Raw genomic sequence first — 44524 nt, forward strand, 5'->3', positions numbered from 1 at the left:
GCCCCGCGCCACCATCTCGCGGAGGATCTGCGGCGGGGCGAAACGTTCGCCAAGGGTTTCATGCAGGTACTCGGCGATTCCGAGGCGCACGTCCAGCCCGACGATGTCCGTGGTGCGCAGTGGTCCGGATGCGTGCCGGTAGCCGAGTTCCATGGCGGCGTCGATGTCCTGCGCACTTGCCACGCCCTCCTCCAGCATTCGCATGGCCTCCAGCGCTAGGGCGACGCCCAGCCGCGAACTCGCGAAGCCGGGGGCGTCTTGGACCACGATGGGGGTCTTCCCGAGCCCGCGCACCCAGCCCGTCGCGGCGCCGGCGAGTTCGTCGGCCGGCTGGGGGCCAATGACGACTTCCACCAGTGTTGACGCCGGGACCGGGTTGAAGAAGTGCAGCCCGCAAAGCCGCTCCGGCCTGCTAAGAGTTGCGGCCAGCTGCGTGACGGACAGCGAGGAGGTGTTGGTGGCAATCCAGGCATCCGCGCCAAGGTGGCGCTCAACGTTGAGCAGCGCGCCCTGTTTGAGCTTGAAGTCCTCGGGCACGGCTTCCACAACCAAGCCGGCACCGCCAAAGTCGACGGCGTCCGTCGAGACCGAGAACCGGCTGAGGAGCGAGTCCAGGTCCTCTGCAACAGCAGCTTTCTCGATGGCTTTGGACAGGGTCCCGGTGACGCGGACGCGGGCTGCTGCGGCGGCCGCCGCGTCCCGTTCGACGACCGTCACGTGCGATCCGGAGACGAGGAAGGCGTGGGCAATGCCCGCACCCATCCGGCCGCCGCCGAGAACGCCGACCTTCGTGGGGACGCACTGAGTTTCTGTTGGGGACGTGGGCATGCTCATGTAGAGGCTCCTTTATGTTCTTTTCGGTCCAGAAATGCCTGCATCCGCTCGAACTTCGCCTCTGATTCAAAGAGGATGCCCTGGGCGAGTTCGTCGATGGCCGGGTGCGCGGACCTGGGTGCGTGGAGGACAGTCTTGGTGAGGCGGACCGCGAGTGGGTCCTGTGATGCGATCCGATCCGCGAGGGCGAAGGCAGCGGGGATCAGCTGGTCGGGTTCATGCAGTTCAGTGACGAGTCGGAGCGCCAGGGCTTCTGCTCCGTCGAGGACCTTTCCGGTGAGCAGTATTTCCTTCGCCACGGGCTCGCCCACAAGTTCCACGAGGCGCCAGCCGGCGCCGGCGGCAGCGAGGATCCCTAACCCTGTTTCCGGGTTTCCGATCCGGGCCCTTGGTGTGGCGATCCGGAAATCTGCCGCGTAGGCAAGTTCGGCACCGCCGCCGAGCGCAAAGCCGTCGATAGCTGCGATGACGGGCATCGGCAACGTGGCGATTCGCTGGAAGAGTCCGGAATTGATGCCGGCCAGGGCGTCGTCTCGACGGCGTTCGCGCAGTTGGACAATGTCCGCGCCGGAGGCGAATATCCCGCCGGAGGGAATCTGCGCCCCGGAGAGGATGAGGATTCTGGGCTTCCGCTCCAAGTCCGCGCACACGGTGTGCAACTCGTCCACCATGAGCTGGTCTATGGCATTGCGGACGTCCGGCCTGTTGAGCTGGATGTGGACCGTGGCGCCCTCGTCGTGGATCTTGATCGTCTTCACCAGCCCACCTTTGCACTGCAAAATACCGGGCGTCCAATACCTAATGGCGGCCTGATTATTGCGTCACAGTCATGGATGGAGGGGACGCCAGCTTCCGACGTCGGCCGCCATTGGCTCGCGGCCCTGGTCACGGCGCTGCTACTCTTTAGGGCTCCGCTGGCGGACCCTGCGCGTACGCTGGCGATCCGTGCCGGGCTGGTCATAGCGCTCATCGGGATGGCGCTGGCGTTCCTCATGACGGGGCCAACTGCGGAACAGCTCAACAGCTTTCGGGGCATCGTAGGGGCACACACGGTGGGGCTTCCTGACGGCGGCCCAGGCCTGCCGCTGCTGGGCTGGAGCACCACAGCTGGCGACCTGCGCGTCCCCCATTTCGTTGGCATGCACGCCCTCCAGCTCATCCCGCTCTCGGCCCTGCTGCTCGAACTCGGCGCCCGCCGCGCCCGGCTGTTGCGGCCCGCTTCGACCCGCCTGGGCCTGATCTGGATCCTCGTCGTCTCCTATCTGGGCGCCGTGGCGCTGCTCACGGTGCAGGCCCTCGCCGGGCAGTCAGTCGCGCGGCCCGACGCCGCCGTGACGGCCTGGGGAGTGGCACTCCCCGCAGCCGCCGGGCTGGCCGCCGTCGTAGTGCTGAGCAGGGGGCGCGCATTCGCAGCACAGCGCCCGGTAGGGGTGGCCAAAGGGGCCTGATGGTGCCATGGTGAGGTAGGTCACATCAAGGTCGGGTCCGGGCGGCTCATCAGGGAGCCGCGCGGCTGCTTGGAGGTCCACCATGAGCACCACTGAAGACAAAGTGTTCGATGCAACTCCCGAAGGGGACGAACCCGAGCTCAAGCGGGTCCTCGGACCCAAGCTGCTGCTCCTGTTCATCGTCGGTGACATCCTCGGAGCTGGCGTCTACGCCGTCACCGGAACCATGGCCGGCACAGTCGGTGGGCTCGTCTGGCTGCCGTTCCTGCTCGCGTTCATCGTCGCGACGCTGACCGCCTTCTCCTACCTGGAGCTGGTGACACAGTACCCGCAGGCGGCCGGCGCAGCGCTCTACGCCCACAAGGCGTTCGGGATTCACTTCGTGACGTTCCTCGTCGCCTTCGCCGTCGTCTGCTCCGGCATCACGAGCGCCTCGACATCCGCGAACGTACTCGCCCAGAACCTCTTCGGGGGCCTCGTGGTCAACGGCTGGATGGGCATGCCCGGCCAGGGGGCGATCACCGCCGTCGCGATGGGCTTCATGCTACTGCTGGCGGCGATCAATCTACGCGGCGTGGGCGAGAGCGTGAAGTTCAACGTTGTGCTCACCCTCATCGAGATGACCGCCCTGTGCATCGTGATCGGCGTTGGCTTCTATGTGATGTCCCAAGGTACCGGGAACTTCGGAGAGATCACCGTCTTCACCGACTCTCAAGACAAGGGCCTGTTCCTGGCCGTCACCGCCGCCACCTCCATCGCCTTCTTTGCAATGGTCGGCTTCGAGGACTCGGTGAACATGGTCGAGGAGACCCGGAATCCCGAGCGGATCTTCCCCCGGACCATGCTGACCGGTCTCGGCATCGCGGTCATCCTCTACATGCTGGTGGCCGTGTCCGTGGTCACCGTGCTGTCGCCCACTGAACTCGAGGGGATCAGGGAGGCCGAAGGCGCCGCGCTCCTCGAAGTGGTGCACAAAGGCTCACCGGACTTCCCGATCGACAAGGTCTTTCCATTCCTTGCGGTCTTTGCCGTCGCCAACACCGCGTTGATCAACATGTTGATGGCCAGCCGCCTGATCTACGGCATGGCCCGCCAGAATGTCCTGCCGCGGCAGCTCGGAAGGGTTCTCCCGGGGCGCCGGACGCCGTGGGCCGGAATCGCCTTTTCCACTGTCCTCGCGCTGGGGCTCATCTGGTACGTCACGTCCGACCCGGAGAGCAACGTCGTCGCGAACCTCTCCGGTACGACGGCGTTCCTGCTGCTGTGCGTCTTCACCGTGGTGAATGTGGCCTGCCTCGTGCTCCGCGGCAAACGGGACCCCAGCCGGAAGGTGTTCTTCACCTCGCCCGGGCAGCTTCCGGTCGTGGCGGCCCTGCTGTGTACCTTCCTCGCCGGTCCGTGGGTCGGCCGGCCCCTCATCCAGTACCAGATCGCAGGGGGCCTGATGGCCATCGGCGTCGTGCTGTGGTTCATCACCTGGTTGATCACCAGGAAGTCCGACACCCGGCCGGGCGCACCGGTCGGCATTCAGAACGTCGGCAAAGATGACCACGTCCCGCCGCTCCCACCCGGCCGCTGACCGGGTGGAGGCCTAAATGGCGTCGGTTGCTTCCAGCCGGCCCGAACGAACTGCGTCGGCGAAGGCCTCGTAATCCTTTTCGTTCTGGTCGGCGTAACGTTCGGAAAAATCGGTGATGGATCGGTCGAACTTGTCGCTCTTGCCGAGGTAGGAAGCGATCGCGACCGGGTCGCCCGACCGGGCGTGGGCACGCGCCAGCGTCCACCCGCATGCGTTGGCATAGAAGTCCATGCCGAGGGGCTTCATCCCTTCCACGACGGCTGAGCCCTTCATGTCACGCAGTTGGCGCCAATACAGGTACCGGTTGTCCTGCACGCCTTTGGTCCACCCCAGGAAGATGTCGCTCGCGGCCTGCATCATCCGCTGCCCTTGAACCACGCGTTCGCCTGGCTGCTTATAGCGGCTCTTCGGCAGGTGGTCCTCGAGCACCGATTTCGTGGCTTCCTTGACCTGGAGGAACAAGGGATCCTCCTGATCGCGTCCCTGGAGCAAGGCGATGAACGCCCGCGTGCCGACGCTGCCCACGCCCACAACCTTGCGGGCGACGTCGATGACTTCGAATCGTTCGAGCAGGTGGCGCCGGTCGTCCGGCAGCGTGGCCCGGTAGGAACGAAGTTGTTGACGAACCGCTTTCTCAACCTCATCGCCAGACATACCGTACGTATCTGCCAGTTCCCGGACGGGAACGACGATGGGCGGTTGACTGACTATGCGGTACTTCCCGTCGACGCGCTCGGCGAGCTTGGACAGTGCCTGCAGGCTGTCCCTGGTGTGCGCCTTTGCGACGTTCTGTCGTGCCTCTTTCACCATGCCTTGGGCAGCCTTCTTGAGGGCCTTTCCCTTCTGGCTTGCCACGGCCAGGTCGATGGCTTCCATCAGCTGCTCCTCGGACAGTCGCGCGTACCAAATGTCCAAGGTGTTCATTTGCGCGAACTGGGCCATCGCTTCCCGGTACGCCCGAACCCCGGTGAGGGTCACGTCGTGCGTTTCTTCCTTGGTGAACGCGTTGTTCCGCGCCGCGATGGTGAAGCTCGCCGCCATCCGTTTCACGTCATACTCGAACGGGCCCGGGAGTGTCTCGTCGAAGTCGTTCAGGTCGAACAACAAATTCCGCTCCGGCGAAGCGAAGACCCCAAAGTTGGAAAGGTGGGCATCCCCGCACAGCTGGGACACGAGTCCGGCCCTCGGGGTGTCTTTCAGGTCGGCGGCCATGATCTTGGCCGCACCACGGTAAAACGTGAACGGTGAGACCAGCATCCGGCCGTGACGCACCGGTACCAGGTCCTGTTCCCGGGTGAGGTTCTGTTCCTCAAGCAACGCGACCGGATCTGCGCGGTCGGGGGCGGGAGTCCAGCCTGCGTGGCTGGAGACGGGCGTCTTATCCCGGTACCCTTTACCCTTTTCACGGCGTTTTTCGACGCTCGTGTGCTTGACTTTGGTTTCGGCCATGATCGGCGACCTCCCACTTACCTCAGGAACCGCCGCCGGCACTAAGTGCCCGACGCCGGTCCAGGCTGAGCGCGCAAAGGCGCCTTGGCTCCGTGCTCATCAAAATGGCTGCGTAGTCACGTATCTTGACCGCCGTCACAATGCGATTGTGGCCCTGCGGCGCTAAATCGTCAACGCACTGTTGGCGCACCGCTCTTTGCCGACGCGCCGCCCGCCCGGCTGCCAACATTGCAGCCCCTAACCTGGTTCCTTGTGTGGCTTGAGTTCCGTGTGGCCACTGCCTGTTTCCTCCGGGCCGAGGGCCAGCCGGTGATGGAGCCTCTCGATCTGCGCCGTGAGCCGGGCGAGCTCCTCGCTCCTTGCGGATTCGCCCGCTTTCGTCCGCGCATTGGTTGCGGCGGTGACACTTTCAACCAGCCAGGAAGACACAGTCGCCGTGACCATACTCAAGACGACGAAGCCGCCGATCATCAGCGCGGCGGCAGCCCAACGGCCAAGTACCGTGACGGGATAAAAGTCGCCGTAACCGATGGTTGTGATGGTAACTACCGCCCACCACAGGGAGTCACCCATTGTGGTGATATTCGCGTTCGCGGCGCTCTTTTCGAAGCTGAGGACGCTCAGGGCCACGGTGTAGACAAGAATGACGGCGGAGGCAATGACGTAGGCCAAGACGCGCGATCTGATGGCAGTGCCCGGTGCCCGGTCCATAACTTGACGCAACGTGAAGGGCCGCAGGAGCCGTAATGGACGCATCACCGGAAGCACCACCATCAGCAACTCCAAAGGGTGGCGGATGAACCATCGACCAGGCCGGGGCGCCAGGAGCAATTTCACGACGTAGTCGACGCCGAAGGCAGCCCATGTTGACCAGATGACAATGACCAGAGCGTCCGCATAGGGGGCGGGCGGTTCCGCAATGATCAGAATTGAATACGCCGCCAGGAAAAGAAACGCCGCACCGACGAGGGGCCACTCGGAATACTTCTTCCACGTCTCTTGCTTCATGGCTGAATCGTAGGACTTTGTTTCCCGGATGTCCTCAGGAAATGGCCGGCCAGATCCTTTCGGGGGACGGCAGCGCTACCTTCCCCGAACAGAAACGGGAACTGCGATGACAGCAGACCGCTGGCAGCGGTACATTGGGCTTCTCGGGGTGCCGGCCCGCGGAGGGCACGGCAGGTCACGAAGCCAGCACCGGCGGAGGCGAAGGCCATGGCGGAAAAGCAGGGCAAGGACGGAAACGGACGCAAGAGTGCGCGTGAAGCCCACGTGCATGAGCGAAACCTCGCCAGCGAGCTGGGGACTGTCGAGCAGAATCTCCTGCTACGAATTCAGGATTTCGGTGATCCACGCCAGGAATGGCGGCGCCTGTTCTCGGAGCTGTATGGCACATTTCTGCTCGTCATCGTGGCTGCCGGGGGTGGAATGATGAGCCAGGCCTTCCCCGGCGTCATCAGCCGCACGGCGGCCGTGGTAGCTCCTGGCTTAATGGTGATGGGGATCATCCTGTTCATGGGCAAGGTCTCGGGTGCCCATTTGAACCCTGCGGTCAGCCTTGCGTTCGCGCTCCGCGGTGACTTCCCGTGGCGCCGGGTGCCGGGCTACATTGTGGTTCAGCTCCTCGGCGCGACGCTCGCCTGTCTGCTGCTGCAGGCCGTCATCGGCGTCTCCGCCACCTTCGGTTCGAACTACCCGGCCGCGGACTACCCGGCGGTCGCCGCGTTCTGGATGGAGGCGCTGCTGACGCTGGCGCTGGTAAGTGTCATCCTCGGAACCGCGTCCGGGGCCCAGAACATCGGACTGCTCGGGGCGTTCGCGGTAGGCGGCTACATCGCCCTGGCAGGGCTGTGGGGCAGTCCCATCTCCGGCACATCGATGAACCCGGCACGGACTTTCGGGCCCGATCTTGTAGGCGGAAATTTCAGCCACTACTGGGTGTATGTCGCCGGGCCACTGGCCGGCGCAGCGGCCGCCGTCGGAATCGCCTTCATTCTGCGCGGCGCAGGGGGCGGGGAGTCGGGTTCCGAGGCTGCACAGGGAGCCCTGTTCACCGAGGCCGCCCAGGAAAAGGACGCGTAGCGGCCGGCTGGACGGGCGCGTTCGTCACCCCTTGACCGCCGATGACAACACGGAACGGACGGTCCAGCGCGAACAGGCACAGCCGTGTCAGGATCAGTCATGGCCCCACGTCTGATGCTGCTTGACACCGCGTCGCTGTACTTCCGTGCCTTCTACGGCGTTCCCGACACGATCCGCCGCGCCGACGGCACGCCCGTGAACGCCGTCCGCGGGCTGCTCGACATGATCGCCCGGCTCACCACCGACTACGAGGCGACGCATCTCGTGGCGTGCTGGGACGATGACTGGCGTCCGCAGTGGCGGGTGGACCTCATTCCGAGCTACAAGTCGCACCGGGTCGCAGAAGTAGTCGCGGGTGCTCCGGATGTGGAGGTGGTGCCGGACGCGCTTGAAGCGCAGATTCCGCTGATCCGGCAGGTGCTCGACCTCGCCGGCATCGCCGTCGTGGGGGCTGCCGAGCATGAGGCCGACGACGTCGTCGGCACCTACGCCAGCCACGCCGGGCTTCCCGTCGACGTCGTGACGGGGGACCGCGACCTCTTCCAGATCGTCGACGATGCCAGGCAGGTGCGGGTGATCTACACCGCGCGCGGCATGAGAAACCTCGAGGTCCTCACCGACGTCGTGGTCGTCGGTAAGTACCGGGTGCTGCCCCGGCAATATGCCGACTTCGCGACCCTCCGCGGCGACACGTCTGATGGACTGCCGGGCGTCGCCGGCGTCGGTGAAAAGACCGCCGCGTCGCTGCTTGGCGAATACGGCACCCTCGACGGGCTACTCGCCGCTGCGGCCGATCCCGGAAGCGGGCTGTCCGCGTCCGTGCGGTCGAAGCTCGCCGCGGCCGCGGACTACCTTGCGGTCGCGCCTGCCGTCGTGAATGTCGTGCGCGACCTGGAGCTCCCCACGCTCGAGGAGGCAGGCGCGCAGCTGCGGCCTGTCGCCGGCGATGCGCGTGCCGAACTGGAGCGTCTCGCCACCGAGTGGAACCTTGGCGGCTCGGTCGGACGGCTCCTCGAGGCTCTCGACCGGCGGCAGTGACCCCCGCCGGCACGGCACGTTGCCAGTGCCGACGGCGGCTACGGCCAGGTCGCGGTTGCCAGGAGAGTGAAGAGCGGTTCGAAGTCGTACATGCGCGTGCTGTTGCTCATGACGACGACGCCGAGACCTCGCTCCGGGTAGGGGCGCATGACGTTCCAGAAGCCGGCGCCGGCGCCGAAATGCTCCACCCACTGCCCGGGATTCTTGGTGGGCCGTCGAAACCAGCCGGTTCCGTGGTCGAACGGCTTGCCCGCCTGGTCAATGATGCGCATGCGGCGCGCCGACTCGGGGGAGAGGACCCGGGTTCCGCCGATCTCGCCGTCTCGTAGGTGCATGCGAAGGAAACTGGCGGCATCCAGGACATCGCCCACCAGGCCGCCGTAGGCCGGTCCGTCCACGTAGAACGGGTTCAGCGACAGGTAGGGCCCGTGCCGGTCTCCGGCGATCCCACGCGGCAGCAGGCCGCGCAGCACGGGGTCCGCGAGCCGGGGCGCCTTGACGTATCCGGTCGCTTTGTCCGCGCCGTCCCGATAGCGGAACCCGGTGTGCTCCATGCCCGCCGCCCGCAGGACGGAGTCCCGGACATAGTCCTCGAAGGGCACCCCGGCAGCGGCCGCGATGACCTGCCCGGCGGCAAGGTAGCCGAGGTTGGAGTACCTGGCGGGCTGCCCGGCCGGGTAGCGGTAGGCGCGGCGCCTGCCCATCAGGCGGCGGAGCAGGGCCCCGGGGTCCGGCGGATCCGCTTCGGCCGCGTGCACCCAGCGAAGGGGCAGCGGGTTGCCGAAACCGGCGGTGTGGTTGAGCAATTGGCCCACGCTCGGCGTCGTAGTCCCGGGCGCCCGGAGGTAATCGACGTAGCTGCCGGCCGGGGCACCCAGATCGAGGCGGCCCTCGTCTACGAGCCGGAGCGCCGCTGTCGCGGTCACGATCTTGGACATCGAAAACCACAGGTACGACGTCGACGCGGTCGCCGTCGTATTCGCTGCCAGATCGGCGAGACCGTATCCGGCGGCGAGAAGCACGCCACCGCGGTCGACTACGGCCAGCGAGAGGCCCGGGACCCCGCCCCGGCTCATCATCGTGGTGACGGCCGACGTCAGGCCGCGGGGTGGTCTGCCCGCCGTGATACTTTCGCCCGGCATGCCCGGGGTGGTGCCGTCACCCACCGTGGCCCATCCTCGCTACTTCTCTCCGGCCCGGCCGGGCCTCCACGGGGTCACTCATGTCTTCTCTCCATTCGTCGAGGTACTTCCCGCCAGATCAGCAGAGCCGGTCAAGGGTTTCCTGGAGTGCGGAGGCCATTTGGCCGTCCCACAACTCGAGTTTGTCCACGGACTCAGGGTCCTCAAGGGGTGTGGGAATCGGAGGAGGGACCAGGGTCATGGAGGCTTGCTGCTGCCCGTCGGTGCTGCTGATCGCGGTTGTGCGGTAGGACGGGAAGCCGCCCTTGCCGCCGTAACGGAAGTCGTCCGTGCAGCCTCGGGGCCATTTCCAGAGCCCTAGACCGTAGTACGGGAAGCTGCCGGTCGTGGTCATTTCCTTGAGCGAGGAGTCCGACACCAGATCGCCCCGGAAGAGTGCTTCGAAGAAGTCGTTGACGTCGTGCATGGTGGATATAGCGCCGAACGCCGGTGACCCGAGGTCGGCTGGCGGCTGCGTGACGTCCAGGCGTTCACCGCGCAAAGTGATGTACCCATGGATCACGTCGGTTTCCCCGCGCACAGTCTGGTCGATGGACGTGGCCCCTAACCCGAGCCGGTTGATCACGTCGTCGCGGAGCACCTGCGTATAGGGCTTGCCGCGGAGTTTCTCCAGCAGCTGTCCCAGCGCAAGGTAGTTCGAATCGGAGTAGCGGTACGAACCCACGTTGTTGGCTTCCCAGGGCAGAGTCGCTGTGAGCTCCAACCCTCGTTGCGTGCTCATGTCTTCGTTCACAACCCGGGCGACGTCCTCGGCGCTCTTCTCATTTGCCTCCTGAAAAGTTGGCATGCCAGAGGTGTGGGAGAGCAGTTGCCGGACGGTGATGGGCGCCGGAGGCCGGAGAACTGTCGTGAAACTGTCCAGGATTCCGTTGACTGGGTCGTCGAGCCGGATGAGGCCGTCGTCGACGAGTTTCAGCACAGAGACGGCGGTCATGGATTTGGTGACGCTGGCCACCGACACCCTGTCGTCCGTCGTCGCGGGCTGCCCGGCTTCCAGATCCCGGACGCCGTAGGCCCTGGACCACGTGCCGCCCGGCCACCTCACCTCGGCAACGACGGCTACCGCGCCCTGATTAATGAATGAGCGCATCGTGAAGTCGAGCGAATCGGTGGGAGCAGGCGCTGCGCGAAATGAAGGAGAAGGGGCCGGATTCATTTCTGTGCACGCGCTGAGAATCAGCGCGAGGGCCGCAGCTGCGCCCGCCAGGATGCTGGTCGTGGATCGCATGACACCGCCGTGCCTCGTCGCGGATTCGGAGCGGGCCGCAGCCGCGCCGTCCCCGGCCAAAGTCCGTCCGGCGCCGTAGTCCCAGCCCCTTCATTCTAGGAGTGGCGGCCGCGCGGGTCGAGTGTTTGAACCGGCCGGCCATATCCCGCGCAGGGGCCGTTCGCCGTCGTGAAGCGTGTCCTCTGACGCTGATCCCCGAGGCGGCCTGACCGCCGTGCTGATGCACACGTGGCAAGATGAACTCTCACAACGGGTATGACCGAGCCCCGCCGGGCCGGTCGAGAGGAATCTGATGGCACACGCCGAAAATGAAATCACCATCGACCGACCTGCGACGGAGGTCTACGCTTTCCTCGCGGACGGGCTGAACAACCCGTCGTGGCGCGGCAGCGTCCAGAGCATCGCGCTACAGAGTGGTGCCCCGGGCGAAACGGGCGCCGTGTACAGCCAGACGCTGACCGGGCCCCGCGGCAGGTCCATCCAGGGCGACTACCGGATCACGGTCGCAGATCCGGGCCGCACCCTGGCCTTCGAAGTCATTGCCGGCCCGGCGCGGCCCGAAGGCCGGTACCTGTTGACGGAGGCGCAGGGCCGGACCACGGTCCGCTTCATTCTGGATCTCAAGCCCTCAGGCCTTATGAAGGTCCTTGACGGGCTCATCACCAAGACGATGCAGGCCGAAGTCAGCCAGCTTCAGGAACTGAAGACAGTCATCGAGGAACACGGTCGCCGCGGACTTTGAGACACCGGGCCGGAGGGAGGCATGATGGGCGGCACCAGCAATCGTAATCCCGACGTGGATGCATGGTTGGAGAGGTACGAGAACCCGCAGCGGGAGCTTGTGGTCAAGATCAGGGAGTCATCCTGGGCATTGACCCGGCTGTGACGGAAGCCATTAAGTGGCAAGCGCCCACTTTTATGTACCAGGGGAATATCGCCTCGTTCTTTCCCAAAGCCAAGAAGAACGTCACGCTGATGTTCCATCAAGGCGCCTCCCTGACCGATGAAGGTGGGCTGCTGGAGGGCGAAGGTGAGGTGTCACGAGTGGCCAGGTTTATTGACGAGGCCGACTTCGAGGCGAAAAAGCCGGCACTTCAGGCCGTCGTTGAGGACTGGATCCGGGACCGGTCCTAGTTCGCTGCCCTTGTCATCCTCTGGGCTGTGGGCCCCATCGTCAGGAAAAAGCATGATCTTGACGTGGAGATCCGAAGCGGAGGAGTCTCGTAACAGGCCCTCCGGCAGCCCCGGCCCGGCAGAACCCTGGCGCCCCAAGTCCGCACCCTTGAACACCGACTCGAGGAGAGCACCATGAGCCCGCAATTCAACGACCTGCTGACCCGCCAGGTCGGCAATGAATTCGCTGCGTCGCAGCAGTACATCGCCATCGCCGCCTGGTTCGACGGGCAGGACCTTCCCCAGCTCGCCAAGCACTTCTACCGCCAATCGTTGGAGGAACGGAACCACGCCATGATGATGGTCCGGTACATCCTGGACCGCGGCATCAAGGTCACCATCCCCGGCATCGATCCGGTCCGGAACGACTTCAGTTCGGCGGAGGAACCCCTTGTCCTCGCCCTCGCCCAGGAGGTTGAGGTCACGGACCGCATCAAGGAACTGTTCGCCGCGGCCCGCGCGGAAAACGACCCCTTGGGTGAACAGTTCATGCTCTGGTTCCTCAAGGAGCAGGTCGAGGAAGTGGCATCGATGTCAACGTTGCTCAACGTTGCCCGCCGGGCGGACAACCTCTTCGACGTCGAGACTTTCCTGGCCCGCGAGCGGGTGGGCGACGCCGGCCGGCCCGGGGGAGCAGGACACGGGGGACACCACGGTCACGGAGGCGCCCATGGCGAACCGCCCGAGGTCGCCGGCACGCCGGAGGTCGCCGGCGGATCGCTCTAGTGGCGGCATGCCGGCGGGGACCGGTCCTGGCCAGCGGGCCGACGGCCACGAGTTCCAACAGTCGTCCCGCCGTGTACCGGCCATGCCGCTGAGCTATACGTTCACGGCCCGGCTGTGGCTCTATCCGGGAGAAGCCGGGTGGCACTTCGTCACCGTTCCGGACGGAGTTTCGGCCGAGATACGGGACGACTCGGGTGCGCTCCGTCAGGGCTCCGGCTCCATCAAGATCACGGCCGTCATCGCCGGGCACCGCTGGTCCACGTCGCTCTTCCCGGACAGCCACAGCGGTTCCTATCTGCTTCCGGTCAAGAAGGCCATCAGGACCGCCGCCGGCATCGCGGCCGGAGACCAGGTCAGGGTTCAACTCGAGGTGCCCGACGCCGGCTGAGCCACGCCGCTGTTCCCGCATGAGGACTTCCTGCTCTGGCGCGGGCAGGCGATGGAGACGAGAATGGGCTGGTGCTCCCTCCTCGCCCCGGCGGGGACGGCGAAGTGATGAACGCCGCCGCCCGAAAGATCCAGCGCATCTTCCTCACGCTGACGCTGGGCAATACCCTTGCGGCCTCGTTTATCTGGGGGATCAACACCCTGTTCCTGCTCGACGCAGGGCTCAGCAATCTTGAGGCTTTTGCCGCGAACGCCTTCTTCACGGCCGGTATGGTCCTGTTCGAGGTGCCCACCGGAGTGGTTGCCGACGGGTGGGGCCGCCGCGTTTCATTCCTGCTCGGCACCGCGACACTGGCCGCATCGACCTACCTCTACTACCTGCTGTGGCAGCTCTCCGCGCCCTTCTGGGCGTGGGCGGCGGTGTCGGTTCTGCTGGGTCTGGGATTCACCTTCTTCTCGGGGGCCGTGGAGGCGTGGCTCGTCGACGCATTGCGCTTTTCCGGGTACGAAGGCGGGCTGGAGACGGTACTCGGCCGGGGTCTGATGGTCTCCGGTGTTGCGATGCTCGCCGGCTCGGTGGCCGGCGGTGTGATCGCGCAGGCCACCAACCTCGGTGTGCCATTCCTGCTGCGCGTGGGGGTGCTGCTGGTCATGTTCGCCGTCGCCTTCTGGCTGATGCGCGACGTCGGATTCACCCCCGAGCGCTCAACTCATCCCCTTCAGGCAACCCGTGCCGTACTCTCTGCCTCGATCGAGAACGGATTGAAGCACCCGCCAGTGCGGTATGTGATGCTGGCCGCACCCTTTAGTTCCGGCGTCGGGATCTATGTCTTCTACGCCCTCCAGCCCTACCTGCTTGAGCTCTTTGGCGACCCCAGCGCCTACTCCGTGGCGGGCCTGGCGGCGGCCCTGGTGGCCGGCGCGCAGGTGCTTGGCGGCTGGCTGGCGCCCCGCCTGCGGAGCCTCGTCCGCAAGCGCACCACCGTGTTGATCCTGAGCAGCGCGGTGAGCGCATTGCTGCTCGTGGTGCTCGGGTTCACGCGGGACTTCTGGGTGGCATTGGCGCTGCTGGCGCTCTGGGCACTGGTCGCCTCGGCGGGCACGCCAGTGCGGCAGGCTTACCTGAACGACATGATCCCCTCGAAGCAGCGGGCAACAGTGCTCAGCTTCGACTCGCTCATGGGATCAAGCGGCGGAGTGGTGGTGCAGCCGGTGCTCGGCCGGGCGGCTGACGTGTACGGGTACTCCGCCTCAGTGGCGATTGGCGGCGTCATCGAGATGATCGCGGTGCCCTTCCTGCTGGCGAGCCGGCGGCAGCACCCCCGGGCGGACCTGTCCAACGCCTCGACGGCGGCGGATTCCGCGCAGTCTTGACTCTCCCGGCCCCGAGCCTACGATTTGCAGTGTGGATGGCAGCTGGGGTGGCATCCAGGAACCTGATAAATGCTGATCCATAGGGAGAAACAGTCATGTTGAAGGATCTCGAAATCACCGCAGTCCTCCCCGCCAAGGACATCGCCCGGGCGAAGGCTTTCTACCGTGACGTGCTGGGCCTGGAGCCCGCCGACTCCGTGGATGAGGAGAATCTCATCTACCGCTGCGGGAACGGAACTTCCTTCCTGCTCTACGCGACCGACAATGCGGGCACCGCGAAAAACACCCAGATGGGCTGGGGAACCGACGACATTGACGCTGAGGTGGCGGACCTGCGCGGCCGCGGCGTTGTGTTCGAGGAGTACGACTTCCCGGGCCTGAAGACTGAGAACGGCATCGCGACCACGCCGGTGGGCAAAGCCGCCTGGTTCCTTGACACCGAGGGCAACATCCTCAATCTCTTCCAGCGGTAGCAGCCCTGGAACCCACCCGGACCCGGGGTCAGCTGACTCCGGGTTGTGTTCCGGCCCGCGTCAGCGGTTCCTGCGAAGCCATGGTCCCAACAGCCTGGTGGTAACCGGAAGGAAGATGTACGTCATCAGCGGTGTGAGGATGCAGGTGGCCAGCAGCACCTGCAGTGGCAGGGGCCATTCCCCGGTCAGCGGGTGCAGCAGGAAATTGGCCAGCAGGCTGAGGGGGAAAAACGGGAGGAAAATACTGACCATTTGCTTCCAGCGGGGAGGCACAACGGTCTCGGGGACGGTGAGGAGGGCGTCGCCGGGCTGCGAGAACCAGCCTTCGATGCCAGTGCGCCGCTCAATCTGCGTCACTTCCACGAGGTCCGCCGCGCTGTCAATCCACCAGCGCCGTTCATCCGACTGCTCCCAGTCGTTCAGCAGCCCGGCATTGGCGAAGCGGTACAGCATGTGCCATTCGTTTGAATCTGCGGCGGAGCGGACCCAGCCTGATCCAAGATAGCCGGGCCATTCGCGGGCCAGTTCCTGACCGGCATGGGCCCAGGCACTGGCCTGGCGTGTGCGGCCGGGCTGGACTGTACGAACAACGGACACAGTGACGGGCTGGGGACGCAAATCTGGGAGGGGCACAGCAACGATCTTACAGACGGCACTGGTCCGGCAGGCGGCGCGGACCGCCGCCTGCCGGTGTCCGTCGCCGTCAGGACGGGTCAGCCCTTGGACTCGGACTCGGCCTCAAGTTCGGCTTCGAGTTCTGCCTCGATCACTGCTACGGCGAAGCCCAGTGCCTGTGTGAGGTTGCCGGCTGCTGCCACGACCCTGGGCGTGCCGACGACGGGAGCCACTGCGATGAGGATGCCCTGGACGTCCTCCAGTGTGATGCCGACGTCGCTCGCAGTGCCGGCGTTGAGCAGGTAGGAGGCGGGCGGGGCGTCGACTGCCACGAGCGCCGCGATCCGGGCCAGCATGATCTCGCGGTCATCGAGATTGCAGCGGTCGAGTGATACGGCGGTGATCTCGGCAAGCGCGTCGAGGACGGGGGTTTCTTCTTCGGCCATGGCTATGTCTCCATCTGATCGCGGCGGGTGTGGGCAAAGTGGCGCGAGGAAAGATGATCGCCGCCACCGGTTGCAACGTAGCGCGCCCAGGCGGCAGGGGGCATCACCCGGAGCGGATGAGCCGATCATCCATTGAGTGGCCCATCACGGCGGAGTAGTGTTGCCCCACCGCCAACAACCCGCACCACCCTGACTCGGGAGCGACCATGCCATCCATGAAACGCCGACTGGCTGCCCTTACGGCAGTTCTTGCCATGAGCATGACGGGCGGTGCCGTCGCCAGCCCCGCCGTCGCAGATTCGCAGAAGACTGACAAGACCCCGACCGCCACCGGCTACGGCGGCGCGGTGAGCACTGTGGACCCGGAGGCATCGGCAGCGGCGATCAGGATCCTCCGGGACGGCGGAAACGCGGCGGATGCCGCCGTCGCCGCCGCCGCGACGCTGGGGGTGACAGAGCCGTACAGCGCCGGGATCGGCGGCGGTGGCTACTTTGTCTTTTACAACGCGAGCAACGGCAAGGTCGGCACCATCGACGGCCGGGAAACCGCACCCGAGGACATGCCGAAGGACGCTTTCATTGACCCGAAAACCGGCAAGCCCTACCCCTTCACGCCCGAACTCGTCACGAGCGGGGTCTCGGTGGGCGTCCCCGGCACGCCGGCCACGTGGGCGCGCGCCCTCGACCGGTGGGGGACCCTGGACCTCGCGGACGCCCTCGAACCCGCCATTGACGTCGCGACCCGCGGCTTCGTGGTGGACGAAACCTTCCGACAGCAGACCCTCGACAACAAACTTCGCTTCGAGGCCTTCACGTCGACCAGCAGCCTGTTCCTCCCAGGCGGCGACGCGCCCGCCGTCGGCAGTGTCTTCCGGAACACCAATCTTGCCGAAACCTACCGGCTGCTCGCAGAGAAGGGCACACGGGGCTTCTACCGCGGCCCGCTCGCGGAGGAGATCGTGGCCGCAGTCCAGGCTCCGCCTAAGTCAGCCACCACGACGCTGCCCGTTCCGCCCGGCCATATGACGAAGAAGGACCTCGCCGCCTACAGCGCCCTGGACCAGGCACCCACGCATGTGGAGTACCGCGGTCTGGACGTGTACGGGATGGCACCGTCGAGCAGCGGCGGCACCACCGTCGGCGAGTCGCTGAACATACTGGACACGGTCAACCTGTCCGAGATGTCCACGCCTGGCGCCCTGCACCACTATCTGGAGGCGAGCGCCCTCGCCTTCGCGGACCGCGCCAAGTATGTGGGCGACCCGGCGTTCGTCGATGTCCCCACCGGGGAACTCACGGATCCGCTGTTCGGGAAGGAACGCGCGTGTGCGATCGATCCCGGGAAGGCTGCTACGAAGCCCGTCGCTCCGGGAGATGTGTCCACGTACGACGGCGCGTGCCCGGCAAAGCCGGCCGCGCTCGCCGATGAGAAGGACACCGAGAATATTTCGACCACCAACCTGACGGTGGCGGACCGGTGGGGGAACGTGGTGGAATACACGCTCACGATCGAGCAGACCGGCGGATCCGGCATCGTGGTGCCCGGCCGTGGGTTCCTGCTCAACAACGAACTGACCGACTTCTCCACCGTGTACGACCCGGCCGACCCGAACCGGATCGAGCCGGGGAAGCGCCCCCGGTCTTCGATGTCGCCCACCATCATCCTGAAGGACGGTGATCCGTACCTTGCGCTCGGCTCACCCGGCGGCTCGACGATCATCACCACGGTCCTGCAGACGATCGTGAACAGGGTGGACCTGGGGATGAGCACGCCTGACGCCATCGCCGCACCTCGTGCGTCCCAACGGAACACCCCGAAGGTAACGGCCGAGCCGGAGTTCATTGCGGCCTATGGGAAGAAGCTTGCACGGTACGGTCATGAGCTCACTCCGTCGGGTGACGCGTTCACCTCGGCGGCAGAGATCGGCGCGGCGACGGCAATCGAGTTCCTGCCCGGCGGGCGCATGATCGCCGCGGCTGAACCTGTGCGGCGCGGAGGCGGCTCGGCAATGGTAGTTCAACCGTCGCGGTGAGCCCGGTGCGGCGCCTGCAAATCACTCCGGCCCGTCTCCTTACCTAGAGGGCCCTTTCAGGCCTACAGTTGGGCTTCCAGCACTGTCGACAGGAGTGGCCACATGATTACCCTGCAGATCGAACACCAGGTCCGGGATTTCGGCATGTGGAGGAGGGCCTTCGACAGCGACCCGCTGAACCGCGCCGCCTCGGGGGTGCGGTCGTACCGGATCTCGCGGCCGCTGGATCAGGAGGATTACGTCATGCTGGAGATGGATTTCGACACGCAGGCGGCCGCCGTGGACTTCCTGGGCCGGCTGCAGAACGACACCTGGAAAACCGGGGTGACGGCGCCGGCGCTGGTCGGTGAGCCGTCAACCCGGATCATCGAGACGGTCGCCGTCGAGCAGGTGCCCGCACCCTGACGCCGGCCAAGATGCCGGACACGCCGCCGTCGGGCTATCGCGGAACGTTCGACGGCGGCAGGGTCAGCCGCGTGCGGACGGCCAGTCCGGCGCAGAGGATGACGGCCAGGCCGCCGGCGATCGTGGTCCAGGCAAGGGTTTCGCCCAGCAGGAGGCCTGCCCAGCAGATGCTCAAAACGGGCTGGATGAGTTGGACCTGGCCGACCTGGGCCATCGGGCCGATGGCCAGCCCGTGGTACCAGGCGAAGAAGCCGAGGAACATGCTGACGACGCCGAGGTAGGCAAAGGCGGCCCATTGCACGGGTGTGCCCGAGGGCGACTGCTGGGATGTTGAGAGGACCAGCAGGAACACCATCAGGGGAGAGGCGAGGACGAGCGCCCAGGAAACGGTCTGCCACGCGCCGAGGTCTCGTGCCAGCAGGCCTCCTTCGGCGTATCCGACGGCCGCGGCCAGGACGGCACCGAAGAGCAGGAGGTCTGCCCAGTGCAGTTGCCCGAAGCCGTCGGACTGCGCGGAGGCGAAGGCGACTGCTGCCACTGCGCCGACCGCGGAGATGACCCAGAAGGCGGGCCGCGGACGTTCGCGGCCGCGGAGGACCGCCATCGTTGCAGTCGCTGCCGGTAGCAAGGCGATGACGACGGCACCGTGACCGGCGGGGACTGCGGTGAGCGCGAACGAGGTCAGCAGCGGGAAGCCGACGACGATCCCGCCGGCAACGATGGCCAGGCTTCTCCACTGGACGCCGTGCGGCAGGCGCTGCCGGGTGAGGGCGAGCGCGCCCGCGGCGAGGACCGCGGCCACCACGGCGCGGCCGGAGCCGATGAACAAGGGATCCAGTCCGCCGACTGCCAGCCGGGTGAACGGAACGGTAAAGGAGAAGGCTGCTACTCCGAGCAGGCCCCACCCCAAGCCGTTCGGCGGTCTGGAGGATATCGGTGGCCGCAAAGCAACAGTAGCGCTACTATTGACTCTCATGTCCAACGATAGCAGTTCCCGCATCGCCGAACGACTCCGTGAGTGGATCGCGGCGGCCCCGCCGGGGGCCAGGCTGCCCTCCACACGCTCGCTGGTCGCCGACTATCGGGCCAGCCCCGTGACAGTGCAGAAGGTACTGCGCACCCTCGCGGCCCAGGGACTGATTGAGAGCCGGCCCGGCGTCGGGACGTTTGTGCGGGCCGTCCGGACAGCGCGGCCCGCCGACTATGGCTGGCAGACGGCAGCGCTGCGTTCACCCCAGGCGCCGCTGCGACCGGTCTCGACTGCCATGCGCACGGCATCGAACGATGTCATTGCCTTCCACTCGGGCTACCCGGACCGGGAACTCCTGCCCGAGCGGCTGGTGCGTGCCGCTCTGTCGCGGGCAGCCCGCGGCGACGCGGCCCTGTCGCGTCCGCCGGCGGCGGGACTGCCGGAACTGCAGGCTTGGTTCGCCCAGGAACTCCGGGCCGCCACGCCGGCCGGCGTCACCCCGCCGACGCCGAGTGATGTCATCGTGCTGCCCGGAAGCCAGAGCGGACTCAGCTCGGTATTCCGCGCCCTGGCCGGCAGCGGGCAGTCCCTGCTGATGGAGTCACCGAGCTATTGGGGGGCCATCTTGGCTGCGGCGCAGGCCGGCGTCCATGTTGTCCCGGTGCCGAGCGGGCCGGAGGGCCCCGACGCGGCAGAGTTGGCCCGGGCCCTCGAGGAAACCGGCGCACGGCTGTTCTACGCCCAGCCGAACTATGCGAATCCCACCGGCGCGCAGTGGCCGGCGCGGGTGGCCGAACAAGTGCTGGACGTCGTCCGGACCCACGGCGCGTTCCTCGTCGAAGACGACTGGGCGCACGATTTCGGCATCACCACGTCCGCCGATCCTGTGGCGGCCCGCGACGACGGCGGGCATGTCGTCTACCTTCGCTCGCTGACCAAGAGCGTGTCCCCGGGCATCCGCGTAGCCGCCGTGATTGCCCGCGGCCCGGCCCGCGACCGCATTTTGGCGGACCGGGGTGCCGAGTCGATGTATGTCAGCGGCGTGCTGCAGTCGGCGGCCCTCGACGTCGTGACACAGCCCGCGTGGCAGACCCACCTCCGCGGTCTCCGCCACCAGCTCCACGCCCGCCGCGACCTGCTGGCCAGCAGCCTGCGGGAACATGCCCCGCAGGCCCATATCGAACACCTTCCGAAGGGAGGGCTGAACCTGTGGGTGCGCCTGCCCGACGGGACCGACGTCGAACAACTCACCCGCGACTGTGAAGCTGCCGGGGTCATCATCGCCCCGGGCACCGAGTGGTTCCCGGCCGAGCCGGCGGGACAGTTCATCCGGCTCAACTACGCCGGACCCAACCCCGCCGCTTTTCCCGAAGGAGCCCGCATCCTCGGCGGGCTGATGAAACGCCAGTAACGCCTGGTTCAACGTGCCGGGGGATAATCTGGTTGTATGACTGCCGCGGCCCCCTCCACCGTCCCCTGGAACGGACGATTTGCCCGGGACCTCGCCGAAATGGCCATTCCCTGGCAGGCGGAGCAGGTTCCGGACCCCCGTCTCCTGGTGCTCAATGAGCCGCTCGCCGCCGAGCTGGGCCTAGACCCCGCCTACCTGCAGGGGGCGGACGGCTTGCTTCTGCTGACGGGGAACCTTGTCCCCGGCGGTGCCACCCCCGTGGCCCAGGCCTATGCCGGGCACCAGTTCGGCTGGTTGGCCCCCCGCCTCGGTGACGGGCGCGCGCTTCTGCTCGGTGAGATCACCGACGAGGAAGGCCGTCTCCGCGATATCCACCTCAAAGGCTCGGGGCGCACGCCCTTCGCCCGCGGCGGTGACGGCCTCGCCGCCGTCGGCCCGATGCTGCGCGAGTTCATCGTGAGTGAAGCGATGCACGCCATGGGCATCCCCACCACCCGGTCCCTTGCCGTCGTGGCGACGGGGCGTCCCGTGCTCCGCGAGACCATGCTGCCCGGAGCGGTGCTCACACGCGTCGCCAGCAGCCATCTGCGCGTCGGCAGCTTCCAGTACGCCCGCGCCACGGGCGACATCAGCCTCCTGCGCCGCCTTGCCGATCATGCGATCGCCCGTCACTTCCCCGGGGCGGCGGAGGCCGGGAACCCCTACGTCGCGCTGCTCCAGGCGGTGATAGCAGCCCAGGCCTCGCTGGTGGCCCGGTGGATGCTGGTGGGTTTCGTCCATGGGGTCATGAACACCGACAACATGACGATTTCCGGCGAAACCATCGACTACGGCCCCTGCGCCTTCCTGGACGCCTTCGACCCGGCCGCGGTCTACAGCTCGATCGACGAGACCGGGCGCTACGCGTACCGCAATCAGCCACTGGCGGCGGAATGGAACCTCACCCGCCTCGCCGAGTCCCTCCTGCCCCTCTTCCACGACGAACAGGAGCAGGCGGTCGCCCTGGCGCAAGACTCGCTCGCGGGGTTCCGCCGGCAGTACAGTGCGGCCTGGTCGGCCGGGCTGCAGGCCAAACTCGGTCTGCCCGGCGACCTCGACGACGGCGTCGCCTCGCCCCTCGTGGATGACTTGATCAGCCTTCTGCAGGCGGGCCAAGCTGACCACACAGCGTTCTTCCGCGGTCTGGCCGAGGCGGCCCGCGGCCGCTCTGCCCGCGTGCGTCGCCTGTTTACCGACCCGGCCGCCTTCGATGCGTGGGCCGTGCGCTGGAGCGCCCTGGGTCCCGACGCCGACGCCATGGACCGGGTCAACCCCGCCTACATCCCGCGGAACCACCTGGTCGAGGAGGCCCTCGACGCCGCTACGGCCGGCGACCTGGATCCGTTCATGCGTCTCCTCGAGGCTGTGACCAACCCCTACGACGAGCGTCCGGAGCTGGAGCCCTACGCCGCCCCCGCGCCGAAGGATTTCGGCCCTTACCGGACGTTCTGCGGAACCTAAAAGCAGGCATAGGTCAGATGGCCGCACCGCAGGGCTGGCCGCCTATTGGCGGCTCGCTCATCTTGGGGGTGGATGCCGCTGCCCGGGTATAGGGTCGGGCGGTATGGCGCTGCGACTTGTTCAGGTGAATTTCAAGGCTCGGGATGACTCCGCGCTCGGCCGGTTTTGGGCGGAGGCGCTCGGCTGGGGTGTCTCCAGCGAGGGACCCGGGGTGACCAATGTCGAACCCGTGGGCTTCGTGTGGCCGGACCCCGTCGCCGTCTGCGTCGATGTCGTCACCGTCCCGGACCCAGAGACTGTGAGGTACCGCGCGCACCTCGACCTCGCCACCACCTCTGCGGCCCATCAGGCGGAGCTGGTCGCGCACCTGTTGGAGCTCGGTGCGACACCCGCAGACGCGGGCCAGGGGGACACGCCATGGACGGTCCTGGCCGACCCGGAGGGGAACCTGTTCCGTGTGCTGGAGCCCCGCTCAATCTACCGGGACACCGGACCGATCGCCGCGGTAGTGGTCCACTGTGCGGATCCGCGGGCCATGGCTGGGTTCTGGGGCGAGGCGATGGACTGGACCTTGCACGAAGTGACCGACGACCATGCAAGGCTGCGGTCGGCCAAGGGCGTGGGGCCGTATCTGGAGTTCATTCGCACGCCGGCTGCGAAGTCTGTGTGGGGCAGGGTCCACCTCGACCTGATGCCCTACCCGGGCGATGAGCAAGCAGCAGAGGTGGCCCGGCTGCGCGCACTGGGTGCCACTGATGCCGACGTCGGCCAGGGCGATGTGCCATGGGTCTGCCTCGCTGACTCAGAAGGCAACGAGTTCTGCGTCCTCGCTCCTCGCTGACCCGGAGCCGCGGCCCGTAGGCGACCGCCAGGGCGGTAAGGACACCGGGCGTCGGCATCCGTAGGGGTGATGTCGGGGGCGAGTTCTGGTGAATCAAGGTCCATGGGTGTCTCCAAAGCCTGGGACGGACGGGTTGAGGAATATACCCCCGTGGGTATTTTGACTACCCCCAGGGGTATCTGTAATACTCGGTGGGGTATTCACTTTTGCTTGTTTCGAAAGGACCCCATGACGCCCCCGTCCACTCCCTCCGCCCACTCCTCATCCGCGCCGGCCGTCACCGCTCTGGCTCCGGAAGCGCTGCGCAGCTGGTTCCAGGAACACCAGGACCTCATCGTGATCGATGTCCGCTCGGCCGCGGAGTTTGAAAACATGCACATCCGCGGCTCCTACAACGTCCCGCTGCCGCTGCTCTCCGAGCACACGGACGAACTGGCGGCCCGCCTGGGCAGCCGCGTCGTCCTCGTGTGCCAGTCGGGAGCGCGGGCAGAACAGGCGCGGCAGCGCCTGGGCGGTGCGGGGATCGGCACTGCGTACGTCCTGACCGGCGGAGCCCCGGCGTTCGCTGAGATCGGCGGAGACGTAGTCCGCGGGAAGGCCCGCTGGGACCTTGAACGCCAGGTCCGGCTTGCTGCCGGTTCCCTCGTAGTTCTGGGCCTTGTCGGCGGCAAGTTCGTTTCTCCGAAGGTCCGGCTCCTCGCCGGCGCCATCGGCACTGGCCTGGCGTTCTCCGCCGCCACCAACACGTGCGCCATGGGCCAAGCCATCTCGGCCATGCCATGGAACAAGACAGCCAAGGAGCCGACCCGCGAGTCCGCCATCCTGCAGTTCCCTGCCGCGAACGCCGTGACCCCGGAGTCCAAAGCCTCATGACCGCGACGCTGATCCTCGTCCTCGCCCTGTCGGTGCTCATTGGGTTGTCGCTCGGTGTGCTCGGCGGCGGCGGCTCCATCCTGACGGTGCCGATCCTGGTCTACGTGGCCGGATTCGAAGCCAAGGAAGCCATTGCGGCGTCCCTCTTCGTGGTCGGCGTGACCTCGGCCGTCAGCGTCTTCAGCCATGCCCGCGCCGGACGCGTCATGTGGCGCACGGGGTTGCTGTTCGGCGTCGCCGGCATGGTCGGCGCCTTTGCGGGTGGACTCCTGGGCGGGCACATCCCCGGCCAGATCCTCCTCATCGCGTTTGCCCTGATGATGGTGGCCACCTCGATTGCCATGATCCGCGGACGCAAGAAGAAGGCCGACGCGGGCACGGAAGCGCCGAAGCACGCCGAACTGCCGCTGTTCCGCGTTCTGCTCGACGGCCTCGTCGTCGGCCTGGTCACGGGCCTCGTCGGCGCCGGCGGTGGATTCCTGGTGGTTCCGGCCCTGGCGCTGCTCGGCGGCCTGCCGATGGCAATCGCCGTCGGAACCTCGCTCGTCGTGATCGCCATGAAGTCCTTCGCCGGACTGGCCGGCTACCTCACGACCGTGGAGCTGGATTGGGGAATCACCCTGGCAGTTACCGCGGCCGCCATCGTAGGCACCCTGATTGGCTCCAAGCTCGCAGGTCGCATTCCGGAAGCGGCCCTGCGCAAGGGCTTCGGCTGGTTCGTCCTTGTGATGGGCGCCTTCGTCCTCATCCAGCAGGTCCCCGGGGACTTGCGCGGACCGATCGTCCTGGGCGTCGCCGGCGCCGCGCTCGCCGCAGCCGCAGTCTGCTGGTTCTTTGTCAGTGCCTGCCCCCTGCGAAAGACCAACCGCACCGCCGGCCAACACGCTCTGCCCACACCGGCCTGATTGGGCCCGCCCCAACCAGCACACATCATGAAACGAAAGGCACCACCATGGCAGAAATCAGCATCACCGAAGCGGACCAGCGCCGGAACCAGGCGCAGGTCCTGGACGTCCGCGAGGACTTCGAAGTTGCCGAAGGCATGATCCCCGGCGCGCTCCACATCCCCATGGGCGAACTGCAGGCGCGGCTGGCCGAACTGGACCCGAAGGTTCCGGTCATCGCCATCTGCCGCAGCGGCAACCGCAGTGCCCGCGTGGCCGATGCCCTCAACGGTGCCGGCTTCACCGCAGACACCATGGACGGCGGCATGATCGCGTGGACCCGCGCGGGCCTGCCCACCACTTGAGCTGTACCCGGCGGGCATGCTCCCAGCCTGACGCCCGGAGAGCACGTGAGCGCGGCAGGCGCTAGCGCCACGCATTTCTGCACGATACCCACAGGGATATTGAAATTATTCATAGTCGACGGGGACATCCCCACCCTCTACGAAGGAGAACACATGCTTCTGGAACGCATTTACGACGAAGACCTCGCCCAGGCCAGCTACCTGATCGGCTGCCAGGCCAAGGGCGAAGCGGTTGTGGTGGACGGCCGCCGCGACATCGCCGTCTACCAGGCTCTCGCCGCGAAGAACGGCATGAAGATCGTCGCCGTCACCGAGACCCACATCCACGCCGACTACCTCTCCGGCACCCGCGAGCTCGCCGCGGCCACCGGCGCGAAGATCTACGTCTCCGGCGAAGGCGGACCGGACTGGCAGTACGGATTCGAGGGGGAGCGGCTGTTCGACGGCGACACGATCACCCTGGGCAACATCAGCATCACGGCCCGGCACACCCCCGGCCACACCCCGGAGCACCTGTCGTTCCTGGTGACCGACGGCGCGTTCAGCGACCACGCCGGCTACCTGCTATCCGGTGACTTTGTGTTCTCCGGCGACCTGGGACGCCCAGACCTGCTGGATGAGGCTGCCGGCGGCGTGGACACCCGCTTCGTGGGGGCCAAGCAGCTCTTCGCCAGCCTGCGGGACAAATTCATCACCCTGCCCGACTACGTCCAGGTCCACCCGGCCCACGGTGCCGGCAGCGCCTGCGGCAAGGCCCTGGGTGCCATCCCGTCCTCCACGGTCGGCTACGAGCGGCTCTACGCCTGGTGGGGCCCCTACCTGGCGGCCAACGACGAGCAGGGCTTCATCGATGAACTGCTCGACGGCCAGCCCGACGCCCACGCCTACTTCGGCCGGATGAAGCGGGAAAACCGCGAGGGTCCGGCGATTATGGGCGAGCGCGCACCCCTGCAGGAACTGGACCTCGCCTCCGTTGCCGAAGACCTGGCAGAGGACACGATGACCTTCATCGACACACGCCCCAACGACCAGGTCCACCAGGGCACCGTCACCGGTTCCCTCAACGTCCCGGCCGGCAAGTCCGTGGCCAGCTTCGGCGCCTGGGTCGTGAACCCGGAAACTGACAGGAACCCCCTGGTGCTGCTGGCTCCGGACCGGGACGCCGCGCAGGACATGTGGGATCACCTGGTCCGCGTCGGCATCGACAAGGTCGCCGGGTACGTCACGGGCTTCGAGGGCCTGCCCACGAGCACGCCGAAGCTCATCCAGCCCGAAGAGCTCGAAGGCTTCGACGGCGCGATGGTCCTGGACGTGCGCAACCGCACTGAGCACTCCGCCGGGAACATCCCCGGCTCGCACCAGCTCAGCGGCGGCCGCGTGATGTGGCACCTGGACGAGTTGCCCGCCGAGGGCACCATCGTGAGCTACTGCCAGAGCGGCGTCCGGAACTCCGTGGCGGCCAGCGCGCTCCGCCGCGCCGGCTACGACGTCATCGAACTCGACGGCAGCTACGCCGCCTGGACCGCACGGCAGCAGGCAGCGGAATCCGTTTCCGCCAGCTAGTCCGCAGCAGCGGCAATTGACTGACACCGTCGGCGGCACACTGGGCCAGGAGCGCACCGTGCTCCCGTTGCTTGCCGGGCAGGTCTTCCATCTGGACCTCTACACGTCCGCGCTGACCTACATCCTCGCCTTCGGACTCGCCAAGGCCGCCACGAACTACTTCGCTGGCACCCTGTCGGACCGCTATGGCCGCAAACCCGTCCTGATGGCAGGCTGGGTCATCGCCTTGCCGGTCCCGCTGATGCTGATCTTCGGGCCGAGCTGGGGCTGGATCATCGCCGCCAATGTGATCCTGGGCATCAGCCAGGGGCTCACCTGGTCCACCACCGTCGTCATGAAAATGGACCTGGTGGGCCCTTCCCGGCGAGGCCTGGCCATGGGCCTGAACGAAGCAGCCGGCTACCTGGGCGTCGCCGGAACCGCGCTGGCCACCGGCTACATCGCAGCCACCTACGGATTGCGGCCCGGGCCGTTCCTGCTCGGCGCCGCCTACATAGCACTGGGACTCGGACTATCGCTGTTCGCCGTGAAGGAAACCCGGGGCCATGCCCGGCTTGAGGCGGCCAACCACACGAACGCCCACGCCGGCGCCCACGGGCAACTGAGCAACCGGGAAATCTTCACCCTCACCAGTTTCCGGGACAAGTCACTCTCTTCGGTCAGTCAGGCCGGGATGGTCAACAACCTCAACGACGGCCTCGCCTGGGGGCTCTTCCCCGTCCTTTTCGCTGCCGCCGGACTGACGATCGAAAAGATCGGCATCCTCGCCGCCGTCTATCCCGCGGTCTGGGGCGCCGCGCAACTCGTTACTGGAGCATTGTCGGACAAATACGGCCGGAAATGGCTGATCGTCGGCGGTATGCTGCTCCAGTCCGGCGCCCTGGCGATGATCGCCGTCGGCCAGGACTTCGGGATCTGGCTGGCCGCGGCTGTGCTCCTCGGACTCGGCACGGCAATGGTGTACCCCACCCTGCTCGCGACTATCGGCGACGTCGCGCACCCGGAATGGCGGGCACGCTCGGTCGGGATTTACCGGCTCTGGCGCGACGGCGGGTTCGCCATCGGCGCTCTGCTCTCCGGCATCATCGCCGATTCCTACGGCATTCCGGCCGCCGTCGGGGTTGTTGGAGCCCTCACCGCGCTGTCGGGAATTCTCGTGGCCATCCGCATGCGCGGCACCGACCACCACCGCACGGCCTGACCTGGACCCGCAGCATCAAACTGTTGGGTTCAGCCCCGCGCCGTCAGCTGAGCGTGGACGCCCGGACCACCAATTCGGGCGGAAAGACGACCTGGCGTGGGACGAAGCCTGCGTCCGGGTCCGCCTCCCGGAGCAGCAGCTCCAGGGCTGTCGAACCAATCAGGGCACTGGGCTGCCGGATGGATGACAGCGGGACCACGGCGGCCGCGGCAAACTCGATATCGTCGTAGCCGATCAGCGCAATCTCCTGCGGTACCTGCACACCGCCCATCAGCATCAGGCCCTGCAGGACACCCACGGCGAGCAAATCGTTGGCCGCGAAGATCGCATCGGGCCGTTCTCCTGCGGGCCGGAGCCGGATGGCTTCACCGGCGGCACGGCCGGACAGCACTGTCAGCGACTCCGTTTCGATAACTTCCAGGCTGGCATCGGGTGCCGCCTGCATGGCCTTCCGTGCTCCGGACAGCCGGTCGGCCACCTGGCGGATAGTCTCCGGGCCGCCCACGAAGGCGATCCGACGCCGGCCCACGGACAGCAGGTGCGCGACGGCCATCTCGCCGCCAGCCAGGTCGTCGACGGCAACGGAGGAGAAACTCAGGTTGTCCGCCTGCCGGTCCACCAGGACGGTGGGGATGCCCCGCCGTCGCAGCTGTTCGAGCCGGGGGATCACGTTTCCCACGGGGGAGATCAGCACGCCTCGGACGCGCTGCTGTTCAAAGAGGTCAAGGTAGGCTGCCTCCCGCCCCGCGTCCTCACTGCTGTTGCCCACCAGCACGGTGAAATGCTCTGCGGCTGCCCGGTCCTCCGCTCCTCTGGCCAGTTCCGTGAAGAAGGGGTTTGCGGCGTCCAGCACCACCAGGCCAACGCTGTGGCTCATGCCGGCGCGCAGCTGGCGGGCGGCGTCGTTGCGCACGAAGCCGAGCTTGTCGATTGCTGCCTGCACCCGGGTTGTGACTTCCGTGGACACCTTTTCCGGGCGGTTCAGCACATTGGATACCGTCCCGACCGAGACGCCGGCCAGGGCCGCGACGTCCTTGACGCTGGCTGAATTCATTCCTGAGCTCCTGAATGCGGACGTCGCTGCCCAGGGGAGGGCGAGCGGGGCGTACCTGTTGGTGCCCTCAGGATACCCGTCCGCCGCCCGTTTTGAACCCTTTCAATGAAACGAATCAAAAACTTCGCCTGTGAGAATCTGACATGTCTTGACGGGCGGGCCGCCGTGCTCCTATGATTCAAATCACAGCAGCTCTGAAACGATTCATTATGAAGTTCACTCAGCCCCAAAGGTGCGGTTATTAGATGCAGCAGACAGACAGCTCCCGGTCCGGTCCCTCGGAGGACGGAACGGGGCCGGTACTTTCCCTTTCCCACGCGGCCAAAACCTTCGGCCCGGTGGTCGCCCTGGCCGACGGCACCGTTGAAATCCGGGCAGGCGAAATCCACGCACTGGTCGGCGAGAACGGCGCCGGCAAGTCCACGCTGGTCAAGATCCTCGCCGGCCTGCACCACCCGGATTCGGGGGACTTCAGGGTCAGCGGCGAGAGCGTCCAGTTCCGCAACGTCGGCGACAGCAAGGCCGCTGGTATCTCCGTCATCTACCAGGAGCCCACGCTCTTTCCGGACCTCAGCGTCGCAGAAAACATCTTCGTCGGCCGCCAGCCCAAGGGCCGGTTCGGCCTGATCAGCAAGGCAACCATGGTCCGGGAGGCGGGCAAGCTCTTCGAGCGTCTCGGCGTCCCCATCGATCCGACGCGGATTGCCGAGGGCCTCTCCATCGCGGACCAGCAGATCATCGAGATCGCCAAGGCCATCTCGCTCGACGCCAAAGTACTCGTCATGGATGAGCCGACGGCCGCCCTGAGCGGTGTTGAAGTGGAGCGCCTGTTCGCCGTCGCCCGCAGCCTCCGGGACAAGGGAACCGGCATCCTCTTCATCTCGCACCGCTTCGACGAGGTCTTTGATCTGTGCGACCGGATCACCGTCATGCGGGACGGCCGGTACATTGCCACGCACCGGACCGCAGACGTCACCGTCGCGGAGATCGTCCGCGAGATGGTGGGCCGTGACATCGAGGCGCTGTTCCCCAAGACGGTTGCCGAAATCGGAGATACCGTCCTGAAAGTCGACGGACTCAGCCGGGCCGGGGTCTTCCGCGACATCAGCTTCGAAGTCCGCGCCGGCGAGATCGTGGCACTGGCAGGCCTGGTGGGCGCCGGCCGCACGGAAGTGGCACGCGCCGTCTTCGGCATCGACCCCTACGACACCGGTGAGATCAGCTTCAAGGGAAGCAGACTCAAACCACGCGATCCGCAGGCGGCCATCACAGCGGGCATGGGATTCGTCCCCGAGGACCGCCGCAAGCAGGGACTGGTCATGAACCTCTCCGTGGCCCGCAACGTCACGCTCACGCTGCGCAACAAGCTGGCAACGGCGGGGCTGATCAACGGCGCCGCAGAGCGCCGTGCGGCCCAGGAATGGAGCAAGCGGCTCCAGGTCAAAGCCGGGTCGCAGGAGCACGCGGTCTCCACCCTCTCCGGCGGAAACCAGCAGAAGGTGGTGCTGGCCAAGTGGCTCGCCACCGACCCGCGGCTCCTGATCATCGACGAACCCACCCGCGGAATCGACGTCGGCACCAAAAGCGAGGTCCACCGGCTCATCTCCGACCTTGCGGGGCGGGGGATCGCCATCCTGATGATCTCCTCCGAACTGCCCGAAGTCCTCGGGATGGCGGACCGGGTTCTGGTCATGCGCGAGGGGCGGATCACCGCCGAACTCGACCGCGCCGGCGCGAACCCGGAGTCAGTTATGCACGCCGCTACGTCTTCCGCAGGAGGTACCCCGTGAGCTCAGCTCTGGACCACAAAAAGCCGGCGACGACGGCGCCCGCCGGCAGCGCCCGGGGCGCCGCAGCCTCCGTGCTGCGGCTGCGGGAACTGCCCGTCATCATCGCACTGGCACTGCTGGTGCTCGTCACCTACCTGATCAACCCCCTGTTCCTCACGCCGCAGGGCGTCAAGGACCTCCTGCTGAACGCCACCATCGTGATGATCCTGGCCGCCGGGCAGACCCTGCTGATCATCACCCGCAACATTGACCTGTCCGTCGGGTCGATGCTGGGCCTGGTCGCCTTCGGCACCGGGTCCATCTTCGCCGCGATGCCCGATATTCCAATTTTCGCGGTGTTCGTGATCGGCATGGCCTTCGGCGCGCTCCTCGGGGCGATCAACGGCCTCCTGGTGACAGCGGCCAAGGTGCCGGCCCTCGTCATCACGCTCGGCACGCTCTACGTGTTCCGCGGCCTGAACAACGCGTGGGCCGGCGGCAAGCAGTACTTTGCCGGTGACCGGCCGGACGCCTTCGGTGCGCTCTCCGTGGACACCGTGCTGGGGTTCCCCATCATCACCCTGGTGGCCATCCTGGTGGTCGCCGCGGTGGCGGTCTACATGGCCGGCACCCGTCCGGGCCGGGACCTGTACGCCATCGGTTCAGATCCGGATGCGGCCACCGCCTTCGGCATCAAGGTGTCAAAGCGCGTGTTCCTTGCCTTCCTGGCCAACGGCGCCCTGGCCGGACTGGCGGGCGTGCTCTACGCCAGCCGCTTCAACTCGGTCGGCGCCACCACCGGCACCGGCATGGAACTGACCGTGGTGGCCGCCGCCGTCGTCGGGGGAGTGGCCATCTTCGGCGGCAGCGGATCGGTCACCGGAGCGGCGCTCGGCGCCCTGCTCCTGACCACGATCACCAGTTCCCTGACCGCCCTGCGGGTCGACAAGTTCTGGCAGCAGGCAATCGTCGGCGTGCTGATTCTCACGGCCATCATCATCGACCGCGTGGCAAGCCTGCGCACAGCCAAGAAACTGCGGATAAGCGAGGCGCGCAATGTCTGAAACCACGTCGAAAACCAGCACGGCACCGGCCCCCGTGGCTGACAACACCAAGCCGCTGGCCTCCGAGCCCAAGGGCAAGACCGGTGCGGCACGGATCCTGGCCGGCCGGGACGCCATCACCGTCTACGCCCTGATTGCGTTCCTCATCTACGCCGCCATCACCATCCCGCGCTTCGCCTCACCGGTCACCACCGGATTCCTGCTCCTGGACGTAATTCCGGTCCTGCTGATCGCCATGCCGATGACCCTGATCATCATCACCGGCGAAATCGACCTGTCCGTCGCGAGCATTGCAGGGCTGACCAGCGCCCTGATGGGTGTGCTCTGGGCCGGCGGCATGGACATCTGGCTGGTGCTGACGATCAGCCTGCTGGCCGGCATCGCGGCCGGCATGTTCAACGGCTTCCTGATCGCGGTCCTCGGACTGCCCTCCCTGGCAGTCACGATCGGCACCCTGGCCCTGTTCCGCGGCCTGGCCCTCGTCATCATCGGCGACAACGCAGTAGCCAACTTTCCGAAGGCGCTGACGGCGTTCTTCACCTCCAAGCTTGGCGGCACGGGCATTCCCACCGTCATGATCGGCGTCGTTCTCGTCATTGTCTTCTTCGGGGTCCTGCTGCACTTCACGCCGTTCGGCCGCGGGCTGTTCGCCATCGGCTACAGCAAGGAAGCCGCCAGCTTCGTGGGCATCAAGGTGGCCCGCAGCAAGTTCTGGCTCTACGTCGCATCCGGTGCCGTCTCGGCCTTGGCCGGAATCTACTGGACGCTGCGCTACACCAGTGCCCGCAGCGACAACGCGTCCGGCCTGGAACTGGCCGTCATCGCCGCAGTCCTCCTCGGCGGCGTCTCGATCTTCGGCGGGAAGGGATCCATCCCCGGCGTCATTGCCGGTGTCCTGCTGATCGGGTCCCTCAACTACGCCCTCCGCCTGGCCCGCGTGTCCGACGTCGTCCTCATCACCGTGACGGGGCTGCTGCTGATCGTCTCCGTCGTGGCGCCGAGCGTCGGCTCCGCGATCAAGCAATGGCGCCACACCAGGCGGGTCCGCCAAAGTTTCACCCGCAGCACCAGCTGACAACCCGACCACCGCACCACCGCTGCCGCGTCCAGACCGGACCGGCGGTACCGACCGCACCAGGAAAAAGGAAGAACAATGATGTTGAACCGCAAGAGCACAGGCCAGACCGGCCGTTTGGCGGGCATGGTGGCCATCGCCGCCGCTGCCGCACTAGCCCTGACAGCCTGCAACAGCGGCTCGGGATCTGCCGGTGGCACCAGCCCCGCCGCGGGCGGGGACCTGAAGATCACCTTTATCCCCAAGCAGCTCAACAACCCGTACACCGACGTCGTCCTGGGTGGCGGCAAGAAAGGCGCCACGGAAGCCGGCTTCGCCTCCTCCCAGGTCGTCGGACCGCTGGAAGCCTCCGCCTCCAGCCAGGTGTCCTTCATCAACGCGGAGACCCAGGCCGGCACGAGCGTCATCGCGATTGCGGCCAATGACCCCGACGCCGTCTGCACGGCCCTCGGCGAAGCACGCTCCGCCGGCGCCAAGATCGTCGCTTTCGACTCCGACACCAACCCCGACTGCCGCGACGTCTTCATCAGCCAGGTCGTGGCCAAGGACGTTGCCCTGATCCAGACCAAGCTGATTTCCGAGCAGATCGGCGGCAGCGGCGAAATCGCCATCCTGTCCGCCACGGCCAACGCCACGAACCAGAACGAATGGATCAAGTTCATGGAGGAGGAACTGGCCTCCAACCCGGCCTACAAGGACATCAAACTCGTGGCCAAGGTATACGGCGACGACAACGACACCAAGTCATTCCAGGAAGCCCAGGGCCTCATGCAGGCCCACCCGAACCTGAAGGGGATCATCTCGCCGACCACCGTGGGCATTGCAGCCACCGCCCGGTACCTCTCGACCTCCGAGTACAAAGGCAAGGTCGCCCTCACCGGTCTGGGCCTGCCGAATGAAATGCGCCCCTTCGTCAAGGACGGAACCGTCAAGGAATTCGCCCTCTGGGATCCGGCCCAGCTGGGCTACGTTGCCGCCTTCGCCGGCAAGGCGCTGAAGGATGGCAAGATCACCGGCGCCGAAGGGGACACCTTCACCGCCGGCGAGCTGGGCGAACGCAAGGTGGAGAAGGGTGGCCTCGTAATTGTTGGGCCTCCCACGGTCTTCAACGCCGAGAACATCGACAAGTACGACTTCTGAGCAGCTGGGCCGCTGCTTCTGAGCTGCCCGCACTGAGTCGCCCACACCGGGCCGCCGGGCAGGCTGGCAACAGCCTGCCCGGCGCCACCACCGCACTGAGCCCCACGAGTTCCTTTTCCATGCCGGAAGGCCCCCACAATGAACCAGAAACAACCGGCTGACCGGCTGCTAAGACCGCACCGCCGCCGGCCCACCCGTATCGGATTGGTCTCCGGCGGCCTCGGCGCCTACTGGCCCCAGTTCCCGGAGCTGCTGCCGCAGCTGCAGGAATCCGTCCGCTACGTCACGGCCCGCTTCGAGGAGCTCGACGCCGACGTCGTCGACACCGGCTTCATCTCCGACGCCCAGGAAGCCGCCGCCGCTGGCGAAAAGCTGCGGGTCGCCGACTGCGACCTCATCGTCATTTTCCTGACCACTTACCTGACCTCGTCGATGGTGCTGCCGATCGCCCAGCGGGCCAAGACCCCGGTCCTGGTGATCGACCTGCAGCCCACCGAGGCCATGGACCACGCCAACTTCGACACCGGCAAATGGCTGGCCTACTGCGGGCAGTGCCCGGTCCCCGAGGTCGCCAACGTCTTCCGCCGGGCCGGGATCGAGTTCCGCTCCGTCTCCGGACACCTCAAGCAGGAATCCGCCTGGGACCGCATCACCGGGTGGGTGCACGCGGCCGGTGTCCGTGCCAGGCTTCGCAACGCCCGGCACGGGCTCATGGGCCACCTGTACCCCGGCATGCTCGACGTCGCCACCGACCTCACCACCGTCTCCACGACCTTCGGCTCCCACGTGGAAGTCCTGGAATTCGACGACCTCCGGGAGCGCGTGAACGAGGTCACCGGCTCTGAGGTTTCTGAGCGCCTCGACCTTGCCCGGGAGCTGTTTGTCCTCGACCACTCCGTCAACGACGACGACTTCGCCTGGGGCGCCAAGGTCTCCGTCGGCCTGGACCGGCTCGTGGAGGACTTCGATCTCGACTCCGTGGCCTACTACCACCGCGGCCTCGCCGGTGAACAGCACGAACGGCTCGGCGCAGGGATGATCCTGGGGTCCTCCATCCTCACGGCCCGGGGAATCCCGATGGCGGGCGAGTTCGAACTGCGGACCTCCATCGCCATGCTCGCCGCGCAGGCGATCGGTGCCGGCGGTTCGTTCACCGAAATCCAGGCCCTGAACTTCTTCGACAACGTGGTGGAAATGGGCCACGACGGCCCCGCCCACCTGGCCGTGTCGGCGAAGGAACCCCTCCTGCGCGGGCTCGGCGTCTTCCACGGCAAACGCGGCTGGGGTGTCTCGGTGGAATTCGACGTCCGTTCCGGCCCGGTCACCACGTTCGGTCTCGGCCAGGACCCGGACGGCAGCTACGTCTTCGTGACCTCCGAGGGGGAAGTCGTACCCGGCCCCCTCCTGGCGATCGGCAACACCACCTCGCGGGTGGACTTCGGTGGTGACCCGGGGCTCTGGGTGGACCACTGGAGCCAGACCGGCATCGGCCACCACTGGGCGCTCTGCGTCGGACACCGCGCGGCGGACATCAAGGCGGCCGCCTCCCTGCTCGGCATCGAACACCGCCACGTGGTGCTCTCATGAGCATGCAACGAGTCTGCTTCCAGCTCCAGCTCAAACCCGGACTCATCCCCGAATACACCCGCCGCCATGCCGCCGTGTGGACGGAAATGCTCCAGGCCCTGAAAGCTTCAGGCTGGAACAACTATTCCCTTTTCCTCCGCGCCGACGGGCTGCTGATCGGCTACTTCGAAACCGAGAACCTCGAAGAGGCCCAGGCCCGGATGGCAGCCACGGACGTCAACGCCCGCTGGCAGGCCGACATGTCCGGCTTCTTCGAAGACCTGCGCGGAACCCCGGATGCGGGATTCCTCCAACTGACCGAAGTATTCAACCTCGAGGACCAGCTGGCTGCCGCCACGTCCGCCCTCACCCAGTCCAAGTCCCTAGGAGACTGACGTGTCTATCCCCACCGACGTTCTGACCACCCTCGAACACCAAAGCATCGAGCTGCCTTCCTGGGCGTTCGGCAACTCCGGCACCCGGTTCAAGGTGTTCGCCACCCCGGGCACCCCCCGCACCATCGAGGAAAAGCTTGCCGACGCCGCCCAGGTCAACGCCCTGACCGGGCTGGCCCCCTCGGTGGCCCTGCACATTCCCTGGGACAAGGTCGACGACTACACGGCACTCGCGAAATACGCGGACGGCCTCGGGGTCAGGCTCGGGACGATCAACAGCAACACCTTCCAGGACGACGACTACAAATTCGGCAGCCTCACGCACAGCGATCCCGCCGTGCGACAAAAGGCCGTGGACCACATGTACGAGTGCCTTGAGGTCATGAACATGACCGGCTCGCAGGACCTGAAAATCTGGCTGGCCGACGGGACCAACTACCCGGGCCAGGGCAATATGCGCTCCCGCCAGGACTGGCTGGCGGAATCCCTGCGCAGGGTCTACGACCGGCTCGGCGAAGACCAGAGGATGGTGTTGGAGTACAAATTCTTCGAACCGGCTTTCTACCACACCGACGTTCCGGACTGGGGCACTTCCTACGTGCACTGCGCCGCCCTGGGCGAGAAGGCCAAGGTCTGCCTCGACACCGGACACCACGCGCCGGGAACCAACATCGAGTTCATCGTCGCGCAGCTCCTGCGCCTCGGGAAGCTTGGTTCCTTCGACTTCAACTCACGCTTCTATGCCGATGATGACCTGATTGTGGGAGCCGCGGACCCGTTCCAGCTGTTCCGGATCATGGCGGAAGTGGTCCGCGGTGGCGGCCTCGAACCGGCCGCCGGAGTGGCGTTCATGCTGGACCAGTGCCACAACATCGAGGGCAAGATCCCCGGCCAGATCCGCTCCGTGCTCAATGTTCAGGAGATGACGGCCCGGGCGCTCCTGGTCGACACTGCAGCCCTTGACGCGGCGCAGAACGCGGGGGATGTCCTGGCCGCCAACGCGGTGCTGATGGACGCCTTCTACACCGATGTCCGACCCGGACTGGCGGAATGGCGCGAATCACGGGGCCTGCCCGCCGATCCGATGGCGGCCTTCGCAGCCAGCGGATACCAGGAGAAAATCAATGCCGAGCGCCAAGGCGGCCACCAGGCCGGATGGGGAGCCTAAGACCATGACCAATCCAACTGTTGACCAGCTGATTGCCCGCTCCAACCGCCTCGGCGCCGACAAGCGGAACACCAATTTCGCCGGTGGCAACACCTCCGCCAAGGGCACAGGCAAGGACCCGGTGACCGGGAAAGACGTTCAGCTCCTGTGGGTCAAAGGTTCCGGCGGCGACCTCGGCACGCTGACCGAACCCGGGCTGGCGGTCCTCCGCCTGGACCGGCTGCAGGCCCTGAAAGACGTGTACCCCGGCGTCGAGCGCGAAGACGAGATGGTGGCCGCGTTCGATTACTGCCTGTTCGGCAAGGGCGGCGCCGCCCCCTCGATCGACACAGCGATGCACGGGCTGGTGGACGCAGCCCACGTCGACCACCTCCACCCGGACGCGGGCATCGCAATCGCCACGGCCGCCGACGGCGAAGCCCTCACCAAGGAGATCTTCGGCGAGAAGGTAGCCTGGGTTCCGTGGCGCCGCCCCGGTTTCCAGCTGGGCCTGGACATCGCCTCGATTAAGGACGCCAACCCGCAGGCCGTCGGCACCATCCTGGGCGGCCACGGCACTACCGCCTGGGGCGCCACCAGCGAAGAAGCCGAAACGAATTCCCTGTGGATCATTGAACGGGCCGAAAAGTACATCGCCGAACACGGCCGGCCCGAACCTTTCGGACCGAAATTGCCCGGCTACAGCGCCCTGCCGGAGGCGGAACGTCGGGCGAGGGCCGCCGCGCTGGCGCCGGTGATCCGCGGGCTGGCGTCCAGCGACAAGCCTGCCGTCGGGCATTTCAGCGATGATGCCGCGGTGCTGGACTTCCTTGAGGGCGCCGAACATCCGCGCCTTGGCGGGCTGGGCACCTCCTGCCCGGACCACTTCCTGCGCACCAAGGTCAAGCCTCTGGTCCTGGACCTGCCGGCGGACGCGTCCGTCGAGGATTCCATCGCCCGGCTGAAGGAACTCCATGCCGCCTACCGCGAGGACTACCAGGGGTACTACGACCGGCACGCCGGCGCAGACTCACCTGCCCTGCGTGGCGCTGACCCCGCTATCGTCCTGGTCCCGGGGGTGGGCATGTTCTCCTACGGCAAGGACAAGCAGACCGCCCGGGTCGCCGGCGAGTACTACCTCAACGCGATCAATGTCATGCGCGGAGCCGAAGCCATCTCCAGCTACGCCCCGATCGAGGAATCCGAGAAGTTCCGGATCGAATACTGGTCCCTGGAGGAAGCCAAGCTGGCCCGGATGCCCAAACCCAAGACCCATGCCACCCGCATCGCCCTGGTGACCGGGGCGGCGTCGGGCATCGGCAAGGCCATCGCCACCCGCCTTGCAGCCGAAGGGGCCTGCGTCGTCATCGCGGACCTGAACCTTGAGAACGCGCAGGCCGTGGCGGCCGAGCTCGGCGGCTCCGACGTCGCCGTCGGGATCCAGGCCGATGTCACGGACGAGGCCCAGGTCGTGGCCGCGGTGAACGCTGCAGTGCTGGCCTTCGGCGGCCTGGACCTGGTGGTCAACAACGCCGGGCTCTCCATCTCCAAACCGCTGCTGGAGACCACGGAGAAGGACTGGGACCTGCAGCATAACGTCATGGCCAAGGGCTCGTTCCTGGTGTCCAAGGCCGCGGCGAGGGTCCTGATGGACCAGGGCATGGGCGGGGACATCGTCTACATCTCCTCCAAGAACTCCGTGTTCGCCGGCCCGAACAACATCGCCTACTCCGCCACGAAGGCCGACCAGGCCCACCAGGTGCGGCTGCTCGCGGCGGAACTGGGCGAGTACGGCATTCGGGTCAACGGCATCAACCCCGACGGCGTCGTCCGGGGGTCCGGGATCTTTGCCGGCGGCTGGGGTGCCAAGCGCGCCGCCGTGTACGGCGTCGACGAGCAGGACCTGGGCAAGTACTACGCCCAGCGCACCCTGCTCAAGCGGGAGGTCCTGCCGGAAAACGTCGCCAACGCCGTCGCCGTCCTCACCGGCAGCGAGCTGTCGCACACCACCGGACTGCACATCCCGGTGGACGCCGGCGTCGCCACCGCCTTCCTCCGATGACCGCCGAGCCATCCCCGGCCGACGCCCCGGCCGGGGCCGGGGGCAGCGTGTTCGCCGCCGTCGATATCGGCGCCTCCTCCGGACGCGTCATTCTGGGCAGGATTTCCCGTGCGGGCGGGACCCCGGAGGTGAGCCTGGAAACGGTCCACCGGTTCCCCAACGGCGTGCAGGAATCCGACGGCGGCCTGCGCTGGGATTTCACCGCGCTGTTCGCCGAAGTGCTCACCGGGCTGGCGGCCGCGGCCGTCAGCGCGGCGGCGCACGGGGAAACAATCGCCAGCATCGGCATCGATACCTGGGCCGTGGACTACGGAAGGGTGGACGCCGCCGGCCAGCTGGTGGCGCAGCCCTTCAGCTACCGGGACGGCCGGAGCCGCGGTGTGGTGGCGGGAGTCCACGGGCGCCTCGACCCGGGACTCCTGTACGCGACCACAGGGCTGCAATTCCTGGAATTCAACACCATCTACCAGCTCGCGGGCGAGGCGGACCTCCACGGCGTCCAGACCCTGCTCATTCCGGACCTGATCGCCTTCCTCCTCACCGGCCAGCGCCGCACCGAGGTAACGAACGCGTCCACCACGGGCCTGCTCGACGCTGTGGCAGGGGAGTGGGCCACGGAGTTCCTGACCGCACTGGAGCTGCCCCTGGATCTCTTCCCGCCGCTGGTCCAGCCCGGGGAAACCGTCGGCACCCTGCTCCCGGCCATTGCCGCCCGGGCCGGTCTTGCGGCAGGGACCAAGGTGGTCGCCGTCGGCTCGCACGACACCGCCTCGGCCGTCGCCGCGGTCCCCGCGGAGACCGAGGACTTCGCCTACATCTCGTCCGGCACGTGGTCCCTGGTGGGCGTCGAACTCAAGCACCCCGTCCTCGCGGAGGCCAGCCGGCTGGCGAACTTCACCAATGAACGCGGGGTCGATGGCACCATCCGCTACCTGCGGAACGTCGGCGGTCTGTGGCTGCTCAGCGAATGCCAGCGCACCTGGGCCGCCCACGGCCCGACGCTTTCCCTCGCCGAACTGCTCGACGGAGCCGCAGCGCTGCCGGCGGGCGGACCCCTGATCGACGCCGATGACCCGGCTTTCACCCCGCCCGGCAACATGCCCGCCCGGATCCGCACCGCGGCGGGCGCGTCCGGTGCCGTCCTGCCGAACGAGCCCGCGGCGATCGTCCGCTGCATCCTGGACAGTCTGGCCGCCGGCTACGCCCGGACCATCAGCGACGCCGAACGCCTCGCCGGCCGGGCCGTCGACGTCGTGCACGTTGTGGGCGGCGGCTCGCAAAACAGGCTCCTGTGCCAGCTGACCGCCAACGCCACCGGCAAACCCGTCATCGCCGGCCCGGTTGAAGCGACCGCCCTCGGGAACGTGCTGGTCCAGGCCCGCGCTTCCGGCGAACTGTCAGGAGGGCTCGCCGAACTGAGGAAGATCGTGGCCGGAGGCACGGCGCTGGAGCGCTACGAGCCGAACGCGCCGAGAACCGGGCCGCTGCGGTCGCCAAATCCGATCTCGCGGACCTGACCCCGGATTTTGACCTTTGGTTCACACGGCGGCGACTCGACTGCGCGGGACCCTGCCCTGCCTGGAGTTCCTGGCGTAGGTGCGGGAATGCTGACTGGAGAGGGCGATGATGAGGAGGATGTCCAGCGAGAGACCGAGAAGGTTGGTCCCGAAGTCGACGGCCGGGCCGCCGTTGAGGACGCTGGCGGCCTGGGTGATGATGGCGGCGGCGCTGAGAAGCATGGCCACGACCCTGGCGAGATTTCCGCCCTGCAAAACGCCCCAGGCCAGGACGATCTCTCCGATGCCGAACACTGCGAGTGCGGTTGCAGCAGCCGTCGACGGCCCGGCAGGTCCTGCTGCGACGGCGGGATTGACGCCGGTCAGCAGCGAGGCGGCGAGGACGAGGGCGGCGATTCCGCGAAAAAAGACGAGAACCCCTCCGAACAGGGTCGGGGCTGGCCTCCTGTCCCGGCTGCGCTCCGGCCTGCGGGGCGGCCCAGCCGGGGCCGCGGTCAGGGACGCGAGGTCGACCACCGGCAGGTCCCCGTCGGTGGAAATCGTGTCACCGCCTCCATTGCGCGCATGGTAACCGGTGGAAAAATCCCGGATGACCGTGACTTCGGCCTCGGGGGCGGCCTTCTTCAGGGCGGCCAGGATGTGGTCCCTTTCGTCGTCGGTGTTCTCACCGATCTTGTGCGTGATCTGCAGAGTGAACAGCGACAACCCCACGGCGCGGTCGTAGGTGCCGGCGGCAAGCCAGTCGACCCGGACGCCGCCCGGCAGCACCCACCCCGGCGGGCAGCGCCAGAAACGGACGTGATGCCGTTTTCCCGGGCTCCCGTCGACCTCCTCCTGATAGGCAAAGTCCTGCTGGCGGCCAAAGATGAACAGCGGGCTGACCGGCGCCTCCTCGTAGCTTCGGCGGGTCAGGGTAGACACGATGATCCGCCGGCTGCTCGCCAGATCGACGTCGTCGGCCTGGGTCCAGCCGGCCCGGCGCATGGCGGCGTGGACCTGATCCTCGCTGCCGAGCAAGGCCATGTTGACCGGGTCACCCAGCAGGCCGTCGCTGGTCCGGGCCCGGCCAATGAAGTAATCGGGAAGATAGATCCTGGTCAGGATCCGGTGAACACGGGGCAGCACCAAGTACGCCAGGGCGGCCCAGAACACTACCGCGAACCAGGCCATGCCCGGCCGCAGGCTCTCTTCAAGAAGCAAGGTGGCGAGCCAGACGGCGGCCACGCCACTGAACACAAACAGCGCCCGGTCCAGCACTGTATCGGCATTGCCCGGCAGCAGGCCCCGGCCCTGCTCTTTCACGGGTGGGACTCTTTCACGGGGGTCCGTCTCCGGCTCCCGTGCTTCGCGGCGCCAATGTGACAGAGGCGACGCGTTTCAGCCCGGGATGCAGCTGGTCCCCGCCGTCCACGACGCCCGTCTGCCACCACAGTTTCAGCCCCTCGGGAGCCACTTCCAGGCAGGCCAGGTTGTTGTCGAACCATGGCCCCTTCACGCCGGACCAGCGGAACGGAGGGTCCGGGACCTTGGCCGAGCGGGCCACCAGGGCGCCGACCGGCGTGGCCAGGCCGTACGACATGACGGCCGCGAAGGACCTCATCAGCCGGGGCAGCGGGTTGCGGATGGGGGAGCAGACGGCCTGCACGATCCGGCTGCCCGAGGTCCGCTCCACCTCCGAAACATAGGAGTAGTGGACGTCTCCGGAGAGGAAGGCGATGGTGTCCGGGGCCGGGCCGCGCTTGCCGTCGGCGACCTCGGCCACCATGGCCGCGACCTCCCGGAAGCTGTTCTGGAAGGCCCCCCAGTGTTCCAGGTCCACCGCCTGGCGAAGCGTTTCGCCGATCCGGGCGGCACGGTTTCCCCATGCACCTTGGGAAATGGCCTCGTTCCAGGACTCGACGTAGTGCAGGCCCATCGGCAGCAGGAAAGGCAGCGACGTTGCCACCAGCAGGTGGCGGAATCCGCCGCGCATCCGGCCGTCGAGCCAGGCCATTTCCGCCTTGTCAACGAGGGCGCGGTGGTCCGGTGTCAGGTCCCGGGCCGCCCGGGAATCCACCACGATCAACCGCGTGTCTCCGAAATCCCGGCAGTAGCTCCACCGGTACGATCCGGGGTCCTGATCTGCCCGGTCCGCGAAACTGTCCAGGGCTGCGCTCACATCGATCTCGTCCTGGCCCTCGTGCGCGGCGATCTGCTGCCAGATGGCATCCTCGGCCCGCTCCTGCGGTGAAAGATTCCCCAGGTGCTGATAGACCCAGTACGAGGCGAGCCCCGCGACAATCCGCTCATGCCACCAGGAGGTGGCTTCCATGTCCTTCTTCCAGCTGAGCGAGGTGTTCCAGTCATCGCGGATGTCGTGGTCGTCGAAGATCATGGCGCTGGGCAGGGTGGACAGCAGCCACCGGTTTGCCGGGTCTGACCAGGCCAGCGAGTAGAGGTGGGCGTATTCCTCGTAGTCCTTGAGTTCCTCGCCGGGAGGCGCCTCGATGTCGCGCCGCGCACGGATGAACTCCTGCATCTGGTCGCTCGTCAGGTCGGCATACACCTGGTCTCCGAGGAAGGCCACCAGGTCCGGCCACGGCTGGTCACCGCCGGAGGCCATGTTCAGTGCGTAGGCGCGCAGTGAGTCGACGCCGTGGGTCCGGTTCCCGGACTTATCGTGCGGGACGCTGGTCCGGCAGGAGCCGTAGGCCATCCGCAGCGGCTTGCCGGTTTCCAGCGTCGCGATCATGGACGGCGGGAACTCCTGCCCGGGTTCGGGCCAGGCCTGTGTTCCGTCGATGTCGAGTAGGTACGGCGTCACCGTTCCCGGTTCCAGCCCGTCCAGCTCCACCAGCGCGTAGTGGTGGCCGTGAACGGCGAAAGTGCCGGCCTCCCACTGCCTGCCGCCGGCACGGATGGAGACCCGGGCGGCAGTCCGGGTCTCCACCCAGACACTCGCCGAGGTCTCGTCCACGTAGCGCATCATGGGGCCGAGCACTAGGGGAGAGGTCGTCATGACTCAGTTGTACCTGCTCGGCCCCGGGTCCGGCCATGGCCTGGCGGAAAAGAGCCGCTGCAGCTCAGGCCGGCTCTGCGACAGTGACCGGGATGAGGCTTGCCCCGTAATGGATCGTTTCGGCCCTTCCGCTGCGCAGGGAGATCGTGGCGGCTTCGGCAATGGCCACATCTCCCTGACGTCGGTGGACAACGGCAACCTGGCCGTCGGCGTCCAGGCCGGCAAGTTCATTCTGGAACGTCTCGGAAGTCCGGACGTGCCGCGGAGGCTGCATTTGGTCTCCAGCGAACTTCAGGTCCGCGGGCCCAGCAGTCAGCCGCGTGGGGCCAGGGCGTAGGTGGCGGTGGCGTAGGCCATGGCGCCGGACATTTCCTTGAACAGGTCGGCGTTAATGTTGCTGGTAGTGTCGCAGGCCCTGTGGTAGCAGGAATCGAGGACCTTGCCGGCCTCGCCGCCGTAGGCCTGCACCTGGGCTTTGGTCTTTTTCCCCTCCTCGCCGGTGAACAGCCCGCCGCCGGGAATGCCTGCCCTGAGGAACGGGTCGTAATCGGAGTCGCCGTCCTCAAAGGGCGTTGTTTCCGCCGGCAGCGAGTTCTCCTTGAAGTAGCGCTCGAAGACGGCTTCAATCCCGTCGGAG

At 66.9% G+C, this 44524-nt stretch carries 43 protein-coding genes (1 of these 43 cut by a window edge); 29 read left to right on the forward strand and 14 right to left on the reverse strand.

Annotated features, from left to right (window positions below; all coding sequences use genetic code 11):
• Positions 1–834, reverse strand: the 5' portion of a protein-coding gene (locus tag AC1DF4_RS16865) for a 3-hydroxyacyl-CoA dehydrogenase family protein (RefSeq protein ID WP_476913959.1). Its footprint begins 45 nt before the window's first position; the window shows 834 of its 879 coding nt (coding positions 1–834); the start codon lies at positions 832–834; the stop codon falls past the left edge of the window.
• A complete protein-coding gene (locus AC1DF4_RS16870; RefSeq protein ID WP_476913960.1) occupies positions 831–1592 on the reverse strand; it encodes an enoyl-CoA hydratase/isomerase family protein in 762 nt (253 codons plus the stop codon). The genes AC1DF4_RS16865 and AC1DF4_RS16870 overlap by 4 nt, the downstream gene beginning before the upstream one ends.
• 75 nt (positions 1593–1667) lie before the next feature.
• On the opposite strand from AC1DF4_RS16870, the gene AC1DF4_RS16875 reads away from it, so the two are divergent.
• Positions 1668–2282 (forward strand): hypothetical protein, encoded by a 615-nt coding sequence (locus AC1DF4_RS16875; protein ID WP_476913961.1) that lies wholly within the window; start codon positions 1668–1670, stop codon positions 2280–2282.
• 82 nt (positions 2283–2364) lie between these two features.
• Positions 2365–3861, forward strand: a complete 1497-nt coding sequence (locus AC1DF4_RS16880) for an APC family permease (RefSeq protein ID WP_476913962.1) — start codon at positions 2365–2367, stop codon at positions 3859–3861.
• 12 nt (positions 3862–3873) lie between these two features.
• Here AC1DF4_RS16880 and AC1DF4_RS16885 read toward each other — a convergent pair whose 3' ends face one another.
• Together AC1DF4_RS16885 and AC1DF4_RS16890 are read right to left on the reverse strand one after the other, a co-directional pair.
• Complete coding sequence (locus AC1DF4_RS16885) at positions 3874–5310, reverse strand: DUF2252 domain-containing protein (protein ID WP_476913963.1); 1437 nt, start codon at positions 5308–5310, stop codon at positions 3874–3876.
• Between the two features lie 237 nt (positions 5311–5547).
• Positions 5548–6318 carry a potassium channel family protein gene (locus AC1DF4_RS16890; RefSeq protein WP_476913964.1) on the reverse strand — a complete coding sequence of 257 codons (771 nt, stop codon included), beginning with the start codon at positions 6316–6318 and terminating at the stop codon, positions 5548–5550.
• 207 nt (positions 6319–6525) lie between these two features.
• On the opposite strand from AC1DF4_RS16890, the gene AC1DF4_RS16895 reads away from it, so the two are divergent.
• Entirely contained in the window at positions 6526–7392 is an 867-nt protein-coding gene (locus AC1DF4_RS16895) for an MIP/aquaporin family protein (RefSeq protein ID WP_476913965.1), read from the forward strand.
• A gap of 99 nt (positions 7393–7491) precedes the next feature.
• Positions 7492–8430 (forward strand): 5'-3' exonuclease, encoded by a 939-nt coding sequence (locus AC1DF4_RS16900; protein ID WP_476913966.1) that lies wholly within the window; start codon positions 7492–7494, stop codon positions 8428–8430.
• 38 nt (positions 8431–8468) lie between these two features.
• Here AC1DF4_RS16900 and AC1DF4_RS16905 read toward each other — a convergent pair whose 3' ends face one another.
• Complete coding sequence (locus AC1DF4_RS16905; protein ID WP_476913967.1) at positions 8469–9596, reverse strand: serine hydrolase domain-containing protein; 1128 nt, start codon at positions 9594–9596, stop codon at positions 8469–8471.
• Between the two features lie 94 nt (positions 9597–9690).
• The gene (locus tag AC1DF4_RS16910; RefSeq protein ID WP_476913968.1) at positions 9691–10722 is read right to left on the reverse strand and encodes a serine hydrolase domain-containing protein; all 1032 of its coding nucleotides are present in this window, start codon (positions 10720–10722) and stop codon (positions 9691–9693) included.
• Between the two features lie 430 nt (positions 10723–11152).
• Here AC1DF4_RS16910 and AC1DF4_RS16915 point away from each other — a divergent pair, with 430 nt between their 5' ends.
• The 6 genes from AC1DF4_RS16915 to AC1DF4_RS16940 all read left to right on the forward strand — a co-directional run bounded on the left by AC1DF4_RS16915 (position 11153) and on the right by AC1DF4_RS16940 (position 14993).
• Entirely contained in the window at positions 11153–11602 is a 450-nt protein-coding gene (locus AC1DF4_RS16915; RefSeq protein ID WP_476913969.1) for an SRPBCC family protein, read from the forward strand.
• A gap of 62 nt (positions 11603–11664) precedes the next feature.
• Complete coding sequence (locus AC1DF4_RS16920; protein ID WP_476913970.1) at positions 11665–11994, forward strand: DUF1801 domain-containing protein; 330 nt, start codon at positions 11665–11667, stop codon at positions 11992–11994.
• 174 nt (positions 11995–12168) lie between these two features.
• A complete protein-coding gene (locus AC1DF4_RS16925; RefSeq protein WP_476913971.1) occupies positions 12169–12759 on the forward strand; it encodes a ferritin in 591 nt (196 codons plus the stop codon).
• Between the two features lie 7 nt (positions 12760–12766).
• Positions 12767–13147 (forward strand): DUF1905 domain-containing protein, encoded by a 381-nt coding sequence (locus tag AC1DF4_RS16930; protein WP_476913972.1) that lies wholly within the window; start codon positions 12767–12769, stop codon positions 13145–13147.
• 107 nt (positions 13148–13254) lie between these two features.
• The gene (locus AC1DF4_RS16935; RefSeq protein WP_476914002.1) at positions 13255–14520 is read left to right on the forward strand and encodes an MFS transporter; all 1266 of its coding nucleotides are present in this window, start codon (positions 13255–13257) and stop codon (positions 14518–14520) included.
• A 95-nt stretch (positions 14521–14615) separates the two neighbouring features.
• Positions 14616–14993, forward strand: coding sequence for a VOC family protein (locus tag AC1DF4_RS16940; RefSeq protein ID WP_476913973.1), 378 nt, complete (start codon positions 14616–14618; stop codon positions 14991–14993).
• Between the two features lie 60 nt (positions 14994–15053).
• Here the strand turns inward: AC1DF4_RS16940 and AC1DF4_RS16945 are convergent, their stop codons facing one another.
• Together AC1DF4_RS16945 and AC1DF4_RS16950 are read right to left on the reverse strand one after the other, a co-directional pair.
• Complete coding sequence (locus AC1DF4_RS16945) at positions 15054–15626, reverse strand: antibiotic biosynthesis monooxygenase (RefSeq protein ID WP_476913974.1); 573 nt, start codon at positions 15624–15626, stop codon at positions 15054–15056.
• A gap of 80 nt (positions 15627–15706) precedes the next feature.
• Positions 15707–16054: a carboxymuconolactone decarboxylase gene (locus AC1DF4_RS16950; RefSeq protein WP_476913975.1), complete on the reverse strand. Its 348-nt coding sequence runs from the start codon at positions 16052–16054 to the stop codon at positions 15707–15709.
• Between the two features lie 206 nt (positions 16055–16260).
• On the opposite strand from AC1DF4_RS16950, the gene ggt reads away from it, so the two are divergent.
• Complete coding sequence (gene ggt, locus AC1DF4_RS16955; protein WP_476913976.1) at positions 16261–18087, forward strand: gamma-glutamyltransferase; 1827 nt, start codon at positions 16261–16263, stop codon at positions 18085–18087.
• Between the two features lie 102 nt (positions 18088–18189).
• Positions 18190–18492, forward strand: a complete 303-nt coding sequence (locus AC1DF4_RS16960; RefSeq protein WP_476913977.1) for a hypothetical protein — start codon at positions 18190–18192, stop codon at positions 18490–18492.
• Between the two features lie 34 nt (positions 18493–18526).
• On the opposite strand, the gene AC1DF4_RS16965 is transcribed toward AC1DF4_RS16960, so the two are convergent.
• Entirely contained in the window at positions 18527–19468 is a 942-nt protein-coding gene (locus AC1DF4_RS16965) for a DMT family transporter (RefSeq protein ID WP_476913978.1), read from the reverse strand.
• Here AC1DF4_RS16965 and AC1DF4_RS16970 point away from each other — a divergent pair.
• From AC1DF4_RS16970 to AC1DF4_RS17005, 8 genes are all read left to right on the forward strand, one after another.
• Positions 19467–20873 carry an aminotransferase-like domain-containing protein gene (locus AC1DF4_RS16970; RefSeq protein WP_476913979.1) on the forward strand — a complete coding sequence of 469 codons (1407 nt, stop codon included), beginning with the start codon at positions 19467–19469 and terminating at the stop codon, positions 20871–20873. The genes AC1DF4_RS16965 and AC1DF4_RS16970 overlap by 2 nt on opposite strands.
• A gap of 36 nt (positions 20874–20909) precedes the next feature.
• Positions 20910–22373, forward strand: coding sequence for a protein adenylyltransferase SelO (locus AC1DF4_RS16975; RefSeq protein WP_476913980.1), 1464 nt, complete (start codon positions 20910–20912; stop codon positions 22371–22373).
• Between the two features lie 103 nt (positions 22374–22476).
• Entirely contained in the window at positions 22477–23214 is a 738-nt protein-coding gene (locus AC1DF4_RS16980) for a VOC family protein (protein WP_476913981.1), read from the forward strand.
• 228 nt (positions 23215–23442) lie between these two features.
• Complete coding sequence (locus tag AC1DF4_RS16985; protein WP_476913982.1) at positions 23443–24087, forward strand: rhodanese-like domain-containing protein; 645 nt, start codon at positions 23443–23445, stop codon at positions 24085–24087.
• Entirely contained in the window at positions 24084–24992 is a 909-nt protein-coding gene (locus AC1DF4_RS16990; protein ID WP_476913983.1) for a sulfite exporter TauE/SafE family protein, read from the forward strand. Before AC1DF4_RS16985 ends, AC1DF4_RS16990 begins: the two co-directional genes overlap by 4 nt.
• A gap of 47 nt (positions 24993–25039) precedes the next feature.
• On the forward strand, positions 25040–25336 hold the full coding sequence (locus AC1DF4_RS16995) for a rhodanese-like domain-containing protein (RefSeq protein WP_224049521.1): 297 nt from the start codon (positions 25040–25042) through the stop codon (positions 25334–25336).
• A 153-nt stretch (positions 25337–25489) separates the two neighbouring features.
• Positions 25490–26899 carry an MBL fold metallo-hydrolase gene (locus AC1DF4_RS17000; RefSeq protein ID WP_476913984.1) on the forward strand — a complete coding sequence of 470 codons (1410 nt, stop codon included), beginning with the start codon at positions 25490–25492 and terminating at the stop codon, positions 26897–26899.
• A gap of 16 nt (positions 26900–26915) precedes the next feature.
• Positions 26916–28100: an MFS transporter gene (locus AC1DF4_RS17005; RefSeq protein WP_476913985.1), complete on the forward strand. Its 1185-nt coding sequence runs from the start codon at positions 26916–26918 to the stop codon at positions 28098–28100.
• Between the two features lie 43 nt (positions 28101–28143).
• Here the strand turns inward: AC1DF4_RS17005 and AC1DF4_RS17010 are convergent, their stop codons facing one another.
• Positions 28144–29154 carry a LacI family DNA-binding transcriptional regulator gene (locus AC1DF4_RS17010; RefSeq protein ID WP_476913986.1) on the reverse strand — a complete coding sequence of 337 codons (1011 nt, stop codon included), beginning with the start codon at positions 29152–29154 and terminating at the stop codon, positions 28144–28146.
• A 245-nt stretch (positions 29155–29399) separates the two neighbouring features.
• Here AC1DF4_RS17010 and AC1DF4_RS17015 point away from each other — a divergent pair, with 245 nt between their 5' ends.
• The 9 genes from AC1DF4_RS17015 to AC1DF4_RS17055 all read left to right on the forward strand — a co-directional run bounded on the left by AC1DF4_RS17015 (position 29400) and on the right by AC1DF4_RS17055 (position 40889).
• Complete coding sequence (locus AC1DF4_RS17015) at positions 29400–30944, forward strand: sugar ABC transporter ATP-binding protein (RefSeq protein WP_476913987.1); 1545 nt, start codon at positions 29400–29402, stop codon at positions 30942–30944.
• Entirely contained in the window at positions 30941–31987 is a 1047-nt protein-coding gene (locus AC1DF4_RS17020; protein ID WP_476913988.1) for an ABC transporter permease, read from the forward strand. The genes AC1DF4_RS17015 and AC1DF4_RS17020 overlap by 4 nt, the downstream gene beginning before the upstream one ends.
• Positions 31980–33062: an ABC transporter permease gene (locus tag AC1DF4_RS17025; RefSeq protein WP_476913989.1), complete on the forward strand. Its 1083-nt coding sequence runs from the start codon at positions 31980–31982 to the stop codon at positions 33060–33062. The genes AC1DF4_RS17020 and AC1DF4_RS17025 overlap by 8 nt, the downstream gene beginning before the upstream one ends.
• Positions 33063–33140: 78 nt before the next feature.
• Positions 33141–34202, forward strand: a complete 1062-nt coding sequence (gene rhaS / locus AC1DF4_RS17030; protein ID WP_476913990.1) for a rhamnose ABC transporter substrate-binding protein — start codon at positions 33141–33143, stop codon at positions 34200–34202.
• A gap of 138 nt (positions 34203–34340) precedes the next feature.
• Positions 34341–35789: an arabinose isomerase gene (locus tag AC1DF4_RS17035; protein WP_476913991.1), complete on the forward strand. Its 1449-nt coding sequence runs from the start codon at positions 34341–34343 to the stop codon at positions 35787–35789.
• A complete protein-coding gene (locus AC1DF4_RS17040) occupies positions 35786–36163 on the forward strand; it encodes an L-rhamnose mutarotase (protein ID WP_476913992.1) in 378 nt (125 codons plus the stop codon). Before AC1DF4_RS17035 ends, AC1DF4_RS17040 begins: the two co-directional genes overlap by 4 nt.
• A 1-nt stretch (position 36164) precedes the next feature.
• Positions 36165–37331: an L-rhamnose isomerase gene (gene rhaI, locus AC1DF4_RS17045; protein WP_476913993.1), complete on the forward strand. Its 1167-nt coding sequence runs from the start codon at positions 36165–36167 to the stop codon at positions 37329–37331.
• 4 nt (positions 37332–37335) lie between these two features.
• Positions 37336–39372: a bifunctional aldolase/short-chain dehydrogenase gene (locus tag AC1DF4_RS17050; protein ID WP_476913994.1), complete on the forward strand. Its 2037-nt coding sequence runs from the start codon at positions 37336–37338 to the stop codon at positions 39370–39372.
• Positions 39369–40889, forward strand: coding sequence for a rhamnulokinase (locus AC1DF4_RS17055; protein WP_476913995.1), 1521 nt, complete (start codon positions 39369–39371; stop codon positions 40887–40889). The genes AC1DF4_RS17050 and AC1DF4_RS17055 overlap by 4 nt, the downstream gene beginning before the upstream one ends.
• 21 nt (positions 40890–40910) lie before the next feature.
• On the opposite strand, the gene AC1DF4_RS17060 is transcribed toward AC1DF4_RS17055, so the two are convergent.
• From AC1DF4_RS17060 to AC1DF4_RS17075, 4 genes are all read right to left on the reverse strand, one after another.
• Positions 40911–42191 carry an LssY C-terminal domain-containing protein gene (locus AC1DF4_RS17060; protein WP_476913996.1) on the reverse strand — a complete coding sequence of 427 codons (1281 nt, stop codon included), beginning with the start codon at positions 42189–42191 and terminating at the stop codon, positions 40911–40913.
• Positions 42192–42204: 13 nt separating this feature from the next.
• On the reverse strand, positions 42205–43887 hold the full coding sequence (locus AC1DF4_RS17065; RefSeq protein WP_476913997.1) for an alkaline phosphatase D family protein: 1683 nt from the start codon (positions 43885–43887) through the stop codon (positions 42205–42207).
• A gap of 64 nt (positions 43888–43951) precedes the next feature.
• Complete coding sequence (locus AC1DF4_RS17070) at positions 43952–44161, reverse strand: hypothetical protein (RefSeq protein ID WP_476913998.1); 210 nt, start codon at positions 44159–44161, stop codon at positions 43952–43954.
• Between the two features lie 38 nt (positions 44162–44199).
• Positions 44200–44524 (reverse strand): M28 family peptidase (locus tag AC1DF4_RS17075; RefSeq protein WP_476913999.1); only part of this gene is annotated, 325 nt, incomplete at its 5' end.

This window comes from Arthrobacter sp. 05N429 (genome assembly GCF_056397045.1).

Coding starts and splice junctions, on each gene's coding strand:
- AC1DF4_RS16875 (WP_476913961.1), top strand. CDS start 1,668: ATGGAGGGGACGCCAGCTTCCGACGTCGGCCGCCATTGGCTCGCGGCC.
- rhaS (WP_476913990.1), top strand. CDS start 33,141: ATGATGTTGAACCGCAAGAGCACAGGCCAGACCGGCCGTTTGGCGGGC.
- AC1DF4_RS16965 (WP_476913978.1), bottom strand. CDS start 19,468: ATGAGAGTCAATAGTAGCGCTACTGTTGCTTTGCGGCCACCGATATCC.
- AC1DF4_RS17000 (WP_476913984.1), top strand. CDS start 25,490: ATGCTTCTGGAACGCATTTACGACGAAGACCTCGCCCAGGCCAGCTAC.
- AC1DF4_RS17025 (WP_476913989.1), top strand. CDS start 31,980: ATGTCTGAAACCACGTCGAAAACCAGCACGGCACCGGCCCCCGTGGCT.
- AC1DF4_RS17015 (WP_476913987.1), top strand. CDS start 29,400: ATGCAGCAGACAGACAGCTCCCGGTCCGGTCCCTCGGAGGACGGAACG.
- AC1DF4_RS16980 (WP_476913981.1), top strand. CDS start 22,477: ATGGCGCTGCGACTTGTTCAGGTGAATTTCAAGGCTCGGGATGACTCC.
- AC1DF4_RS17035 (WP_476913991.1), top strand. CDS start 34,341: ATGAACCAGAAACAACCGGCTGACCGGCTGCTAAGACCGCACCGCCGC.
- AC1DF4_RS16925 (WP_476913971.1), top strand. CDS start 12,169: ATGAGCCCGCAATTCAACGACCTGCTGACCCGCCAGGTCGGCAATGAA.
- AC1DF4_RS16880 (WP_476913962.1), top strand. CDS start 2,365: ATGAGCACCACTGAAGACAAAGTGTTCGATGCAACTCCCGAAGGGGAC.
- ggt (WP_476913976.1), top strand. CDS start 16,261: ATGCCATCCATGAAACGCCGACTGGCTGCCCTTACGGCAGTTCTTGCC.
- AC1DF4_RS16995 (WP_224049521.1), top strand. CDS start 25,040: ATGGCAGAAATCAGCATCACCGAAGCGGACCAGCGCCGGAACCAGGCG.
- AC1DF4_RS16970 (WP_476913979.1), top strand. CDS start 19,467: ATGTCCAACGATAGCAGTTCCCGCATCGCCGAACGACTCCGTGAGTGG.
- AC1DF4_RS16890 (WP_476913964.1), bottom strand. CDS start 6,318: ATGAAGCAAGAGACGTGGAAGAAGTATTCCGAGTGGCCCCTCGTCGGT.
- AC1DF4_RS16975 (WP_476913980.1), top strand. CDS start 20,910: ATGACTGCCGCGGCCCCCTCCACCGTCCCCTGGAACGGACGATTTGCC.
- AC1DF4_RS16930 (WP_476913972.1), top strand. CDS start 12,767: ATGCCGGCGGGGACCGGTCCTGGCCAGCGGGCCGACGGCCACGAGTTC.
- AC1DF4_RS16920 (WP_476913970.1), top strand. CDS start 11,665: ATGGTTGGAGAGGTACGAGAACCCGCAGCGGGAGCTTGTGGTCAAGAT.
- AC1DF4_RS16950 (WP_476913975.1), bottom strand. CDS start 16,054: ATGGCCGAAGAAGAAACCCCCGTCCTCGACGCGCTTGCCGAGATCACC.
- AC1DF4_RS16990 (WP_476913983.1), top strand. CDS start 24,084: ATGACCGCGACGCTGATCCTCGTCCTCGCCCTGTCGGTGCTCATTGGG.
- AC1DF4_RS17040 (WP_476913992.1), top strand. CDS start 35,786: ATGAGCATGCAACGAGTCTGCTTCCAGCTCCAGCTCAAACCCGGACTC.
- AC1DF4_RS17055 (WP_476913995.1), top strand. CDS start 39,369: ATGACCGCCGAGCCATCCCCGGCCGACGCCCCGGCCGGGGCCGGGGGC.
- AC1DF4_RS16895 (WP_476913965.1), top strand. CDS start 6,526: ATGGCGGAAAAGCAGGGCAAGGACGGAAACGGACGCAAGAGTGCGCGT.
- AC1DF4_RS17070 (WP_476913998.1), bottom strand. CDS start 44,161: ATGCAGCCTCCGCGGCACGTCCGGACTTCCGAGACGTTCCAGAATGAA.
- AC1DF4_RS16935 (WP_476914002.1), top strand. CDS start 13,255: ATGAACGCCGCCGCCCGAAAGATCCAGCGCATCTTCCTCACGCTGACG.
- AC1DF4_RS16885 (WP_476913963.1), bottom strand. CDS start 5,310: ATGGCCGAAACCAAAGTCAAGCACACGAGCGTCGAAAAACGCCGTGAA.
- AC1DF4_RS16915 (WP_476913969.1), top strand. CDS start 11,153: ATGGCACACGCCGAAAATGAAATCACCATCGACCGACCTGCGACGGAG.
- AC1DF4_RS17010 (WP_476913986.1), bottom strand. CDS start 29,154: ATGAATTCAGCCAGCGTCAAGGACGTCGCGGCCCTGGCCGGCGTCTCG.
- AC1DF4_RS16960 (WP_476913977.1), top strand. CDS start 18,190: ATGATTACCCTGCAGATCGAACACCAGGTCCGGGATTTCGGCATGTGG.
- AC1DF4_RS16910 (WP_476913968.1), bottom strand. CDS start 10,722: ATGCGCTCATTCATTAATCAGGGCGCGGTAGCCGTCGTTGCCGAGGTG.
- AC1DF4_RS17065 (WP_476913997.1), bottom strand. CDS start 43,887: ATGACGACCTCTCCCCTAGTGCTCGGCCCCATGATGCGCTACGTGGAC.
- AC1DF4_RS17050 (WP_476913994.1), top strand. CDS start 37,336: ATGACCAATCCAACTGTTGACCAGCTGATTGCCCGCTCCAACCGCCTC.
- AC1DF4_RS16900 (WP_476913966.1), top strand. CDS start 7,492: ATGGCCCCACGTCTGATGCTGCTTGACACCGCGTCGCTGTACTTCCGT.
- AC1DF4_RS16940 (WP_476913973.1), top strand. CDS start 14,616: ATGTTGAAGGATCTCGAAATCACCGCAGTCCTCCCCGCCAAGGACATC.
- AC1DF4_RS16985 (WP_476913982.1), top strand. CDS start 23,443: ATGACGCCCCCGTCCACTCCCTCCGCCCACTCCTCATCCGCGCCGGCC.